This window comes from Capnocytophaga sp., from assembly GCF_030532915.1.
In the GTDB taxonomy this organism is placed as follows: domain Bacteria; phylum Bacteroidota; class Bacteroidia; order Flavobacteriales; family Flavobacteriaceae; genus Capnocytophaga.
In genome coordinates, this window is record NZ_JAUNKD010000018.1 from 6396 (window position 1) to 57294 (window position 50899).

Genomic DNA, 50899 nt, shown 5'->3' on the forward strand with positions numbered 1-50899 from the left:
ATAACGCCAAACTTTGGCTTAAAACCATCGGACGAACGGAAAAATAAATCGGAAATATCATTAAATCAAAACCTATTGATTTTTAGTAATTTAAAACAAACTTTTTTCGCAATGAAAAAACGAAATCCTTTGGAAGTTTTATTGTTTGAAAGCACCTTGACCGATTTTGATTTTTCGGAATTTAATCAACGACTTGAAATTTCTTTTTTGGCAACTTGGGAAATAGTTGATAATGAGATATTTCCTTCGTATATTCATAAAAAACTGATACTAAACGAGGTATGCGAATTTCAGTTTTCAGCCCCCAATTCGGATACTAAATTGCCATCGTTTGCGTTATCAAATCGGGGCGTGATTGTCGTGGAAGCGAGCGTTTTACAGACCCAAAGCAAGACCCATTTACGCCTTGATTTGGAAGGAAATCATCACCTTGAAATTAGTTGCAATTCACTGGAAATCAACGAAATAAACAAAAAATAATTATGCAATATATTGATTTAAATACACTTAGCCCTGATACGATTAACCAAACCGAGCCGCTTTATGTCAGTTTGAAAAAACACATCGACGCTGAAAAATTACGCCTTGTCAATGCCAAAGCGGCGGCAGGGAGTGAGGTTTTTGTGCTGATTTTTTTATCGGCGGAGGTGAAAATGTCCGTTTTGGCTGAATTGCCAAACGTTCGGCATATTTCGGTGTCACCAAATTATGAAAATCCGTTGGAAAGTTTGACGGAACTCGCCGATTTTGATTTAAAATCGTTAAAATTAGGGCAATTTGTCAAAAAAAACGCTATCTTTCAACCCAATTTCAGCAAGAAATATTGAAAATTTTGAGTTTTTGGAAGGTTTAGGCAATAAATCACAGCACGATTTTATCAATTTGCAACAAAATTTGAAAAAATTACATCTAAAATCGCTGGATTTGGCGTTGATTGCCCTGAATTTGCATCTGACCGATTTGTACATTCACAGCACTTTAAAGTCGGAAAATTTGCTGGGCGAGAAATTTCCGAATTTGGAGCGATTGCATTTACACGGCTTGTCAAAATTAGTAAATCATTCATTTATAGAGAGTTTGGAACATTTGACGAGCGTAAATATCAGTTACAACAGCCATTTGGAAAGTTTTCCGAAGTTGAAAAATCCTGAAAAAATCACGCAAATAATGATGTATACCTGTCCGAATTTTTGCGATGTGGCGAGTTTGCTTCGCTATGAAAATTTGGAAACTTTGGTGCTGACAAGCCACGATAAACCACTGAAAATGAGTGCAGATGATTTTACCAAACTCAAACAATTGCCCAAACTCAAAACCGTTTATACAGCTTGGGGCAGAAAACCCAAAGCCGAACTGGACAAAATTGAGCAACTTTACGCCGAAACCAATTGGATAAATTCTTCGTTAGAAATATGATATATAGCTTTGATTGTCAGGATATAAGAATTGAAAAATACAGCTCGGTGAAGTTTGCCGCCGAGGTATTTCCGCTGGAACAAAATTGTGATTTTTTGGAACTTTATAAAATCCACCAGCACAACGAATTACGATTTTTTTACAATGACGGTTCGCGACGGGTGGTGTATGCTCCGGCTTTTGATACGCTCTTTGTGGACAGCCAAAGTCAAATCGTAACTATTTGGATTTCAGAAGATAACCTAACATATGACAGCTCCAAAAACGGTTTTTCAACGGTGCAAATTCGTATCAAAAATCCGCAAGTTTTTCATCGTCTAACGGAAATTTTCGCTTTGGATAAAATGATTACTTTGGAAGATTGGCTAACGACTTAATTTTTACGATTTACTAAAATAAAGCGTAATTTATTGTCATTTTATTAGAAAAACACATAAAATTTTGAAAAGAAATAATATTCGTCTAAATTTGGCGGAAAATAATCATCTAGTAAAACAAAATCTATGAGCGATAAAAACTTGACTAACAACGAATTAACTTACCTTGAAGCCTTACAAAAATTTTGGAAAAGCGACCAAAAGAAATTACCGCCTACCAACTGCATTATTTACGCCGATGGCAGAGTTACCGTGCTGGATTTCATTGTGTTATACGACCCAAACACCCGAGAAAGTTCTGCCCGAGTATCGCCTTTGTGCGACACCACCATCGGCAGTTTGCTGAAATACAATGCGTGGGAGGATTGGACTTGGGTAGATGTATGGAATGAGTTGATTATCAGTGATAAACAAAAATTTGTCTGTGGCGATGGCAGTTACGGCAACGAGGGTTTTGTGGCGTGTGAGGACGGCGAGGGCAACTTGCTTTGGGCGTTATTTTCAGACCGAACCAATCCGATAAAATCGCTAAAAGTTGTTGAAAATCATTTGATTGGCATCACCGAACACGGAACATCACAAATTGAAATCAATTTAGACGATTTGACCGACATCAAATTTAATTTTATAACAAAAAACACCTAAAAACAATGAAAAGAAACATCATTTTAATGGCATTTTTACTGATAACCGCTTTGGTTTCGGCACAAAATCACTCGAAAAGCCTTTCTTCGGTGGAAAGTAAGCACGATTTTGAGCCGAATTTTGAGCAGGTGGTGAGGTCGGTTATTGATTCGTACAACCGAAAAGATGTTAAAAAACTCAATCAACTGATTCATAAAGAGATAGGGCTGTATTTTATGTATCTGCCTGGTTCTGTGCCTCGTTGGACGCACCAAAAGGAAATTTATTTGGACACCATTCAACGAGAAAATGTAATTTTGCCCTATTGGAACAGGGAAACACTTGCTTTTCAGAAAATTAAAGAAAATTTGCCTTTGAAAAAAGTACAAACGATAGATGTTTTGGAAGTGATTTCTTCTGAAAAAACGCCAACGGAAGGTTTGTTTTTTGTGGATAATCCTGATTTTCAGAAACAATTGTCCTTTTGCATTAAAACGGAATTGAAATATGAAATTTCGGACATCGAAACAAAACGAAAATACTTGACGGAACTCAAAAAAGTCCAAAAATTTGAGCAAAATACGCGTTGCATCGTCGCGATTTGGCAGAAAAATGACGGAGATTTTGACATTTTTATCTTTTATGTAACGAAAATGGATAAAAAATGGTACTTGACGATGATTGATTTTTCGAGTCTTCCGTAAGAAAAAAACGATTTTTATAGAAATAATTAAAAACTTAAAAACAATGAAAAGAAACATTATTTTACTGGCATTTTTACTGATAACCGCTTTGATTTCGGCACAAAATCACTCGAAAAGCCTTTCTTCGGTGGAAAGTAAGCACGATTTTGAGCAAACTTACGCTCGTTTGGTTCAAAAATTGGAAGAACTACAACTACCTGTTTTTGCGGACTTTAACCATTATGAAAACGCACAGGGGGTCGGACTGGCGATGGGCAAAAGCAGGGTCGTCGTTTTTGGAAATCCGAAAGTGGGGACGCTCCTGATGCAGGAAAATCCCGCCATTGCCCTTGATTTACCGATGAAAATCGCCGTGATTGAGGACAAAAACCAAAAAATACAGCTGATTTTCACCAACACCTCCGAACTTGCCAAGAAATATCGCATCAAAAACAAGTCTATTGCCGAAAAAATGCAGTTTTTATTGCAAAATATTGTCGATTTTGCGGCGAATTAGCGTTTTTTAGTAATAAAAATTAATTTTAATAATTAAAAACGAAAAAATATGACCGATTTTACTTACATTAAAAAGCTGTTTGGTATCGAGAAAAGCGATGGATTTTCAGCGGAAGAAATGCAAAATTTGCTTAAAATGAGTCCGATTGTGCCAAAAGTGCTGTCCGATTATTACACCGAATTGGGCAAAATTACGCCCCTCAACGCCACGCAAGATGTGTTGCTTTCGCCCGACAAGGTGGAGTGGTTAAAAAATGGCGACCATCTGATTTTTTATGCTGAAAATCAATGGACTTGCGTTTGGGCGATTCAAAAAACGGACTTGCCAAACGACAATCCGCCCGTGTATATGAGCTACGACCAAGAGGCGTGGGCAAAAGAAAATCAGACACTTAGCGATTTTTTCAACGCAATGGCGACACTCCAAGCGGTTTTGCTTTGCCTTTTTCGTCCGAGGATTTTTTGTTTGTCAGTGGCGAGGAGCTTGTCGTCATTGAGCAACATTTTCAGAAAAAGCCCTATGATTTTTCGCAGTGGCTGGGAGCGAGATTCTACGGAAACGCTGATAATGAGGTGATTGCCATTTTCAGAAACGATGGCTATTTCGATGTAATTTACGCCTCGTCAAGTGAGGAAAATTTTGCCAAAATAGATGCTCTTATCGGTCATTTGGGCAAAAAATAATCGTATTTTTGACAGAAAAATAATATATTATATTGATATTCAAAATTATAACGATATGAATAAAGGTTTTTACAAACAGGGTTCACGAGGTTTTATTGACCTGCAATTAACTGAGGCAGATATTTCAGAAATGCAAAAGTATAAGCGAATTAAATCTTTTGCAATCAGTCATTTAAAAGTTACAAATTTGGATTTTTTACTCCTTTTTCCAAACTTGGAAAGTGTGCAATTTTACGGTTGTACCATTGCTGACTATACCACCTTACGAAAAGTATCAAAACTTAAACTTCTGTTTTTCAATACAATACGAACAAGCAACGACAATTTTAATTTTTTGTCGCACGGATTTGAAAATTTGGAATGGCTTAGCATTTCCTATTGTCCTAAATTTGAGGTTTTTCCGAATTTGTCGGCGTGTAAGAATCTGAAAATGTTGGAGATTCGTAGATGTAAAAGTTTAATGGAGGTACAAAATATTCGTAAGATTCCCAATTTGGAAGGCATTAGTTTTTCGGTGTATAGTAAGCTCGAACCCTCTGATTTAGAGTTTATTATACAAATGCCTGATTTGAAATTAATTTCGTGTTATTTTCCCATAAAAAAACAAGAACAGCTTTTTAATGAGTTGTGTTTAAAGCATGGAAAAACAAAGGATTATGATTTAGTCAATGATAAAGATTCGCCTAAATTTGTACGAAAAATCTAAAAAAAATGAATTATTCTTATTATTACATTCAATCCGATGAAAATTTTAGCAAAAAGATAGAGCGAACGCAGTTGGTAGATTTTTTGCAAAGCGTCAAAGAATTGCAACAAAAAGACCATCAAACTTTTCAGAATTCAACTGATTTTCAGTGGTTTGATATGATTTTAACGGAAACGAAGGACGGCAATTTCGCCTCGTCCGATACGCCCATTGGCTGGGTTAGGCTCATTGCCGTTGTTTGTGATGAAAACGCTAATCAAAATGCTTATATACAGCTGTTTAGAAAAATCGCCGACCATTTTGGTTGGCAACTTTACAAAGAAAATGACGACCGAGAAAACGAGTTGATTTAAAAATACAACCAATTGTTTTTAAGTAAATTACAAAGAAATATGACAAACGAAAAAACACGCATAGCGACCGACATCGAAACGGATTTGTTTTACAAAATCCTCAAATTTTTGAAGGAAAACGGTTGGAAGCTCACCGCCGAGTACGACCCTGAAATTTTCGACAAAGCCATTGATTTTGACCTGTACGAACTCACCAAAGGCGAGGCATCGGTGCTGATGGTTTGGGATATTTGGTTCGGTGGTGAAATCCGTACGCAAGAAGCTGTTTTTGAAGAACTTTCCGTTGTTTTACCTTGCGAATTTTCATTCGGAAAACCCGAGCATTTCCACAAAGACAATTTGCTACAAAAATCGCCTCTGGTGGTGAGGTATTGATTTTTAAAATGAAATAAACCTATGAACATCAAAAAGTTACAACTAAAAATTTGTAAAAAATACCAATCCGAATTTGAGCAATTGCAATCCGATGAAATGGTGGCAGTGGCACTGGACACTTTGGGGCAAATGCCGATTTGTGGCGAACGCATCGTGCTGGAAGCGGGGCAAAATGTGTCGTGGTTTATCCATTGTGGGGAGCATTCTGACGCGGAGGATTTTTACAAACCTGTGCATTGGTATCACTTAATCGACTTATTACCAGAGGTTTTACCTTATTTGGGTCTGTCACAAGGCTTTCGCTTTATCATTGATAACGAGGGCTATGAAGATGTTTGGAGTGAGATTTAAAATGTTCGTGAGGCTCGACTTTGAAACTTTTAATTTGAGAGAAATAAAGTATGAAAATTTACTTTTTTAACACTGAAAAAGACGATTTTAGTCCGTAATTTTCAGATGAAACTAAAATATTTCTTGTTTTAATAGGAAATTACCCTAAATTTGCACAGGTAAAAAAGATATTAAATCATCTGTTTTAGGGTTAAGAAATTGACAGAATGAAATTATTTAAAAGAAGTCCGTTCGGACAAATATTATGGATAAAACGCTGGTTAATAAGGCTTTTTGGTTTAATTACGCACAGTCGTTATAACGGATTTAATCAGCTGAAAATAGAAGGCTCGGACGTTATCAGAGCTTTGCCTGAAACCAACGTGCTTTTCATTTCCAATCATCAGACTTATTTTGCCGATGTTGCGGCGATGTTGCACGTTTTTAACGCCAGTTTGCAAGGTAGGGTCGATACTATTAAAAATATCGGTTATTTATGGAATCCGAAGTTAAATATCTATTACATAGCGGCTTCCGAAACGATGAAATCGGGTTTGCTACCCAAAATTTTGAGTTATGTAGGGGCAGTTCCGGTCGATAGAACTTGGCGTGAAAAAGGTAAAGAAATACAACGCGAAGTAAAGCAAAGCGACGTAGAAAACATCGGCATTGCACTCAATGACGGTTGGGTCATTACCTTTCCGCAGGGAACAACCTCGCCTTGGAAACCGATTCGTAAAGGAACGGCACACTTAATCAAGCAGTATAAGCCTGTGGTTGTTCCGATTGTCATTGACGGATTCCGCCGTTCGTTCGATAAAAAAGGTATCAACATTAAAAAGAAAGGCGTACAACAATCAATGGTTATAAAACAACCCTTACAAATTGATTATGAGAATGAAAGCATCGAGCAAATCGTTGAAAAAATTGAAATGGCGATTGAGCAACACGAGTCCTTTTTAAAAGTAAAAAATGATTAAAAATTTTACCTTTGTTAGCATTTTTGAGCTTTGGCAAAGATATAAAAACAAACAACAACTTACCCCCAACTGCAATGCTGATTAAAACCCAAGCCATTGTCATTTCTTCTTTGAAATACGGCGATAACAGCCTGATTGTGCGCTGTTTTACAAAAAATTACGGCGTGCAGAGTTATCTGCTTCAAGGAGTGCTGTCTTCCCGAAAAAGCACATTGAAATCGGCTTTGTTCCAACCCTTTATGCAGTTGGAAATCGTTGCTACGCACAAAAACTCAGGCACGTTGGAACGCATCAAAGAAGCCAAAGTGCATCACGTGTATCGGTCGTTACACACCCACATTTACAAAAGTTCGGTGGCGTTATTTTTATCGGAAGTGTGTTCGCTGGTATGCACAACTGAACATCCTGAGCCTGAACTCTATAACTTTCTGTCGGAAAAACTCTGTTTTTTTGATGAAAATGATTTTATGGCTAATTTTCATCTGAAATTTTTGGTTGATTTAACCCGCTTTTTGGGTTTTTATCCCGACACTACGAATGATAACCACCTGTTTTTTAATCTGGAAGAAGGTATTTTTTCACATTTTGATGAGGTTAAATACACCATTTCAGGCACCGAATTGGTTTTATTCAAAAACATTTTAACGGCACAGTACAGTGATTTACATCATATAAAAACAACCAAAACAGAACGCAATGCCTTAATTAATAAATTATTAAAATATTATCAGTGGCATTTTCCAAGCTTTCGCAACACCAAATCGTTGGACGTGTTGCAAAGTTTATTTTAATTTTTCGGCAAAAAATATACGCAAATAATTGCCATAGTTCATTTTTAATTTTACCTTTGCGGGTTAGAAGCCTGTTTGTAAAAGAAAAATACAAATTGATATTGATTTAAAACCATATTCCAACTATGAAAATAGTCATTAAATCCGCAAAAATTTTAGATTCGTTAAGCGTTTTTCACAATAAAGTAAAGGATATCTTAATTTCGGACGGAATTATTGTAAAAATAGCAGACCAAATCGCTATTGATAATGCCGATAAAGTCATTGAAAACGTTTGTGTTTCACAAGGTTGGGCAGACAGCAGCGTTTGCTTGGGCGAACCCGGTTTTGAAGAACGTGAAACGCTCGAAAACGGAATGAAAACAGCCCAAAAAAGCGGATTTACACACGTGTTAATCAACCCTTTAACCAATCCGGTAACCGACACAAAAACAGCGGTAACTTATATCAAAAACAAAACACGCCACTTTGCCGTAACGGCGCACCCCATCGGGGCTTTAACCATTGAAAGCAAAGGGGAAGCCCTTGCCGAGTTGTTCGATATGCAAAGCGAAGGTGCCGTAGCCTTTGGCGACTATAAAAAGCCTATTACGAACAGCAACCTACTGAAAATAGCCTTGCAATACGCTCAAAATTTCGGAGGAATTGTAATTTCATTTCCGAACGACCCCAAAATTATGGGTAAAGGAGTTGTAAATGAGCATATTTCGGCTACTAAACTCGGGCTGAAAGGCATTCCGGAACTGGCTGAAACCTTGTGTATTGCGCGCGATTTGGCAATTTTGGAATATACTGGTGGCAAACTACACATTCCTACCATTTCAACGGCAAAATCGGTGGCGCTTATCGGTGAAGCCAAAGCCAAAGGATTAGACGTAACGTGCAGCGTATCAGCACATCATATTCACTTTACGGACGAGGTTTTAGACGGATTTGACACCCGTTTTAAGGTGCTTCCACCCCTACGCGATGCACAAAATGTACACGCCCTACGCGAAGGATTATGCAGCGGAATTATCGACTTTGTAACCTCTGACCATAATCCGTTAGATGTGGAACTTAAATTTAAAGAATTTGACCACGCCGCTTTTGGCACTATTGGACTAGAAACTGTTTTTGGTATTCTGAATCAGTATGTTAACACGGAGCAAGCAGTAGCATTACTGACAGGCGCACGCAAACGTTTCGGCATCAAAACACAACCGATTGCTGAAAATACCCCAGCCGATTTAACCTTGTTCACCCCCGATGACTGCTATGTTTTCAAGCAGAAACATATCTTGTCAAGCTCAAAAAACACAGCGTTTTTGGGTGAAACCCTAAAAGGAAAGGCAATAGGTATCATCGCTAATAAACAATTGATTTTAAATAATTAAAACAAATTTTAGTATGAAAACAAACAACGCACCTCACGAATTGCCATTGCACTGTATCATTCGTGAACCTTTGGTAAAAACAAAGCGTCCGCCGGTTATTTTTATGCTTCACGGCTACGGCAGTAACGAAGAAGATTTATTTTCGTTTGCCAATGAACTTCCTGCAAAATACGCTGTTGTGTCAGTGCAAGCCCCTCATAAGCTCGCCGACTTTGGGTATGCTTGGTACTCCATTGATTTTCAATCCGAACAAGGCAAATGGAGCGATGATGCGCAAGCGGTTGAATCGCGTGATTTAATTGTTGAATTTATTGACGCGACTTGTGAGCTGTACGGCTACGACACGAAGAACATTACACTAATCGGATTTAGTCAGGGGAGCATTCTCAGTATGGCTGTCGCGCTTTCTTATCCGGATAAAATACGGAATGTCATTGCATTAAGCGGCTACCTAAACACAAATATCCTCAAAGAAGATTACCGTGAAAGAACGCATTTTACCCCTAAATTTTACATATCGCACGGGCTTAGTGACCAGGTCATTCCGGTGGAATGGGCAAGGCAAACCGTGAATATTTTAAAAGAACTAAACGTAGATTACACCTATGAGGAGTTTCCTGTGGGGCACGGAGTATCTCCGCAGAATTTTTACTCATTTCGGGAGTGGCTTCCTCAACAGTAAGAGGCTTGTTTTCTCTGTTTTTCAACTAATATAGCGTGCAATGCGAGGGGTTATAAAATCAAAGTATGATATTTTAAAACAAAAGGCATACGTAATTATTTACGGAACCAACACACCGCTAGGAAAACTCTTTGACATTATTTTACTAGTGTTGATTTTTTTCAGCGTGATAATGGTAATGCTTGAAACGGTGGAAGATATTGACCATCAGGCACACGGTTTTCTCGTTTTTTTAGAATGGGTTATTACCATTTTTTTTACGTTGGAATATATTTTAAGGATTATTTCAAACAAGCGCCCACTGCAATATATTTTTAGCTTTTACGGGATAATTGACTTAATATCAATACTCCCGATGTATTTATCGTTTTTCATTCCGGGGTCAAAAGCCCTTTCGGTGGTTAGGGCATTACGCCTGCTTAGGATTTTCCGTATTCTAGACTTGGTTAGCTTTACCGATCAAGGTAACGAACTGAAAATGGCACTGCGAACCAGTCGCAATAAAATCATTGTTTTTATTTATTTTGTATTGGTGATCTGTATTTTACTGGGTTCATTAATGTATGTAATTGAGGGTCAAGAGAGTGGATTCACGAGTATTCCGCGCAGTATTTATTGGTGTATCGTAACACTTACCACCGTTGGATATGGTGACATTGCTCCCGCAACCACACTGGGGCAGATGATAGCCTCGTTTGTAATGATTTTGGGTTACGGAATCATCGCCGTGCCCACCGGAATTGTTACTGCCGAGTACTCCCGAGCCAAGTCAAAAATCAAATTGGGAACACTCCAACGCAAATCTTTCCGAATGACTGCTTTCGAAAATTCGGATTATTCTGAAAATTTGTTAAGTTGTACAAACTGTGGTTATCAAAATCACCTACAAAATGCAAAATTTTGTTGCCAATGTGGTTCATCGTTAAGAAGAAAGAAAAATGGAACAAAAACAAAACGATAACTTACTGATAACCATCGTAGGACCTACCGCAATAGGGAAAACCCGTTTGGCAATTGAACTGGCAAATTACTACCAAACCGAAATCGTTTCGTGTGATTCACGGCAATTTTTCAAAGAAATGTACATCGGTACGGCAGTACCTGAACCCGATGAACTAATGGCTGCTAAACACCATTTTGTGCAACATAAAAGCATTTTTGAACCCTATTCGGTTGGTGATTTTGAACGCGATGCCATCGCTCTTTTAGAATATCTATTTGAAAATAAGAACATTGTGATTATGGTGGGCGGTAGCGGACTTTATGCCGATGCCGTGCTTCACGGGTTGGATTCCTTTCCGGAAGTTCCCGAAAAAATACGTACCAAACTCAACGCTCTTTTTCAAGAGAAAGGTATTGAATATTTGCAAGATAAACTCAAAACGTATGACCCCGAACATTTCCAAAAGGTTGATATTCAAAACCCACAACGAATGATTCGGGCTTTAGAGGTTTGTTTGGCAAGCGGACTCCCCTACTCTTCGTTTCTGAAAAAGAATAAAGCCCAACGCCCGTTTAAAACTATTGAAATTGGATTAACGGCAAGCAGAGATATTGTTTATCAGCGCATTAACTTCCGTGTTGAACAAATGCTTGAAAAAGGATTGCTTCGTGAGGCTCAAAATTTATTTCCACACAGAAAACTAAACGCCTTACAAACAGTTGGTTACAGAGAATTATTTGATTTTTTTGAAAGAAAAACATCACTGAACTTTGCCATCGAAGAAATCAAGAAAAACACACGCCGATTTGCCAAACGCCAGTACACTTGGTTCAACAAAAACCAAAAAATCCGTTGGTTTGACTACCAAACACCTGTTCAGGAAATTATAAAAGACATAAATATTTAACATTTTTTTACATAAAAATAGAAATTAAGCGAATTTTAAAGCAAAAAATAGCCTCTAATTATTAAAGTTTTATTAAAAAAAATATCTTCATTTTTTTGTGTAGTTTTTTTAATTACTTTTGCCCCATAAAATTAAATAAAAGTTAAAAACTAAAAGTCGATTAACTATGGGATTTTTAAAAGAATTTAAAGAATTTGCCGTAAAAGGAAATGTGGTTGATATGGCAGTCGGTGTGATTATCGGTGGAGCTTTCGGGAAAATCGTAAGCTCTTTCATCGAAGATGTTGTTACACCACTTCTTCTTAACCCAGCTTTGGAGGCAGCAAACTTGAAAAACATTGAAGAACTTACCGCTTTTGGTGGTGTTAAGTACGGAATGTTCCTTTCAGCAGTGATTAACTTTGTAATTATTGCCTTCATTTTGTTTATGGTGATTAAAGGCATCAACAAAATGAAAAACGAAAAACCGGCTGAAGAGGCTCCGGCAGCTCCGGCAGGACCAACACAAGAGGAATTACTTGCTGAAATCAGAGACTTATTGAAAAAATAAGCCAAACAGACAGTAAAACTTTACAAAAACAGGTTGCTTTTTCGAGCAACCTGTTTTATTTACATCGTAAATAACTCATTTAATGTTACTTAACCAAACTTTCATTTCCTCCTCCCACCAACGCTTCCGTGCTGAGATGCTCCCCAAAGTGATGGACAATTTCGTTTAGGACGTACTCCTGTTGGGTGCTGTTAAACGCCGAAGTGGCATCGGAAATCAAGAAAGTATTGTAGCCTTTTTCGTGGGCATCACGCAGGGTGCTTTCCACGCAAACGTGGGTGGCGTAACCTGCCAAATACAGATTTTCGACCTTGTTATTCCGAAGGTAAACATCTAAGTTTGAGCCTGTAAAGCCACTGGCTCCGACCCTGCCCGTAACCACAAATTCGCCATCGATGGGTTGCACGGTTTCATAAAATCGCGACCCAAATTCGTTGATAGGAAACGTTCCTGCCTTGGGAATCGCCTCCCGAAGTCCGCTTTTTCCGTTGGCAAGTTCGGGATAGCCCTTCTCGAAACGCAATCCGCAGTGAATTAACAAAATGTCGTTTTTTCGGGCAAAATCAACCAATTTTTCAATGTTTTTGATGGATTTTTGCATCATTTCTTCGTCTTGAATCAATAATTTGCGAAGTTTTCCGTCTGGGTGCATCCACTCGTTTTGGGTTTCAATAAGCAAAATTGCCGATTTCCCTTGGGTTTGTCCCTCCGCTTGATAGCTCATAATCAGTGTCATAAAAAATACAACGTTTAAAAATAATTGTTTCATTGTTCTGAATTTTCAATTTTTGTAAATAATTTTCAAAATGCAAAATAATCATTTTATTTTGAGATAAACAACAATAATTGTAAATAATTTACAAAATATTTTTGACAAAACTGATTGTCAGATAATTATAAAAAATCAACATATTTTTTAAACGAAAAAAAATTTTCTAAAAAAACAGAAGAAATTTGGAATGCCTAAAAAATTGTATTTCAGTCAAAAAGGTGTATATTTGCCCAATAAAAACCGTTTTTGGAGCATTGATTTCTTTTTTTCAAAAAACGAAAATGATTTAAAACTATGCGAAAAATTATCCTTTTGGCAAGTGTCTTGATTTTGAGCAGTTGCCAGTTTTTTAACAAAAATAACAATGAAAATCAAGAAGTTACCGACACAGATATTCCTAGAGCGAAACTTGTTTGGCTTGATTTTATCGACCCAGCCTTAATCGAAAAGAAATTCGTAACCAACCGAAAGGGAACGACCCTCTTTCTGGGTGCTGACGAAAACACAAGGAAAATCGATACAGCACCCTACGGCACAGGCTTGGAAGTGATTGAAGAATACGAGGATTGGTACGTTGTGCAGTGGTACGTAACCGAAGAATATGAGGAAGACGGCAAGGAAATCAGCCGAATGGGCTGGGCAAAGGCTTATGTCAAGAAAACTGATGTGGGTAATTTGGAAGATATAAAACTTAAAGAGTCAGACCTTTATGCTTTATATGAAGAATTAGAAAGTCCTATTTCCGAAGAAACGGTTCGTGATATGTTTCAAATAGAACTCATCGATCAAAAAACATATAACGAAGCTAAAAAACTGCGTGTGAGCCACTTACTTCAAGATACCCTTGCCGTACGAAAACTCAACGGAGCCTTATCGCTGACTTTTGAGGATTATTCCGTTGTGGTTCTGAAAGATAACGATACGGATAACGATGAGGGCGAAGTCTACGAATATATGGGGCAAATCGAAGCCTTACAAAAATATGTCGTTTATGCAAGTTATTTTGAATCAGGAGAATACATTTTATTTGATAAAAGAAACGGCAAAAGACAGGAATTTTCAGGATTTCCGTACCTATCGCCTGACAAAAAGCAAATTTTTGTGTTCCCTATTATAATGGAAGAACAAGTGTCGGGCGTTATTTTTTACGAAGTTAATGAAAATCAAGAGATTAAAGAGCTTATTTCTGCTCCTTTTAAAAATTGGATGCCTTATTTCGATGTGTACGAGGGCTTGTTTTGGGCAACGGACGAATATTTCTATATGCCTGTAAATCACACTGCTGTGTATTGGAACGAGTACGGAAATTACAATACTCAAAACTGCCAATATCTCCGAATTAAAAAGAAATGATAATTCATTAACAATCAACTATTATACTTTTAATTAAGGAAATATTTTACTTATTTCATTGAAATGGATAAGTAATCATTGCAAAATAGTTACAAAAATGGTTATATTTGCCATTCAGAAATAAACTTCTTATAATCAACATTTTAATTGATGAAAATAGGCATTATCGGAGCAGGAATCGGCGGACTTACCACAGCCTTAGCCCTGAAAGGAAACGACCGACAAATAACAATTTACGAAAAAGCTACCCAAATTAAACCTGTGGGAGCCGGTATTGTTATGGCAAGTAACGCGATGCAAGTGTTTGATACACTGGGAATCCGAAAAGTCATCGAAAATTCGGGTCATATCGTCTCTGAAATATACATTGCTGATAATCAATTAAAAACAATATCCAAAACGAATCTTACAAATTTAGAACTAAAATACGGCGTAAAAAACATTGCTATCCACCGTGCCGATTTACAAAAAATATTAACAGAAGCTATTGGTTATGAAACCATTAAACTTTCAAAGCGTTTGTTAAAAATTGAAGATAATAACAATTATAAACTCATTTTTGAAGACGGAAATTCAGAAGTTTGCGATGTATTAATTGGAGCTGACGGCATTCATTCTGTCATTAGAAATCAATTATTTGGGGGCGGAAAAATCAGAAATACCAACCAAAAATGTTGGCGAGGATTGTGCGATTTCAAATTATCCGAAGAGTACAAACACAAAGCATTTGAACTATGGGGGAAGGGAAAACGATTTGGTTTTGTACAAGTTAGCAACCAAAAAGTATATTGGTATGCCGTGATAAACAGCCATTTACAACAAGAAAAAAACAATCTTTTACATCTGTTCAGCGATTTTCATCACGATGTTTTAACCTTGATTGAAGCGACACCAAAAGAGGCTATCATTCTAAACGATATTATTGATTTACAACCCATTAACAAATGGTGCAAAAATAAGATATGTTTAATTGGAGATGCTGCCCACGCTACCACCCCAAATATGGGACAGGGAGCTTGTCAAGCAGTAGAAGATGCGTTTGTTTTGGGAAAATTGTTCAAAGAAAGTAACAATATTGAGCAAATTTTTGCCAAATATGAGCAATTACGAATGAAAAAAGCACATTATATCGCCAATATGAGTCAAAAAATAGGGAAAATAGCTCATTTTGAAAATAATTTGGCTATGTGGTGCAGAAATCAACTGCTGAAAACAGTACCTGATTCATTCAATGAAAAACAATTGGATAAGATTTTTAACATAACTTACTGAAATTAAATGAACAAAGAGAACAACGACCTTGGTTTTGATTTTGAATTTTTAGAGAAATTGGTGGTGGGCATTGGTGAGGTGTCGCAAATCACGGGCATTCCAACGCGACAAATTCGCTATTGGGAAGACAAGGGTATCATCAAAAGTCTGACCGAAGAGGAGGGCAAAAACCGCCGATACAATTATCAGAATATCAAAAAAATGCTACTCATCAAAGAACTGATGGATGAAGGCTACACCCTTGATGCTTCCGCTGAAAAAGTACAAAAACGAATGGAGATGATCAGTCAAATGTTGGAAAAATTAAAGAAATAACGGATTGGGAATTACTATTTTTAATTAAAACTCATACGGTTACCGCAATGCAGAAACTTGTAAATCACATACAATCAACGCTTTCTGGCTGTATTATTACCGCATCGGATTTGGAAGAATTCTTCATCTTAAAGCCGGTAATGAAAGGAGCGGTTTTACTTCCTATAGGAAGCGTGTGCAAACACTATTACTTTGTAAATCAAGGTATTTTACGGATTTTCTACTTTGATGAAAACGGCGATGAACACACCAGTTGGGTGGCTTTTGAAGGCTATTTTTTCACTGAAACAGAGAGTTTTACACGCCAAACGCCCTCAAAATACGGCATCATAGCTACGGAAAACACCGAAATTTTGCAAATCAAAAAAACAGACCTTGACAAACTCCTCCATACGCAACCTTGGTTTTCCAAATATATGATAATCAACCAGCAAGAAACAATTCTGAATTTGATTAAAACCATTGAATTGTTTCAAAATCAGTCTGTGAAAGACCGTTACCAAGCCCTTTTTGAACACCCCGAGTTCATTAAAAAAGTAAAACAAAAAGACCTCGCCTCAATGCTCGGAATGAGCAAGTTTTCAATTAGTAGAGTAAAAAGGGGGCGATAATGGATTTAAACAGCAATAAAGTCCTATCAACAACATTGTTTTGTATCACACCAAACAATAGTACAAAATTCGCCCCCTCAAACACCACTTCCTTACGCTTACATATCCTAAAAATACAGTACAAATTAGGGTGCTAACTAAGCATATTATTTAATTGTGAAGCTCAATTCATTGGTATTATCCGTTCCTAAAATACCTTATCAAGAGATATTTAATACATTACAGAAAGACATTGAGTATATCATTAAAATACAAAAAAACACCTTATTTCCTGTCTAATTCTCTTTATATAAATAATTTATCATCATAAAAACGGTCATTTTCACATTGTATTACAATTATTAACGAATTTAACGTACCTTTGCCCACCAAAAACCTTGCTTATGGAACAATATTTATCGCTGCTTAATGATGCGCAAAGAGCTCCCGTACTGCAAAAAGACGGTGCGTTAATGGTCATCGCCGGTGCCGGTTCGGGCAAAACGCGCGTGCTTACCTACCGCATCGCCAATCTGATGCACCAAGGGGTTGATGCTTTCAACATTCTGGCACTGACCTTTACCAACAAAGCCGCCAACGAAATGAAAAAACGAATTGCGGAAATTGTGGGCGGTAGCGAAGCTAAAAACCTGTGGATGGGAACGTTTCATTCCGTTTTCGCAAAAATTTTACGCATCGAAGCCGATAAATTGGGTTATCCGCAAAACTTTACCATTTACGACACCCAAGATTCACAACGCCTTATCAGTGCCATCATCAAAGAAATGGCACTAGACAAGGACATCTATAAATACAAACAAATTCAGTCCCGCATTTCGTCCTTTAAAAACAGCTTAATCACCGTTCAGGCATACTTCAACGACCCCGAATTGATGGAAGCCGATGCAATGGCAAAACGCCCGCGTATGGGTGAAATTTACCAAGCCTACGTTGAACGGTGCTTCAAAGCCGGCGCAATGGACTTTGACGATTTACTACTGAAAACCAATGAATTACTAAACCTTCACCCCGATGTGTTGGCAAAATATCAAAATCGGTTTCGATACATTTTGGTTGATGAGTACCAAGACACCAATCACTCGCAATATCTTATCGTTAAGGCACTTGCCGACCGTTTTCACAACATCTGCGTGGTGGGCGACGATGCTCAAAGTATTTATGCTTTCCGCGGGGCGAATATCAACAATATTTTAAACTTCCAGCGTGATTATCCAAACGTTCAGGTGTACCGATTGGAACAAAATTATCGCTCCACCAAAAACATTGTCGAAGCCGCCAATTCGGTTATCGAACACAACAAAACCCGCTTGGATAAGGTTGTTTGGACAGCCAACGAAACGGGCGAACCCATCAAAGTACACCGCAGCCCGACCGACTCCGACGAGGGGCGTTTCGTGGCGGGTTCCATCTTTGAAACCAAAATGCAAAAACAGCTCCCCAACGGGCATTTTGCCGTGCTTTACCGAACCAATTCCCAATCACGAGCCATTGAAGATGCCTTGCGAAAACGCGATATTCCATACAGAATTTACGGCGGATTGTCTTTCTATCAACGGAAGGAAATTAAAGATATGTTGGCTTATTTACGCCTGATTATCAACCCCAATGACGAAGAAGCCCTTATCCGAATTATTAATTTTCCGGCAAGGGGAATCGGGGCAACCACCATTGAAAAACTAACTTTCACCGCCAATCATTACAAAAAATCAATCTTCGAGGTGATGTACAACATCAACCGAATCGAAGGGCTGAGCATCAGTTCGGGTATCAAACAACGCCTCACTGAATTTGTGGTGATGATTCGTAACTTTCAGGATTTCAGCAAACAAGCCAATGCTTTTGAAGTAGCCGAACAAGTTGCCCGAAAAACGGGATTATTACAAGAATTTAAGAAAGACGGCACACCCGAAGGCATCGCCAAAATGGAAAATATCGAGGAAATGCTTAACGGAATCAAGGATTTTGTGGAAGGACAGCAAGATGTTGCCGACAGCACCGCCAGCCTTTCCGAATATTTGGAAGACGTATCGCTCGCCACCGATATGGATAAAGAAATTGAGGACGATGACCGCGTGGCACTGATGACCATTCACCTTGCCAAAGGATTGGAATTTCCGCACGTGTATATCGTTGGTATGGAGGAAGATTTGTTCCCGTCGGCGATGAGCGTGCATTCGCGTTCGGAACTGGAAGAAGAACGTCGCTTGTTTTACGTTGCCCTGACCCGAGCCGAAAAGCAAGCCTACCTCACGTATGCCGAAAGTCGTTACCGTTGGGGAAAACTCACTGATGCCGAACCGAGTCGCTTTATTGATGAAATTGATTCGCAATTTTTGCAGTATTTAACCCCGCCGGTTTCTAACCCGAATTATCGTTACAAACCGCTGATTAACAGAGATATTTTCGGTGAAGTGGACAAAAGCAAATTACGCCTTCAAAAGCCGATAAGCTCCACACCACCGCCTAGCCACGCCCCTACGGGTGATGCCCTACAACGACTGCGGAAACTAAAACCCGTAAACAGCCAAAACGGCAATCAATCGGGCGTTTCTTCTTCCGTAAGTAGCTCATTACAAATTGGTTCTATTGTGGAACACGAACGCTTCGGACGCGGAAAAGTACTAAACTTGGAAGGTGCCGGCAACGACCGAAAAGCGGAAATCAATTTTGAAGTGGGCGGCATCAAAAAGATTTTACTAAAATTTGCCAAACTGACCGTCGTTTAATCGGCTTTTTTAGCAATTTCCCTAATTAAGAATATACCAAAAACAAGGCGGGCGATTCAAAAGAATCGCCCGCCTATTTTGATTTTATGAGATTTCACTTAGCGCATTAGCGTAAAATTACCGACAAACTTACGCGTGTCACGGAACTCGTTAGTTTCAATGGTGTACCAGTAATCACCCGACGGAAGCGGCGTTCCGTTGTAAGTACCGTCCCACGATTCGCCCTCGCGTAACAACTTGATAAATCGCCCGTTACGGTCATAAATCTGCGTAATCATCTTCGGATACGATTTGGTGTTTTTAGGGCTCCATCGGTCGTTATTCCCATCATTATCAGGCGTGAAGAAATTCGGTACGTTAAAATCAACAAATACTTTTTCAAGTTCCAAAATAACTTCACAGCCCAAAGCATCACGCACCTCAGCCCGCACTTGCTTCACGGTTCTTCCTTGTGCGTCCACATAGCCGGCATCTGAAAACAACATCACATAAGTAGGTGTATTTGAAGGTTTTCCGTTAAATACATATTGATAAGGTGCACGCCCTCCTGTTGCTTGAATTGCCACAACTGACGGGTCAGCGTGCGGAACTTCCGTTACCGAAAGTGGCTGTAAATGCGTTATCGAAAAGGTATCGGCAAGCGTGTACTGACAAGTTTCATAGAAAAACGTCAAGGCAATAGGCATATTTTCAGGAAGTTGGCTTGTTTCAATATATCCCGTTTTATTTTCAAACCGAACAAACGGAACGCTTTGCGATAGTTCGGTGCTGTTCACCGCATAACGCAACCTGCCAAAATCCAGATTGTTACTTTCAAACCGAATCACCGCAACGCTTGATGCCGTGTTGTTTTCACAAGCCTCTTCAACAGATACCGATGCTTTCAACGACGGAATCGTACGCAACGAAACCCGAGCAATGGCAATACAACCATTGGCATTTTCAACTCGTGCGAATAAAACGCTTTGCTGATGAGGCGGCACCTGATAAAGTGTTGTTTTTAAAACGGAATTAATACCTTGTTTCGCCTCATCTTCACTCATATAATAGCTAACCGATACGCCGGCAGTGGTCGTTACCTGGCTGTCAAGTGTATTTAAATCAAGCGGATACTGCCCGTCGGCATCATCATCACACAGGGTTAAATCCACTGCCGTTGCCACAGGACTTCCGACTTTTTCAAGCGTAAGCGAACGTACTTGTGCGCAACCTTCGGCATTGGCAAAACGCACCCAAACGACCTTCTGCCCTACCGCAAAATCGTAATCGGTAAGGTTACCCGTAATGGGCAAAAGTCCGTTTTCGGCATCGGTTTGTGAGTTGTGGAAAGTAACCGCAAGTGAACTCTGCAAAGGATGTTGCGTAAGTTGCATCGCTTGGGCTTCTTGCAACAGATTGACAGTTACCCGATTTCCGTTATTGTCAAACTCACAAATGGTTGCCCCTACCCTATCGGTAGCCTGAATATACGGATGTACCACAAGCCGAATTTCTGCCCAATCATCACAAAAACCACCGGCACTAAGTCGGGCAAACACCGTTTCGGAATAGGGATTCACATTGGTATAGATCGTCGGGTTTGGTATGGGATTTGTTTGGTTTTGCGCATCGGCATAGGTTGGGTAAAATACAAAATTAACGCCCGCTTGTGAGGAAATAACGCTCTGTGCCTGCGTTAAATCAAACTGTTGTAACCCGTTATCTGAACTGCCATCGCAAAGGGTAAGCGTGGCGGTTCGGGCTTGAATGGCGGGTTTTAAAAGTGCATCAAAATTGATAATCGCTTGTGAGGCACAACCAATACCGCCGTTGGCAACCACCCTGACAAAAACACTATGGCGAAGCTGATTCGGCACAAGAGGATTCGGGTAAAAATCGGCATACGAAAAGCCGTAATTTTCAGGTTGAGCGATGGCGTTCGTTCCGTTTTGGGCATCAGTCAGCGTGTTGTGATACGTAAAGGTGTACAACAACGCCACATTGGGTTCGTTGGTTATGATTCGCGACATATATCGGGTTAAATCTTCCGTGAACGAACCCGAAAGGTCGGTATCACAACGATTTTCAAACACGGTGTTCACTTTGGGCGACGGATAAATCGAAACCGCCAATCGCTTAATGATAAAACAGCCCGTGCTTTTGCTGACGAATTTTATCCAAACCACCGATGTCGGGATTACGTAATAATCCGTAATATCAGACGTAATTGCCACATCGTTTACCGCATCGGTGTGCGATTCGTGGTAAGTTACGGTATATTGGGTTGTATCCGAAACCATTTTTGCCGGATAGGTTGTCAGGTCAATGCGCCCGTTAAGCTGTCCGTCGGCACAAAAAGCGATACTCGTGTCAGTAACAGCAAGTTGCGGATGCTCAGTGAACGTTATTGATGAAACCGAAAAGCAGTTCGTGGCGTTATTTTCGGTTCGAACATAAAGCGTAACCGGAAAACCGGAAATGGTGTAACTCGTTCCGATGGCGTTTGTGGCAGTAAGAGCCTCGTTTTCGGTGGCAAAAAATTGGAAATTATCATTAAGGGTAAGCGCTCGCCCGATAATTTCTTCGCGATAGGCATTCAAATTCACTACTTCGGAGGTATTCCCTGCCGGATTGCGACTGCTGTTATTACAAATAACTTTTGTCAAATTCGTTACCTCAGGCGACTTCACCAAATCAAACACCACATCTTTAACATAGAAACAATCCGTACCAACGGGTGTAATGCGCACCCAAGCCGTTTGGTTTTGCGTGGCAGTTAGGGTGGTCTGTGAGGCTGTGTTTGCCAGTGCATCGGCTTGCGTGCCATACAACGCAAAATCCATCGTGGCGTTAAGCGTTGTTGGGTTATTTGCAACCAACTGATTTTTAACTTCGGAAAGAGAAACCGCCTCTTGCCCGTCGTTAGCAAAATCACACACAGCCACTTTGTTGCTTGTTATTTCGGGGAACGACACCAAATTAACAACCAAAGGCAGCACTTTCACGCAGCGCGTTTGCAAATCAAGCACACGCACATAAACCGTAGTGGAAGCCGTGGTAAGGGTCATCAAAACCGATTGTGTAGGGCTGTATGTACCGATTAAAAAGTTAGCATCATCAGCTTCGGCTGCCGCTTCGTTATTAAAAAACCGAATGGTTGAACTAACGCTCGCACCGCTTATTGCCGTGTTTAAATCTGCCGATTCGCTTCCGTCATTGAGAATATCACAGACGTTCAGGTCGGTTACTTGGGGCAAATCCACCGCTGTGGTAAAGGAAAATTGCAAATGCACAAGCACCGGACAGCCGTCAGAAAATTCCACACGTGCAAAAACCGACATTTGCCCCGCACGCACCTGCGCCTGCGTTACATCGGTTATCGGGTTGGTTTTGTTATGCGCATCGTTTTCCGAATAGTAATAACTTACCGAAGTGGTGTTTGAGCGCTGTTGCGCAGTGAGTTGTACCCGAATTTCGGTTTCGTATTTGGTCATATTAACCACTTCCTGTTTGTCGTCGTTAAAATCACAAATCGTTTGAGCAACCAACGGAACAGCAATGCGTTCCAATACAAAATGAAGGTCGTACTTATAATGACATCCTTCAACGGAAACCAAGGCATAAACCGTATTGGTATGCGTACCCGTTACGTCTATAAAAGCAGTGGTAAGAGTTTCGTTTCTGGGGCTGGAAGCCAAATACAAATCTCGGTTTACGGGCGTTAAAAAGAAACGAACCGACGGATTAGCGCCTGTATACAATTCTTCCAACATTTTTTGATACTCAGGAATGAGTTCCACCCGCTCGGTTGCGTCATTCATCGTATCGCAAATCGAAAACGTATCTTTGGGTAGCGACCTTCTTTCCGAAGCGTTCACCACAAACGACAACGAAGTTTCGATATTATTGGCATTAACGCGGTATTTTACGTACACCGTTTTGGGCGTATTGGCATCGGTAAGCTGATAATTAGTGGGCGTTGCAATCACCGAAGTCATCGCCGCATCATCATAAAAACCTAAAACGGTAACATTTGCCGGTGTAATTCCCACAGGAAGGTAATGCGGAAAATAATCTCGTTCCAGATTCACATTTAACGGGAAGGTGACATCACAAAGCGCAGGGGCACCACCGCCTCCGCCGGCGCCACCTCCACCGCCGCCTCCGCCACCTCCGGCGCCGTCACAATCGGTATCGGCAGTGAGTTTGAGTGTGGTTCGCGACGAACAAAAATTCGGATAACTTACCTCAACATACACCGTGGCGTTCATCACAATGGAGGCGTTTGCCGGATTGGTTATCTGACCGGTATAACTTGGGTATTGATAGAATTTAGCCGTAAGATCACTCGGGTTGTACGAAAGCGTTCCGGAAACCAAATCGGTTATGTACTGCGTCAGGTCGTGATTAATGGCTTGCCCTTCCAGCACGTAGCACACCAAGGCTTCGTGCGCAACGGTTTCAACGAAAGGTTTCAGCACCAAACGTATGGGGACAACCGTAGCGCAGGCAGCATCGTTAAATGCTCTGTTCCAAATCCGTACATAAAGAGTTCGCTGCATACTTGCCGGAACGGTTAATGTGTAATTCGCAACGGCAATAATGGCATTTGTGTTGTTTTGCGCATCGGTTTGGGTTTCAAAAAAAGCTTTATTGTGCAAATGACCCACCACCCCCGGAATGGTAATCGTATTGAGATCAATCACTTCCTGTCTATTATTCCCCGCATCGCAAAATTCAAACGGGGTTGTCGGGATTGTTATGTTGGGGCGTATGTTAGTGCGCAAATCAAGCTGCGAAACGGTGTAACAAATTCCGCTTCGCAGGGTGCGCACGTAAAGGGTTTGGTCGGAACTCAACGTATAATTACTCACAGCTGCAATCGGATTTTGATTGTTGTGCGCCTGCGCAGCCGTGGTATGGTACGAAAAGGTCAATGTGGTATCGCTGTTAATCGCCGTTTGAAAAGCGGTTAAATCAACCGTTTGGGTTTGCCCCGGATTAAGACAATATACGCTCTCGACATTATTCGCCGTAGGGAAATCGGTTGAGAATGAAACTTGTATGGTATCGGTTACCGTAATGGGCGTACATAAATTGTAGGTCACCCGCACTTCATAACGCGTATTGATGGTGGGTGCTTGGGTAATGCTGTTTCCTGAGCCTAATAAAACTCCGGTATCGGCGTTGTACCACTGCACGTTGATGGTGGTCGTACCTGACGGAACAAACCGCCACGCCTCTTGCGTTGCCGACCAAATACCCGTGTTGCGGTTGGGGGGCGACACGCCTTCCGTTCCCGTGCCATTGATAACCCCAATAAGCGACTGACGCCGAAGTTCTGGAAGGGCAACATCATCATTCTCGGGTTTTTCCTTAACATATACGTCAATTATGTTAGTCGTTTCATACAACACAATTTGGGTAGTACTTGTACGCTGGCTGTTGTACTGCTCAATATCATCGTAATTAATAATAAACTGACGATACGGTGCCGTGCCTTGCGTATGGACTTTCACCTTGTTTAAGTTCTTCAAATCGTGATAAACACCGAAAACGGCATTTTTGGTCAGCCCCAAATTTGGATTTTGTCCCGCGATGGTGTACGGACTGTCACCACTGCTGTTACTCGCTCCGAAACTCACCACGCCGTTATCACTTATCACTACCTCGTTAAAAGTATTTCCGTAGAAACAAAATTCAAACGGAAGTGATTGCACTTGGCTGAACACATCGTCATTCTTTCCGGTATTGCTCACGATGTTCACGGTCGTTCCTGTCGAAAAAGGCGCTACCGGCGCGTAAGGTATAGACTCCACGGCGTAACTTTGCGTTTGATGGATGATAGGATAATCCGCCGTAAGAACAACGCTTCTGTTAGGTGCAAAATTATAATCGCAATCGATGTTCACATTGGTGGTATTTCCGTTGTGATCAGAAATACGCACCGTTGGGGTTACTTGGGCGTACGTTACGAAAAAAGCCCAAAAACTCAAACAGAAAGTAATTATTTTTCTCATTTTTATTTTGTTATAAGCCCCAAAAATAGTACATTATTTCTAAAAAACAAAAATCACCCGTAATAATTCATTTTTTATTGTATCTTTGTTCAAATTTGCTGATTTTTTAGAAAGACAAAAAATACCGACAATATATTACTATCCAAATGTAAGGACGACAAATTATAAAAAATGACGATTAAAAAGTTTTTAATAAGTGTTTCGGTAGGATTATTTTTAATAGGTGGATATTTTCATATAAAGTATATAAAAGAAATTAATATTGAAGAGCAAAATTCTCCAATAGAAAACTACTTTATAATAGATAAATATTGTTCTTCATCTTATAAAGGAAGTAGTTTTGTTAAGATACACTTTAATGGACAAAAATATGATGTTGATGTGCCAGTCTCAGATTGCTCTAATATAACAGATGAATATTTTCAATCAAAACTCTACTATATAAATGGTTCAAATAAAATTATTTATAAAGATTATTCCGTTAGCAGAGGGATTTTATGCTTATGTTATACTTTTGCATTATTAATTCCATTAGTTGGGTTTAGAATATACAGAAAAGAGTTAGATAATCATTATTCGACAATGTAAGAAAGGAAACTTGGTTGATTGTTTTGAAATTTTTATATGTATATTGTAGTGCCCCAAGACAAATCTGAAACTTGTTTTTGACTACGAGTACACAAAAAATCACGCAAATGATTAAAATAAATTAATTTTTCATATATTTGTTGCTGATAACAAAAAAAGAAATAAAATGAAAAAAAATGTTTTTAAAATGTTCCTGTTAGTGGCTTTTGTAACCCTTATTTAACAAAAAAAGAAATAAAATGAAAAAAAATGTTTTTAAAATGTTCCTGTTAGTGGCTTTTGTAACCCTTATTTCTTGTGGAAAAGACAGTGATAGTATCAAACCTAATGAAAATGGTTCAACCAATAGTGTAAAACTCATCAAATCAATAAAAATCAGTGGCGGACAAGAAAAATTAAAAGATGTTGTGATAAATTACACGTATGACACTGATAATAAAATCATTAAAATAGCTAATGAATTAGATGTTTCGTACCAAAACAATAAAATTGGGATTGAAAAACTCAAAATAACAGCCACAACCAACGACAAAGGGAATGTTACTCACTTGACCAGAACCGAATCTCGGGATAAAAACTATGAATATCAATATAATACGGCTAATCAATTGATTCAAGAAACCAAAAAAGCTAATCAGGGAACGATTGATACAGATGAAGTGTATGCTTATCACTGGGAAAACGAAAATCTTGTGATTATGGGAGATAAAAACGACCCTTCCGTACGAGTTGAATACGGAAAAGATACCAATAAAAATAATTTCTCGTTGGTTTTGAGTCGGTTTTCATATCATAAAATGCTGTTTTACTTGCCTTTCCCAATGGGAAAAGCCTCAAAAATGCTTCCCGTAAAAGCCTTTTCTTCTGAATATTCTTACCATTACGAGTATACACTTGATAATGAGGGCTATGTTACCAAAATTATTGAACGTTATGAAAATACCAGAAGCAAAGAAAATTATATAACTACTTTTGAAATAAGCTATTAGCGTATAAAATTTTCAAAAAATAAAAGTTTGTCAATCGCTGAAATTGACAAACTTTTTTGTTTCTTATTTTTAAGAATTTTGGAATTATCTCGTAAAAATAATCTATTGTTTTACAATTGTTTACGAATAATAAAAAACTCTAAATACAGAAAATTGTGTTTAGAGTTTTTTGATATGTTTTTCGTAAAAAATTACGCTTTTTCGTACATCGTTTTGCGGAGTTCCTGAATGTTTTTGTCATCCATATATTCGTCAAAAGTCATATAACGGTCGATAACTCCGTTGGGCGTAAGCTCAATGATGCGGTTGGCAACGGTTTGTGCAAACTCGTGGTCGTGCGTGGTGAAGAGTACGTTACCCTTAAAATTCTTCAACGAGTTGTTAAACGCCGTGATACTTTCCAAATCCAAGTGGTTGGTAGGTTCGTTGAGCATCAGCACGTTAGCACGAAGCATCATCATACGGCTGAGCATACAACGCACTTTTTCGCCTCCCGATAAAACCGATGATTTTTTCAGAGCCTCCTCACCGCTGAACAGCATTTTCCCCAAAAACCCGCGGATGTAAACTTCCTCGCGTTCCTCTTCGGTTTTTGCCCACTGACGAAGCCAATCTACCAATGAATAATCATTGTTAAAATATTCTGAATTATCCACCGGAAGATATGATTGTGAAGTAGTTACGCCCCACTGGAATTTTCCGCTGTCGGGTTGCTGTTTTTCGTTTAATATCTGATAGAAAGCTGTCGTGGCACGCGAATCTTTTGAAATTACCGCCACTTTGTCGTCTTTCGCCAAGTTAATATCTACGTTTTGGAACAGAATTTCGCCATCGATGGAAGCCGAAAGGTTTTCCACGTGCAGAATTTGGTCGCCGGCCTCACGTTCCTTATCAAAAATAATGGCTGGATAACGACGTGATGAAGGTTTAATTTCGGCAATATTTAATTTCTCCAACATTTTTTTACGCGAGGTCGCCTGCTTTGATTTGGCTACGTTAGCACTGAATCGGGCGATAAATTCCTGTAATTCTTTGGCTTTCTCTTCGGCTTTTTTGTTCTGTTGAGCACGCTGACGGGCAGCAAGTTGGCTACTTTCATACCAGAAGGTATAGTTCCCCGAATAGTGATTGATTTTTCCGAAGTCAATATCCGAAATGTGCGTACACACGGCATCTAAAAAGTGACGGTCGTGCGAAACCACAATCACGGTGTTATCGTAATTCGCCAAGAAATTTTCAAGCCAGCCAATGGTTTCAAAATCAAGGTCGTTGGTAGGCTCGTCCATAATCAACACGTCCGGATTTCCGAACAGAGCCTGAGCCAAAAGTACCCGAACTTTGAGTTTTCCGTCCATTTCGCCCATCAGGGTGTAGTGCATTTCTTCGGAAATTCCTAAGTTGGAGAGCAGAGCCGCGGCATCGCTTTCAGCATTCCAACCGTTCATTTCGTCGAACTGTATTTGCAACTCACCAATTCGGTCGGCGTTTTCATCGGAATAATCGGCGTAAAGAGCGTCCATTTCCTTTTTTACGGCAGAAAGCACCTTGTTACCCATAATCACGGTTTCGAGTACGGTAAACTCATCGTAAGCGTAGTGGTCTTGCTCCAAAACGGACATTCGTTTGCCGGGTTCAAGAATTACGCGTCCGCCGGTGGGTTCAATTTTCCCCGAGAGGATTTTCAAAAAAGTAGATTTTCCTGCTCCGTTTGCCCCGATGATGCCGTAACAATTGCCTTGCGTGAAGGTTACGTTCACCTCATCAAACAAAACTCTTTTCCCAAACTGAACTGATAAATTTGAAACTGTTAGCATTGTCTTTAAAAAATTAAATCGGGTGCAAAGATATTATTATTAAATGAAAGACAAAAGTTTGTCATTAAAATAATTGCCTTTTCTTTTAATTATTTGATATGCAGGGTGAAAAGTTTTTGATTTTCGAGAAAACCTTCAAGAGTGTCGTTGGCTGAAACGCTTGCCACGCCCGCCGGTGTTCCGGTAAAAATCAAATCGCCTTTGCGAAGGGTAAAGAATTTGGAAGCTTCGGCAATGATTTGATTAAAATTCCAAATCATCAGTCGGGTGTTGCTTTGCTGTACTACGGACTGATTTTTTTCCAATCGGAAATCAAGCGTGTTTAAATCAGCAAATGCCGATTTATGCACAAAATTCCCCACAACAGCCGAACCGTCAAAGGCTTTGGCTTTTTCCCACGAAAGCCCTTCTTGGCGCAATTGTGCTTGCAGGTCACGCGCCGTAAAATCAATCCCCAGACCAATTTCGTCGTAGTATTTATGTGCAAATTTCTCAGCGATGTGTTTTCCGTTCTGGTTGATTTTCAGAACAATTTCCACTTCGTGATGTAAATTTTGCGTAAAATCGGGAATGTAATACGGAAGTTCGGTATTGTGAATGGCGGTATCGGGTTTCAAAAACAACACAATGCTTTTGGGTGGCGTTCCGTCAAACTCCTTGATGTGGTCGAGGTAATTTTTTCCAACGCAAATTATCTTCATAATTATCTGATAATTAAAATATTATTGTTTTTCAATTCTTTTTAAATCGTTTGTATTTTCAATGGGAAGGCTGTTGTATTCCAACGTCCAACCAACGGATTTTGTCAAGAAAACAATATGTGCCAGTTCTGAAATCAACCGATTTTCAGCATTGGATTTCAGCGTTGACTGAGCAATTTTTTTCTCCAATTCGGCATACACCCGCTTTTGAATTTTATTTACATCATCGGTCGAGAAAGGATTTACCTGACTTTGGCTGATGTCATAATATTTCAGCTTTGGGTAAATTTTAATCTCAGCTTCCGGAATATACTTGATAATCACCTTTTTACTTGTCTGGTCAATATCGTAAACAATTTTATGCAAATCATAAGCCACCGTAACATCGGCATTGACAACCGTCAAGATTTTTTTATCGAACGAAAGTAAATCCATAAAATACTTTTGGCTGTCGGTGTATGAAATCACTTCGGCAAAATGCCCCTCGGTAACAATGAGTTTGCTAACGTTGGCAATTTGGGTTTGAATCAATGCCGAATCGGCTTCCAGCGTTTCTTTTTCTTGCTTTTTGTTAATAAAATAGTTGATTGAGAGAAACAAAGCCAATGCGGTGAGCATTCCAAAAACAAACTTTTTCATAGATTTTCTTTTTTGATTTTTTTTGACGAATTGCTAACAATTACCGACTTGCTTTATTGTGTTAATTTACGTAACTTGATGGCTGTGAGCACTTTTTTTGTATATAACGGAAAATCAGCATTTAAAATCCAACCGAAATAACCGGGTTCTTCCTGCAAAATATCTTCAACCTTGCGCCCTTTGTGCTTGCCGAAAGTAAAAATCTCTTCGCCTTGGTCATTCAATGCGATAAAACCCGCAAAATCAACCGTTTGTTTTCGTGAAGTAAATTCACTGAGTTTCTTCATATTGTTTTCCAACTCGGGATAACGGTCAAGTTGTGATTTTAAAATTTCATAAGTGGCGTTGGTATCGGCAGCGGCGGAGTGTGCGTTGTCAAGCGTTTTTCCGCAGTAAAATTTGTAGGCAGCGCTGAGGGTTCGTTGTTCCATTTTATGAAAAATAGTCTGAATATCAACGGTTACGCGATTGCCTAAATCAAAATCCACTTCAGCACGAAGCATTTCTTCTGCCAAAAGCGGAATGTCAAAACGGTCGGAATTGTAGCCCGCCAAATCCGAATCTTTTATCATATTGTGAATGGTTTTGGCAAGTTCCCTAAAAGTAGGTTCGTTGGCAACGCGCTCATCAGTGATACCGTGCACATCGCTTGCCGCCTTTGGTATTGGAATTGTGGGGTTTACAAGCCACGTTTTGCTTTCACGATTTCCGTTAGGGAATACCTTTAAAACGGATATTTCAACAATGCGGTCTTTGGAGATGTCAGTTCCGGTGGTTTCCAAATCGAAAAAACAAATAGGTTTCGATAAATTTAATTCCATAAACGTATTTTATGTTTTTTTGATGTTTTTATCAGTTTAAAAAGATGAAATTGTTTTTTTGCGGATAAAAAAGCCTGTTTACAGCTGTTTTTTATTAAAAATCATCTGCAAAATCTTGTTTTCTGATAGAAAAAAGTACTTTTTTTGGGTGTTATTTTAAAAATACCATCTGTATTTTGACATAACAGATGGTATTTTTGTTAAAACTCTAATTATTTTCCGAATGTTAGTGAGCAATTACCACTTCAACACCGCGTTTTTCGAGTTCTTCACGGAATTCAGGATCGATACCTTCATCGGTGATTAACACATCGATTTTTTCCACGTAACAAATAAAACCAAATCCGCGTTTATGAACTTTTGACGAATCGGCAAGTACGATGGTTTTATCAACGCGCTCCAACATTTTTCGGTTCAGATGTGCCTCCCCGGCGTTGGTAGTACTGATTCCAAAATCAAGGTCAATACCTTCGATGCCCAAGAAAAGTGTTGTACAAGAAAATTTATTCAACGTTTCCTCAGCCATTGAACCTACGGTTGCCGTTGAATTTTTTCTAACCTCACCACCTAAGTGTATCGTACTGATATTCTGTTTTTTACAAACATCCAAAGCCACCCGCAACGATGGGGTAAGCACTGTGATGTTTTTATGGTCGGGCAGGCGTTGTGCAAAAAGATGAATGGTTGTTCCGGACGAAAGTATGATAAAATCACCGTCTTTCACAAAATCAAGTGCGCGAGCCACGATTTTTTGTTTTTCCTCCACATTAACGGTTTCTTTTTCTGAAACGGTTTGGTCAAAAACATATCTTCCGTGCTTGCTTGCCCCGCCGTGTGATCTGTGTAGGTAACCTTCTTCTTCCAACAGATTTAAATCTTTTCGGATGGTTACCACCGATACGCCTAAAGTCTCACTCAGTTTATTAACACTGATGTAGCGCGTTGTTTCTAACGCTTCTACGATTTTCATTTGTCGCTCATTAAGTGCTCTCATAAATATCTTTTTTAGGAATCTTTATTGTTATTACTCATTTAATGTTTTACTATTTAAAACTCCGAAGTGAAATGTAGCTTCACGCTCGGATATTTTTGTTTTACCATTTCGATGGAAAACGCCGAATCTGCCAAGAAAACCCGTTGCCCTTGCTTGTCGCGTGCCATATATTTTTGCTTCACGCGAAGGAAATCCTGAAACTCGGCATCTTTCGGATTTTCAGGATCTTCCACCCAACAGGCTTTATAAATCGGGAAACTCTCGTAACTACATTTTGCTCCGTATTCGTGTTCCAATCGATATTGAATTACCTCGTATTGCAACGCCCCGACCGTTCCGATTACTTTTCGTCCGTTGAAATCCAGTTTGAAAAGCTGTGCCACACCTTCGTCCATCAGCTGGTCGATGCCTTTTTCCAACTGCTTGGATTTGAGCGGGTCGGCATTATTGATATACCGAAAATGCTCGGGCGAAAACGACGGAATTCCTTTAAATTGCAGATTTTCGCCTTCGGTGAGCGTGTCTCCGATTTTGAAATTTCCCGTGTCGTGAAGCCCCACAATATCACCCGCATACGAAATATCCACCACTTCTTTCTTTTCGGCAAAAAAGGCATTCGGGCTTGAAAATTTCAGTTTTTTTCCGTGCCGAACGTGCAAATACGGCTTGTTTCGCTCAAAAGTTCCCGACACGATTTTCACAAACGCCAAGCGGTTGCGGTGGTTCGGGTCCATATTGGCGTGAATTTTAAAAACGAATCCGCTGAACGTTTTTTCATCGGGATTTACCACGCGTTCATCGCTGGCTTTGGCACGGGGCGACGGAGCGATTTCCACAAAACAATCTAATAACTCTCTCACTCCAAAATTGTTAAGTGCCGAACCGAAAAACACGGGTTGTTGCGTTCCGTTCAGATACGCATCGCGGTCAAAAGGCGGATACACCTCGTACACCAACTCCAATTCGCTACGCAAATTTTCAGCCGATTTTTCACCGATAATTTTATCAAGTTCGGGGTCGTTTACGTTGTCGAAAGCGATGGTTTCTTCGATATTCCGACGGCTGTCACCCGAAAACAGATTGATATTTTTCTCCCAAATGTTGTAAATTCCTTTAAAATCATAGCCCATTCCGATAGGGAAACTCAACGGCGTAACCGAAAGCCCGAGCTTTTGTTCCACTTCGTCCAAAAGGTCGAAAGCGTCTTTCCCCTCGCGGTCTAACTTATTGATAAACACTATCATCGGAATGTTTCGCATACGGCAAACTTCCACAAGTTTTTCGGTTTGTTCCTCAACCCCTTTGGCAACGTCAATCACCACAATGACGCTATCAACGGCAGTTAAGGTTCGGAAAGTATCCTCGGCAAAATCTTTATGCCCGGGCGTATCTAATATGTTGATTTTATAGTCTTTATAATTGAATGCCAGTACCGATGTGGCTACCGAAATTCCGCGCTGGCGTTCGATTTCCATAAAGTCGGACGTGGCTCCTTTTTTGATTTTGTTACTTTTAACGGCACCTGCCTCTTGAATCGCCCCTCCGAAAAGCAATAATTTCTCAGTAAGGGTGGTTTTCCCCGCATCGGGGTGGGCAATTACGCCGAAAGTTCTGCGTTTTTGTATTTCTTGCAGTATTGACATTTACAAATTTTCAGTTTATTGCGAAATTAAATTGCAAAGGTAACGCATTTGGTTCAGTTAAACAACATTATTGCGATTATTTTTGTAACAAAAAAAATATTGTCGGTCAAAAAAGACGGACAATATTTTCGTTTTATTACGGAAAAGTATGATTTTTAATTGATTGAAAACAACCGTGCGAAGAAATTTTTACGTTTAATATTTTCAGTGTCTTCGGTTTCGTTGAAAATAGTATCCGAAACTTCGGTTACGGGCATTATATTTTCAACTATTGCCGGTTCAAAATCAGTATCTTCATACATATATTTGGTTTTATTTCCATCGCCAACGATGTCAAAAATATAATCGATGTATGATTTCCCTTCCTTTTGCAAAAAACCTTTAAAATAACGACTGCTCAACTCGATACCACCAATAGTTTCTAATTTCAGTAGAGTTTGGTAAAGCGGTTCAATATGTTCTTTTATGATGGTTTCGTTTACAGCTCGGCGTCGGGCGGTATACGAAAGGATTTCACCCTTAGGGTCTTTATTAACATCAAAATCAGTGATAACCCAATAAAACTCACCTGATTTTGACATATTTTTTAAAATGGCGTGAAAGTTTCTGCCTGTTGAAATATTGTCCCAAAGTATTTTGAAAAGTAATTTAGGCGTATCGGGATGCCGAATGAGGCTGTGAGGTTGCCCGATTACTTCGGTCATCAAGTATCCACTGACGTTTAAAAAAGTTTGGTTTACGTAGGTTATCGTTCCGAATTTGTCGGTAGTAGAAACAATAGTTTGTGTTTTGTCCCAAATAACTTCTTGATTGATAGGCTCCGGTTTTTGAATTGATAGTTTTACCATATACAGTTAGTTAAAATTCACCGAAGCAAAAGTAGTAAATGGAAGTAAAATTGCCAAGTGTTATTTGTTAATTTTTTTAACAAAATAATTTGAAACTTGTTAATAACCTTTTGTGAAACATTAATAGTTATATAAAAATCAACTGGATAAGCAAATGAAGAAATATTTCATAAAAGTATTTATTGGCATAAAATTAACAATTCTAACATTTTCTTTTATACAAAAATGGCTTTAAACATTGGGTGTTTAAAGCCATTTTTTATGCGTGATTATATCGCTTCGTTTAAGTATGCTTTTAGCATCCAGATGTTTTTCTCTTGCTCGGTGATAAGCCCGCTTACTAAGGCGTTTGTACCCTCGTCATTTGCCTCATCAGAAGTGTCAAGCAAGGTTCGTTCAATTTTCAAAAGTTCCGAGATACTATCAACGATTAAACGTACGGTTTTATCATCGTCCGAAACGTTACGACCCACAGGTACTTTTGAGTTTTTTACGTACTCCTCAAAGGTGTGGAAAGGCGTGAAGCCCAAGGTCAAAATACGCTCGGCAATTTCATCAACCTGCATTTGAGCCGCGTTGTAAAGCTCTTCAAATTTAACGTGTAATTCAAAAAAACGCTTTCCTTTGATGTTCCAGTGAACACCTCTCAAATTTTGGTAATACGTCTGAAAATTAGCCAATAAAACATTTAACTCGTTGGCGACTTTTTCCGTTTTTGACTTGTCAAGTCCTAATGCATTATAACTCATATTGTTGTAATTTAATGGAATAAAAATTTTGATGCAAAGGTACGAATCTTATTCATTTGCACCCCTAATTAGCAATTGATTTTACTTATAATTGTATAAATTGTGGAAATAGTGTTTGAAAGAATCGCACTAAAATTTCGTTTTTTATCTAAGCCGATTTGCCGCTTAAAACAAAAAAAGCAACGCAAAAGTTTTGTAATTTTGTTGAACCATTAAAAAGACAGTTCCAATTCTTTGCAAAGGCAAAATTATGGCATTTTTTTGTACTATTGATAACACTTTAAAATAAACAATTGCGAAATCATCACAACAATCATCATTACAGCCGAATATAATTCGGTGTTCATAACAAAAACACACTATTTTTTATTTTTCTTTAAAAAATAGTATGTTTTATCAAATATTTTTTCTAATTTTACAAAATAAATTCAAGAAAATGTTTCAATTATTTGATGACGAATATTTTATGCGAAAAGCCTTGCAAGAAGCTGAAACGGCATATGATGTCGGAGAAATTCCGGTGGGAACTGTTATAGTGATCGAAAATCAGATTATCGCGAAGGCTTATAACCTAACTGAACGACTTACTGACGTAACGGCTCACGCCGAGATGCAGGCAATTACGATGGCGGCAAGTTATTTAGGTGGTAAATATTTGAAAAACTGTACATTATATGTAACTTTGGAACCTTGCGCAATGTGTGCAGGTGCATTGTATTGGAGTCAAATTTCACGAATCGTGTACGGCGCAAGTGACCCACATCGCGGTTTTAGTGCAATGAACGGAAAGCTACATCCTAAAACCGAAATAAAAACAGGGGTACTCGAAACCGAATGTGCCGAACTTTTGAAATTATTCTTTACCAATAAACGAAAAAAAATAAGTCGCATATGAATAGAAAGTTGTGTTTCAGTATCGGGATGTTTTTTTGGGGAACGGTCTTTCTGTTTTCTCAAATTTCTGATTCTCTGAACATAACAATCAAAGATACGGCACAGGTTCAAAAAGATCAAGATTTTTATGGTCGGTTGAAATCACACTTAAAAAAACATAAATTAACTAAAAATTTAGTAAGTTTTTTTTCGGATTCACCCAATCAACCGGCTACATCTAAGCAAATCAGAAAAGAATTAAATATTGATTATCAAACTTATCAAGGCAAAATCATTCGGAAAATAAACATCGTTACCTTAGACCCTTTTGGTTATGATGAAAAAGATTTATCGAAACATCCTGACAGTAAGTTAGATAGATACGGAAACGCCTTACACATAAAAACTAAATCGCGAACGATAAAAAAACAACTTCTGTTTCACGAAAATAAGCCGATGGACTCGTTATTGCTCAAAGAAACGGAACGTATTTTACGGAATCAAAATTATATCCGGCGGGTTTTAATTCGCCCCGTTGCGGTTTCGGCAGTGTCTGATTCTGTGGATGTTCAGGTAGCGGTTTTGGATAGTTGGTCAATGTTTTTTGCCAGTGACCTTGCCGGCAGTCGGGGGTGGTTACGCGTGAGTGAGCAAAATCTTTTTGGATTAGGACACGAGGCATATATGCTTTATCGTCAGTATTTTAACGGATTTAATGAAAATGGGAAAGGATTTGGCTATCGGGCAAAAAATATGTGGAATTCACAAATTAATCTCTTAACCTCATATTACACCGATTATGAAAATTTGTATTCAAAACAACTGGCAATAGAACGCCCTATGTTTTCACCCTATGCACGTTGGGCAGGACGAATAGGTTATTTTGAAGAGCGCGACAAAAAAGATATTTACCTGATAGACAGCCTATACCGACCTCCATTAAGTACAAAAATTTTTGATGGCTACGGAAGTTATATCGTGCCTACTACGCAAAAACGACCTGACAGAATTAACAATTTAATTTTTTCACTGCGATACCAAAATTTGAAGTACACTGAACTGCCTCCTGATTTTTTAAATGCAGAAAATTATTTTGCTGATCAGCAGCTCTATCTTGCAAAAATCAGCAAAAACAGCACCGGATTCGTGCAAGACAGATATATTTTCAGGCAAGGTGATATTGAGGATGTTAGCGTAGGAAACTCATTGTTTTTGGTCTCGGGGGCGCTTCGCAAACACAATGCTTTTTATCCTTATTTAGGTTTGGGATTTTCGTGGGCAAAATACAGTTCCAAAGGGTATTATTCCTTTAATTTGGAGGCAGGGTCTTTATTTGGGCAAAACAATGCAAAACAACGTGTTATACGCGGTGAAGGCATTTTCTTTTCCAATCTTTTTTCACTGAATAATTGGCATTTTAGGCAGTTTTTCAAAACCTCATTTGTGTTGGGGCTTGACAGAACTTCGCACCCCAATGACCGTGTAAGCCTTAATGAAAGAGACGGAATATTAGGATTTTACAGCCACGTTTACGGCAGCCGAAAGCTCATTTTAAGCTCGCAAACCCAAGCCTATAACCCATTTTATTGGTTAGGTTTTCGTTTCAATCCGTTTCTTAGTATTGATGTTGGCTTTTTGGGGCAAGAAAAAACGGCTTTTTTGAAAACCGATGTGTACTCTAAATTCGCTATCGGGTTTCAAATTTCAAATGATTTTTTGATGTTCCCGAGTTTTCAGTTTGCATTTTGTTATTTTCCGAGAATTCCGAGAGACGGAACGCACATTTTCAAAATAACAAACATTCAAAACGATGATTTTAGATTGCAAAGTTTTCAATATAAACCACCCAATATGGTTCATTATCGGTAATTCGAATTGATATTTTAATCTATTTATATTAAACGACTTACAACACACTTTTTCCTATTTGTTTTTTCTGAAAAATAATTTCTGACAAAAAATAAATGGCTTTGAAGAAGTTTTTTGCTAAAAAAAAGCACTTTTTTTGGAAACCTAAACAATAAATGCTTATTTTTGCCAAGATTTATGCAATGTTTTTTTCAAAAAAAACAGATAACTAATTAAGACTAATTATGACAAAAATAACCGCTGCCATCACAGCTATTGGAGGATATGTTCCTGATTTTGTGCTAACAAATCAAATGCTGGAAACAATGGTTGACACCAATGATGAGTGGATTTATACCCGCACCGGAATTAAAGAAAGACGAATTTTAAAGGAAGAAGGCAAAGGCGCTTCATATATGGGAATTAAAGCGGCGCAAGACCTTATCAAAAAAAGAGGATTAGACCCCAAAGAAATTGATTTGGTCATTTTAGCAACGGCAACACCCGATATGCCCGTGGCACTTACAGGTCCTTATGTAGCCTCAGAAATTGGTGCTGTGAACGCTTTTTCTTTTGATTTACAAGCGGCGTGTTCCAGTTTTCTGTTCGGTGTTTCGGTTGCTGCAAAATACATAGAATCAGGAAGGTATAAAAAAGTTCTGTTGGTAGGAGCTGATAAAATGTCATCAATTGTTGACTATACTGACAGAGCTACGTGCATCATTTTTGGCGATGGAGCCGGAGCGGTTTTGTTTGAGCCTAATTACGAAGGATTGGGTGTTCAGGACGAATTATTACGAAGTGACGGAATTGGCAGAAATCACCTGTATATCAAGGCAGGAGGTTCTATAAGCCCAATAACCGAGCAGGCAATTCAAAACAAGGAACAGTTTGTTTTTCAAGACGGAAAAACGGTGTTCAAGTATGCCGTTTCAGGTATGTCGGGTGTTGCGGAAGAAATTTTAAAGCGTAACGGGCTTACCAAAGACGATGTGCAGTGGTTAGCACCGCATCAAGCCAACAAACGAATTATTGATGCCACAGCGGAACGTATTGGCTTAACCGATGATAAAGTGATGGTAAACATCCACAAGTACGGGAACACAACATCAGCTACTATTCCGCTGGTAATCAATGAATATGAAAAGAAATTAAAAAAAGGAGACAATATCATTTTAGCGGCTTTCGGAGGGGGATTCACTTGGGGGGCTGTATACCTAAAATGGGCTTATTAACAAATGAAAGTATATAAATTACGATAACAACCTAATAACGAGTATTATGGATTTAAGAGACATTCAAAATTTAATTAAATTTGTTGCTAAATCAGGGGCAAGTGAGGTGAAACTTGAAATGGAAGATGTTAAGATTACAATCAAAACAAACCCCGAAGAAGGCAAAGAACAGGTTTACGTTCAGCAAATGCCTATCGCAACAATGCCTCAACTACCTGTTCAACAACCGGTTATTCCTTCGGTTCAACCCGTTGAAACAACAGAGGTAAAAGCATCTGAAAGTGCTGATGACAACAAATATATAACAATCAAATCACCTATGATAGGCACGTTCTACCGACGTCCGGCGCCTGACAAGCCTTTGTTTGTTGAAGTAGGTTCAACCATTAAAAAAGGAGACGTGATTTGCATTGTTGAAGCAATGAAACTTTTCAATGAAATTGAATCGGAGGTATCCGGTAAAATTGTTAAAGTTTTGGTGGACGACTCGTCACCGGTAGAATTTGACCAACCTCTTTTCTTGGTTGATCCGTCCTAAAAAGTGTAATTTCAGCAAATTACATAATTTAAAATTTTATTCATAATTTAACAGAAATTTATGTTTAAGAAAATATTGATAGCCAATCGTGGTGAGATTGCTTTGCGCATTATCCGCACGTGTCGCGAAATGGGAATAAAGTCCGTAGCGGTTTACTCAACTGCCGATGCCGATAGTTTACACGTCCGTTTTGCCGATGAGGCGGTTTGTATCGGGCCTCCGGCAAGCAAAGATTCATACCTTAAAATACCAAATATCATCGCAGCAGCGGAAATTACCAATGCCGATGCCATTCACCCCGGATACGGATTTTTATCCGAAAATGCTAAATTTTCAAAAATTTGTGCCGAACACGGAATTAAATTTATCGGAGCTTCGCCTGAAATGATTGAAAAAATGGGTGATAAAGCGACTGCCAAAGCCACTATGAAAGCCGCAGGAGTGCCTACCGTACCAGGCTCGGACGGACTTATAGAATCACTAACACACGCAAAAAAGGTAGCCAAAGAAATGGGGTATCCGGTAATGCTCAAAGCTACTGCCGGTGGCGGTGGACGCGGAATGCGAGCCGTTTGGAAGGAAGAAGACCTTGAAAAAGCGCTTGAAAGTGCCAAACAAGAGGCCGGAGCCGCTTTCGGGAATGACGGTATGTATATGGAAAAACTCATTGAAGAACCTCGACATATTGAAATTCAGATTGTTGGCGACCAATACGGGAAAGCCTGCCACTTATCGGAAAGAGATTGCTCCATTCAGCGTCGTCATCAAAAATTAACCGAAGAAACGCCTTCGCCTTTTATGACGGAAGATTTACGTAAACGAATGGGAGAAGCTGCCGTAAAAGCCGCTGAGTTCATCGGTTACGAAGGCGCCGGAACCGTTGAGTTTTTGGTAGATAAACACCGAAACTTCTATTTTATGGAGATGAATACCCGTATTCAAGTAGAACACCCCATTACAGAGCAAGTTATTGATTATGACTTAATTAGAGAACAGATATTGGTAGCCGCAGGTGTGCCGATTTCGGGTAAAAATTATCTTCCGAAACTTCACTCAATAGAATGCAGAATCAACGCAGAAGACCCCTATAATGATTTTCGTCCTTCACCGGGAAAAATTGCAACGCTTCACGCACCGGGCGGACACGGAGTTCGCTTGGACACCCACGTTTACAGTGGTTATGTGATTCCGCCAAACTACGATTCAATGATAGCGAAACTTATCACTACGGCACAAACCCGAGAGGAAGCCATCGCTAAAATGAAGCGTGCTTTGGAAGAATTTGTAGTTGAGGGGGTTAAAACAACCATTCCATTTCACTTACAACTAATGGACGACCCCGATTATTTGGCAGGAAATTACACCACCAAGTTTATGGAATCGTTTAAAATGAATCCACCACAGAATTAGTAAGCAATAATTTTATAGAAACACCCTGAAAAGTTGATTTTTGGGGTGTTTTTTTGTGTGGAGAAGTTTGAGGAATGTAAATTTGTACAACAAAAAAAGGCGAGTTGCCCCGCCTTAAATGTTTTCACAACGGAATAATCCTTATTGTAAATTGCCTCCAATGGCGCAAAGATACAATAAAAAAAATAATTTGCAAAATTAATTGTGAATTATCAATTCAAAATAAACACAAACATCACACATTTAACTGATTATCAAATCACTAAAAACAAGCAGTTGTATTTAAAATTTTAGAAAAAAGGGTCATGAATGGATGGTTCTTGCAATATTATCATCAAAAATCATATAGTTACAATCTAAATTGTATTCAAATATTAAATTAAAACTTGCTTATTAGAACATTTACTACTAGCAAAGCGATTAAAACAACAAGAACCGAATTTATATTAACCACAATAATAAATGGTGGTTAATTTTTTTCCAATTGTATTATTATTAAGTAAAGGCAAATAAATGAATTAATTTAAAATTTTTATATTTTATACGTAATTATTTTGTTAAAAAAGAAAAGATAAACTTTTATTTTAACTGTTTTAATAAATTTTTAATCTTCTATCAGCTTTATAATGAATAAATATATCTCGAAACAATTCGGTATATATCAAAAAAATCTGTAACTTTGTACTTGAAAAACCAACAAAACTTAAATATGAGAATAAAAATTTTACTACAGTTTATTTTTGTGTTTTTAGGAATGAGTCCTATGGTAGCACAAACATTATCTGTCAAAGGAGTTGTAACTGATGGTGGAGGCGTCCCTTTACCAGGGGCTAGTGTCGTAATTAAAGGCACTTCCAAAGGTGTCGCAACAGATTTTGACGGCAATTACGAAATACAAGCCAAGAATGGCGATGTTTTAGAATTTTCTTCAATAGGATTTACCTCACAAACAAAAAAAATAGTTACTACGGGGGGGGGTAAAACACTGATTATCAACACATCTCTTATTGAAGAAGCCAGTCAAATCGAAGAGGTTGTTGTGACAGGGTATGGAGGTATTCAGAAAAAAGCTAGTATTGTTGGCTCAATTCAAACAATCAGCCCGTCCGATTTAAAGGTACCTTCCGCTAATTTATCTACCGGATTTGCTGGGCGTATGGCAGGGGTTATTGCTTTTCAACGAGGAGGACAACCCGGCGCTGATGGTGCTAATTTCTACATACGTGGTATTGCTACAATGAGTGGTGTAACCAGTCCACTTATTATTGTTGACGGGGTTCAGGTTTCAGCGAGTGATTTGAATGCCCTTGCTCCTGAGGTAATTGATAGTTTTACCATTTTAAAAGACGCTACGGCAACCGCTATCTATGGGTCGAGAGGAGCTAACGGAGTAATGATTGTTACTACGAAATCGGGAGCTAATTTAGATAAACCGATTATAAACTTCCGTGTAGAGGGAACGATGTCGCAACCTACCACACTTCCTAAAATGGCTGATGGACCTACCTATATGAGATTGTACAATGAAGCTGCAAATAATCTCAGTTCGGGGGCTTTTCGATATACACAAGATCAAATACGCGGAACGGAACAAAACCTAAATCCGTATGTGTATCCCAATGTAAATTGGTATGATGAAATTTTCAAAAACCGCTCTTTCGGACAAAGAGTAAACTTCAATATTCGTGGTGGAGGTAAAAAATTAGATTACTTTATGAGTATCAATGCCACTCACGATGATGGAATGGTTAAAGGATTGAGCAAAGAATATTTTTCATTTGATAATAATATTAGTTTGAAAAAATATACTTTCCAAAATAATATTAATGCCCGATTAACAGAAAGCAGTAAAATTTCCTTACGTTTAAACGCTCAATTACACGATTACCGAGGTCCCATCACTAATTCAGGAAATAAGGGACAGATAAGCATTAATGAGCTATTCGGAAAGGTTGTTGAACTACCTTCGGTAGATCACCCTATCAAATTTCCTGCCAAAGAGGGTGATGAACACGTAAGATGGGGAACGAATAGTGAACGATATGTCAAAAAGAACCCAATTGCTGAATTAGTAAGTTCATATAAAGATAACTTCCAAAACACGGTAATTGCCAATTTGGAGTATGACCAAAAGTTAGATGTCCTTACACAAGGATTGCGTTTCAACGCCTTGGCATCATTTAAAAACTGGTCATCATCTTCTGTTTACAGAACAGCGCCTTACAATATGTATCTTCTAAATGGTTTTACGCTAACACCCAATGGAGAATATGATTTAGATTTGGGGTTGGTAGGAACCAATCCTGAAAACATAGTATTAACCTCATCAGCGGGTACTTCCGGAGATAGAAAAATTTATTTGCAAGGAATGTTCGATTATGCACGTACTTTCGGAGGAGTTCACGCAATCAATGCAATGGCAGTATATAACCAAGAACAATATGATTTGAATAATATTCACGCAGATAGTTCTTTCAAAATTTTGGTAAACTCTTTGCCTAAGCGTAAACAGACCATAGCAGGACGAATTTCGTACGCTTATGACAATCGATATATGATAGAGGTAAATGCCGGATACAATGGTTCTGAAAACTTTGCTCCGGGTAAACGTTGGGGTTTTTTCCCGTCAGTAGCCGTTGGATATAATTTAAGTGAAGAACCTTTCTTTGCCGAACTCAAAGATATTGTTCAAGTATTTAAAATACGAAACTCTTGGGGGCTAGTAGGTAATGACCAAATTTCCAATAATCGTTTCCTTTATCTTTCAAGTATTGATTTAGGCTCTAATGACAGAAAATTTAGAACCGGAGTTGAACAAGATTATGAACTAAAAGGTCCTAAATACAATCGTTTTCAAAACAATGACCTTACTTGGGAGGTTGGTGAAAAATTGAATTTTGGTATCGATTTAAGATTATGGAACAGCCTTGATTTTCATTTTGATATGTTCCGTGAACATCGTCGTAATATATTTGAAAAACGAGGAACAATTGCTAAATATTTGGGTTCTGACGGAACTGATGTGTATGCAAACTCCGGAGAGGTTATCAATCAAGGGGTGGATCTATCAGTTAATTACGATAAAACTATCGGAAAAGATTTCAACTTGTCATTAAAAGGAACCTTTACGTATGCCCACAACCGCATCGTAAAAACGGATTTAAAATTTGTTGATTACCCTAATTTGTCAAAAGTTGGGCACAGTATAGGAATGCCGGGGATAACCAAAAATGGAATTGATTACGGGGTGCTGATTAGCGAGGGATTATTCATCGACCAAGCAGAAGTACAAAATCGTGCACAACAGAAAATTAGTAGTAACGTAGCCGCCGGTGACCTGAAATATAGAGACATTCCTAACAAAGATGGCGTAGTTGACGGACAGATTGATGATAATGACCGTGTTTGGACAGGATATCCTACAACGCCTGAAATTATATATGGTTTAGGTATAAATGCTTCTTATAAGGGTTGGGATGCAGGAATATTTTTCCAAGGGGCTGCAAATACTTCGTTATTGATGAGTAATTTACATCCTTTCGGAACAAACAACTCTCGAAATATATTCCAGTGGATAGCCGATTCACATTGGAGTCCTGACAACCAAAATTTAAATGCGGCTTACCCTCGTTTGACAAAAGATGACCACGCAAATAATACCACGGCTTCAACGTTTTGGGTGCGAGATGCCTCTTTCTTAAAACTAAAAACGGTTGAGGTAGGGTACACCTACAAAAATATGCGTTTATTTGTAACGGGCTCTAACCTACTTACTTTCAGTAGTTTCAAACTTTGGGATCCGGAGCAAGGAGGTGGTAACGGACTTAAATATCCTACCCAACGTGTATTTACCCTTGGTTTCCAAATGACAATTAACAATAAATAAGATTTAGTATGAAAAAAATAATATATACACTCGGAACTGCATTATTGCTATCGGTTACCTCTTCGTGTAATTTTTTAGATGTTGTTCCTGACGAAGCAGCTACTGAACAACAAGCATTTGCAACGGCGCGTGCGGCAGAGCAGTATTTATACTCTTGTTATTCTTTTATGCCCAATCCTCGTGCGGGAGTGCCAAGTTCACTTGATGCTTTCACGGGTGATGAGGTAATTACAGCTTTCGAACACGAAACTTTTGCAAAATTTCCCAAAGGAAACTTTACAGCTTCTGATCCGGTAATTTCTTATTGGAATACGCTATTTGGTGGTATTAAGCAATGTTACATATTAAAGAATAATATAGATAAAGTGCCTAACTTGGAACCAAGCAAAAAAGAAGATTATAGAGCACAAGCTGACTTTTTGATTGCTTATTTCCATTATTTGCAACTTCGTTGTTACGGACCTATTATCTTGGTAAAAGAAGAACCTAAAATTGACACGCCTGCCGAGTTATATTTAGGAAGAACCCCGCTTGACGAATCAGTGGAGTGGGTAGCGGCCTTGTTTGACAATGCAGCAGGAAGATTACCTGCCAGAAGAGAAGGAACAAGTTTTGGTTTGGCAACATCAGTGGCAGCCAAAGCCTTGAAAGCCCGATTATATTTATTAGCGGCCTCTCCTCTTTTCAATGGAAATCCGGATTATGCAGGTTTCAAAAATTTGGACGGGGCATCAATGATTCCTACAAATTTTGATGCTAATAAATGGACAAAGGCAAAAATTGCTTACAAAGAAGCTATTGATTTGGCAGAAGCAAACGGATATCGTTTGTACGCCACAACCGATACGGCAGACCCTTCACAACAAGAGCCTACTAACCCAACAGAGCGTGTGTTGCGTTTTAACATTACTGACAAATTTAGTAAAGAAACTATTTGGGCTGATACACGTCAAGAGGGACCTTATGAATTGCAAAACAAAGCGCGCCCACACTGGGAAGGACGCACTTGGAATGGAGTTGCACCTACTTTGACAATGTTAGATCGTTTCTACACCAAAAATGGATTACCTTTGCAGGAAGACACCAACTTGGGATATTCTTATTCAGAACGCTTCAATGTGGTAGATATTCCGGCGGGAACAGCCTATGCCGAACCGGGGCAAAAAACATCTCAAATGAATATGGATAGAGAACCTCGTTACTATGCTTGGATTTCTTTCCATAACGGATACTACGAAACCAAAGGAACGGCAACCGACAATAACGCAAACAAAGAGGCTTACCAAGACCGTTTTAAAAGAGGAACTGATAAAGCCAAAATTTTGACTCAGTTTATGAAAAACGATAATTGTGGTAAAAAAGGACGTGTTAATAATTATTCTCCTTCGGGATTTTTGGTAAAAAAAGGTGTAATGCCTAAACTTACCCAAAACGCTAACAATTCAGGCTTGCAACACTATCCTTGGCCTGTAATTCGTTTAACAGAGTTATATTTGGGGTATGCAGAGGCTTGTATAGAGTCAGGTGATTTGGCTGAGGCTAAAAGATACATTGATCCTATACGAACACGTGCGGGCATTCCTACCGTAGATGCAGCTTGGGCTACTATAAGTGTAGTTCCTGACCAAACAAAAATGAGAGAAATTATTCGTCAAGAACGACAAATAGAGTTGTTTTTAGAAAATCAAAACTTCTGGGATATGCGTCGTTGGAAATTGGCAGGGCATTATTTCAATGTTTTACCTCGCGGATTGAATGTTGAAGCTACTTCAATTGAGGCTTTTTCAAAAGAAACTGAGTTATCAACCATCATTCGTAAGTTTGAGTCGCCTACACACTATTTATTGCCAATTCCACAAGGGGAAGTTCAGGTTAATAGAAAATTAGTTCAAAATCCTGGTTATTAATTTTTAATATATTATCGTGATGAGAAGATTATATACATTATTGACTATTATGCTCGTTGCTTCTTTAACGCTGGTTGCGTGTAAGAAAGATGAGCCAAAGATAAATCCTTCGGGAATTAAAAATTTACAATCCGAAGAACTGCCCGGACAAATTAAAATCACTTGGGAAAAGGAAGAACCTGTTACCTTTGAACATTTGAGATTCACTTACTTCGATAAACTTACTAAAAAAGAAGTATTACGTTTGGCAAGTATTTACAGTAATGAAATTATCATACCTAACACTCGAAAAAAATACGGAGAGTATGAGTTTAAAATTCAACCTGTAAGTGCTACCGGTACCGAGGGGCAAGTTTATACTTTCAAAGCAACTTCCGGTGCCGCTCCTGCCACATATCAACTGACAGAAGGAGATGATGCTGTTAAAGTAAATTTGAGTGTCGATATGTTGGAAACCAACGCACAAGAGCCTAGTGAAGGTCATATCGCCAATTTGATTGATGGAAATAATTATACATATTTCCACACAAAATGGTCTGGCTCACCAATTAATGCCCAACATTACTTTCAAATAAATTTAACCGAATCTTTGCAGGGCTTTAAGTTTAATATTTCAACAAGACATAACGGTAACGGTAGCGGAGATGTTAAACGAATGAAAGTTGAGGCAAGTAACGACGGAGAAACTTGGGTAGAAGTAGGTATTCAAACTTATGACTTGGCATCAAGAGCGGCAGATGACAGACGTAGAACATTCAACGGAAATCCTATTTTGATGAATGCAAAATATTCAAAACTGCGTTTTACACCATTAGCTCGCAGAAATGCTGACCCACTAAACAAGAGCTTTTTTGATATGGGAGAGTTCAGTTTGTTTAATGAACCCGTATTGATTACTGATCCGGAAGCCCCAGCCGAGGGAGACTAATGTTCTTGTTTGAGCAATATTTCTTTTAAGAACAACTTAGTAAATATGTAAATGATAGACTTGCTATAACGTTTCAAAACATCTTTTTAATGCTTTTTTAACCGTATAGCAAGTCTTTTTTAATAAAGAAAGTGTATGAAAAAAAAACAGCTGCTTAAAATGATTATGTTTTTTGTTGTGGTAGTATTTACCGCAATAAATTGTAAAAAAGAAGTTCAAGAGGAACCTTTTTTGCGAGTTGAAAATGTCAATTTTGGAAAAGAAGCTACTTCACGAAAGGTGATTGTAGAAACCAATGTTCAAAATTGGACGGTTACTGCCCCTACGGAAATGTGGTTGGAAGTAAAAAAAGAAGGTAATGGCATAAAGGTGAGTGTTTCCGAAAATAAAGATCTCACTCGGAGTGCCAAATTTGTTGTTCAAGGCGGCGGACTATCCAAAGAAGTAAAAGTCACCCAAATAGGAGCAGCGCCTGATATAGCTATTGATAAAGACAATTTCAAGGTAGAGAAAATCGCCAATGATATTACAATAATTATCACAGCTAATGTGTCGTATGAAATAACACTTCCTGATTGGATAACCAAAAAAGGTGAGGAAGTTTCAGGGCATACAACAAAATATATTTTCAGTATTGCTAAAAATGAAAGCGATAAGGACAGAAACGGAAAGATTGAGTTGCTTTCCAAAGGAGTAAATCCCGTAATTAGTAAAACAATACAAATCGTACAAAAAGGGCAATATACAAATGATAATGTTTCCGCCATTGAAGGTGATATCAAACTAAAAATAGCCAGTGGTTCAGCTAGTTCTTCCCATCAAGGAGAAGATATTGAAAAATCGTTTGATGGAGATATGTCCACAATCTATCACTCGCATTGGACTAATACCGGAACGAATTACTTCCCAATTACCCTCGAATATGTGTTAGAAAACGCTCAAAATGTCGATTATATGATGTATTATCCACGTACCGAAGGTTCCAATGGACATTTTAAAGAAGTGGAAATACACGTAAAAACAGAAGGTAGCGCTGATTACACAAAAATTAAAGATTTTGACTTTCGAGGTAACGGAAAAGTAACTCGTGTTACATTTAATCCAATCTCTAATGCCAAATCGTTTAAATTGGTAATCAAATCGGGAATAGGTCATCAAGAGCCTGGCTTTGCCGCAGCTGCCGAAATTGAGTTTTACAGAAAAAATACTGAAAATTTTGACCCCTCGGCAATTTTTACTGACATAACTTGTTCTGAATTAAAAGCGGGCATCACCGATGGGCAAATCCAAAATATTAGCAATCCATTCTATAAGGACATAGCTCAATATATGAAATTGGGGCAATATCCCTCTGAATTCCGTATTCAAGAATATCGTGCTTGGCCCAACCCAGATGAGTACCGCGACAGATATCGTATGCAGTATTCGTACAGTAATTTGGATAACCCCACAGGAATGAGTGCTATCGAAGGCGAAGATTTGGTCGTTTTTGTTGGGCCAACACAAGGCAGACAAATCCAGATTAAAATACAAAATTTAAATAAACCCGGTGGTGATGGCTTTAACGAAGCTTCGTATCATCCGCTGTATGAAGGTGTTAATAAATTCAAAGCTGGAAAATCCGGATTGATTTACTTGCAATACCAAACTACTGATTATCAAAATGCTCCAAAAATCAAAGTGCATTTTGCCACCGGCAAAGTAAACGGCTATTTCGATAAAACTAAACACAATGCCGCTGATTGGAATCGTTTAATCAACGCTGCTACCAACACTTATTTTGACGTAATTGGAGAAAAAGCGCATCTTTGTTTTCCGGTAGAAAGCTACAAAACCCATACCGGTTCAAGAGGAAAAGATCTTATCGACCAGTTTGATAAGCTTCTTGGACAAACTCACAAATTTATGGGGCTTACCAAAGAAAGAAATAAGGAACTTCCTAATAGATCTTATTTCCAAGTAATGTACACCAGTTTTATGTATTGCACAGCTTACCGTACTTCTTATAACGTTGGCACGATGGAAACACTTTGTAATCCTGATAAAATGGGTGCAGCAACCGATAAAACGCAAACATCTATTTGGGGTCCAGCCCACGAAATTGGACACGCGCATCAGGTAAAACCTACTTTTATGTGGATTGGTATGACCGAATGCACGGTGAATATGAATTCAATGAATATTCAAACCGCTTGGGAAATCCCTACCCGTTTGGAAACCGAATCAATGCAAGGGGAAGGAGGATACAACAACCGCTACGAAAAGGCTTACAACATAGGGATTGTTCCTAAAAAAGCCTTTGGTGATATAGGTGACGTATTCTGTAATTTAGTCCCTTTTTGGCAGTTGAATTTGTATTTTTCAAAAGCTAAAAACGACCCTGAGTTTTCTGTAAAATTATACGATAAGGTTCGTGAAGTTCCTGTGCAAAATCCTATCAATGATGGTAAGTGTCAGGTAGATTTCACCAAAATCATTTCCGAATTAACAGGAACTGATTTGACTTCATTCTTTGAAAAATGGGGATTTTATGTGCCGATAAACAAACAAATACACGATTATGATAGGAGAAATCTTATAGTAACAGATGCGTATGCCGGTCAAATTAAAAACGAAATTACGGCTTTAAAATTGCTTGAAATTACGGATAAAATAGAATATATTTGTGATAGCAACTGGACATATTTCAGAGATCAATCCCCAGTAGTGAAAGGAAATGCCACTAAAAACGGTAGCCGAGTGACTACTACGGGTTATCAGAATGTAGTTGCCTACGAGGTGTATGAAGGCAATGAATTGATTTACGTTTCTAATAAAAATTCGTTTGATATAAAACGCTCCTTCGGTGCTGACACTCGTGTTTATGCCATTGCTTACAATGGAGAACGAACAGAGGTTACGTTTTAATAAGTTTTTCATATACAAAAAAAGAAGATTATCTCAGTAGATAATCTTCTTTTTTCTTCCGATTGTCTTATCCTGAAATAGCGATACAAAAAAATTATATATCCTTAATCATTTATAAGCGATAATATTCGCCAAAACCAATCTGTCAAACAAATGCTCTCCAAAATATCGATGATTCAGCTTGTAAACAAATTCATCTATAGCTAACCCATTATAATCTGTCTATTTTTTATATCTTTG

General features: G+C 38.7%; 45 protein-coding genes. 35 read left to right on the forward strand and 10 right to left on the reverse strand.

Going from position 1 to position 50899, the window contains the following annotated elements; genetic code table 11:
• The 19 genes from Q4D72_RS06965 to mscL form a co-directional block, all read left to right on the forward strand.
• Positions 1–480 (forward strand): hypothetical protein (locus Q4D72_RS06965; protein WP_303076997.1); only part of this gene is annotated, 480 nt, incomplete at its 5' end.
• A 2-nt stretch (positions 481–482) separates the two neighbouring features.
• Positions 483–827 (forward strand): hypothetical protein, encoded by a 345-nt coding sequence (locus Q4D72_RS06970; RefSeq protein WP_303076998.1) that lies wholly within the window; start codon positions 483–485, stop codon positions 825–827.
• Positions 828–894: 67 nt separating this feature from the next.
• Complete coding sequence (locus tag Q4D72_RS06975) at positions 895–1416, forward strand: hypothetical protein (protein ID WP_303076999.1); 522 nt, start codon at positions 895–897, stop codon at positions 1414–1416.
• Entirely contained in the window at positions 1413–1793 is a 381-nt protein-coding gene (locus Q4D72_RS06980) for a hypothetical protein (protein WP_303077000.1), read from the forward strand. Before Q4D72_RS06975 ends, Q4D72_RS06980 begins: the two co-directional genes overlap by 4 nt.
• A gap of 126 nt (positions 1794–1919) precedes the next feature.
• Positions 1920–2438, forward strand: a complete 519-nt coding sequence (locus tag Q4D72_RS06985) for a hypothetical protein (protein ID WP_303077001.1) — start codon at positions 1920–1922, stop codon at positions 2436–2438.
• Between the two features lie 5 nt (positions 2439–2443).
• Positions 2444–3121 (forward strand): hypothetical protein, encoded by a 678-nt coding sequence (locus Q4D72_RS06990; RefSeq protein ID WP_303077002.1) that lies wholly within the window; start codon positions 2444–2446, stop codon positions 3119–3121.
• A gap of 43 nt (positions 3122–3164) precedes the next feature.
• Positions 3165–3617, forward strand: coding sequence for a DUF302 domain-containing protein (locus Q4D72_RS06995; RefSeq protein WP_303077004.1), 453 nt, complete (start codon positions 3165–3167; stop codon positions 3615–3617).
• Positions 3618–3665: 48 nt separating this feature from the next.
• Complete coding sequence (locus Q4D72_RS07000) at positions 3666–4193, forward strand: hypothetical protein (protein WP_303077005.1); 528 nt, start codon at positions 3666–3668, stop codon at positions 4191–4193.
• 162 nt (positions 4194–4355) lie between these two features.
• The gene (locus Q4D72_RS07005; RefSeq protein ID WP_303077007.1) at positions 4356–5006 is read left to right on the forward strand and encodes a hypothetical protein; all 651 of its coding nucleotides are present in this window, start codon (positions 4356–4358) and stop codon (positions 5004–5006) included.
• Between the two features lie 5 nt (positions 5007–5011).
• A complete protein-coding gene (locus Q4D72_RS07010) occupies positions 5012–5359 on the forward strand; it encodes a hypothetical protein (protein ID WP_303077008.1) in 348 nt (115 codons plus the stop codon).
• A 39-nt stretch (positions 5360–5398) separates the two neighbouring features.
• On the forward strand, positions 5399–5734 hold the full coding sequence (locus tag Q4D72_RS07015; protein WP_303077009.1) for a hypothetical protein: 336 nt from the start codon (positions 5399–5401) through the stop codon (positions 5732–5734).
• A gap of 21 nt (positions 5735–5755) precedes the next feature.
• A complete protein-coding gene (locus tag Q4D72_RS07020) occupies positions 5756–6085 on the forward strand; it encodes a hypothetical protein (protein ID WP_303077010.1) in 330 nt (109 codons plus the stop codon).
• Positions 6086–6291: 206 nt separating this feature from the next.
• Positions 6292–7044 (forward strand): 1-acyl-sn-glycerol-3-phosphate acyltransferase, encoded by a 753-nt coding sequence (locus Q4D72_RS07025; protein WP_303077011.1) that lies wholly within the window; start codon positions 6292–6294, stop codon positions 7042–7044.
• A 74-nt stretch (positions 7045–7118) separates the two neighbouring features.
• On the forward strand, positions 7119–7835 hold the full coding sequence (recO, locus tag Q4D72_RS07030) for a DNA repair protein RecO (RefSeq protein ID WP_303077013.1): 717 nt from the start codon (positions 7119–7121) through the stop codon (positions 7833–7835).
• Positions 7836–7960: 125 nt separating this feature from the next.
• Entirely contained in the window at positions 7961–9211 is a 1251-nt protein-coding gene (locus Q4D72_RS07035) for a dihydroorotase family protein (protein ID WP_303077015.1), read from the forward strand.
• A gap of 13 nt (positions 9212–9224) precedes the next feature.
• Positions 9225–9893, forward strand: a complete 669-nt coding sequence (locus tag Q4D72_RS07040; protein WP_303077017.1) for an alpha/beta hydrolase — start codon at positions 9225–9227, stop codon at positions 9891–9893.
• A 40-nt stretch (positions 9894–9933) separates the two neighbouring features.
• A complete protein-coding gene (locus tag Q4D72_RS07045; RefSeq protein ID WP_303077018.1) occupies positions 9934–10854 on the forward strand; it encodes an ion transporter in 921 nt (306 codons plus the stop codon).
• Positions 10832–11743: a tRNA (adenosine(37)-N6)-dimethylallyltransferase MiaA gene (gene miaA / locus Q4D72_RS07050; protein WP_303077019.1), complete on the forward strand. Its 912-nt coding sequence runs from the start codon at positions 10832–10834 to the stop codon at positions 11741–11743. Before Q4D72_RS07045 ends, miaA begins: the two co-directional genes overlap by 23 nt.
• Before the next feature lie 166 nt (positions 11744–11909).
• Positions 11910–12293, forward strand: coding sequence for a large conductance mechanosensitive channel protein MscL (gene mscL / locus Q4D72_RS07055; protein WP_303077020.1), 384 nt, complete (start codon positions 11910–11912; stop codon positions 12291–12293).
• Positions 12294–12378: 85 nt separating this feature from the next.
• On the opposite strand, the gene Q4D72_RS07060 is transcribed toward mscL, so the two are convergent.
• Entirely contained in the window at positions 12379–13062 is a 684-nt protein-coding gene (locus tag Q4D72_RS07060) for a cysteine hydrolase (RefSeq protein WP_303077021.1), read from the reverse strand.
• A gap of 297 nt (positions 13063–13359) precedes the next feature.
• Here Q4D72_RS07060 and Q4D72_RS07065 point away from each other — a divergent pair, with 297 nt between their 5' ends.
• The 5 genes from Q4D72_RS07065 (at position 13360) to Q4D72_RS07085 (ending at position 19342) form a co-directional block, all read left to right on the forward strand.
• Positions 13360–14418 (forward strand): hypothetical protein, encoded by a 1059-nt coding sequence (locus Q4D72_RS07065; RefSeq protein WP_303077023.1) that lies wholly within the window; start codon positions 13360–13362, stop codon positions 14416–14418.
• 150 nt (positions 14419–14568) lie between these two features.
• Positions 14569–15690 (forward strand): FAD-dependent monooxygenase, encoded by a 1122-nt coding sequence (locus tag Q4D72_RS07070; RefSeq protein ID WP_303077024.1) that lies wholly within the window; start codon positions 14569–14571, stop codon positions 15688–15690.
• Between the two features lie 6 nt (positions 15691–15696).
• On the forward strand, positions 15697–16005 hold the full coding sequence (locus Q4D72_RS07075; RefSeq protein ID WP_303077025.1) for a MerR family transcriptional regulator: 309 nt from the start codon (positions 15697–15699) through the stop codon (positions 16003–16005).
• A gap of 47 nt (positions 16006–16052) precedes the next feature.
• Positions 16053–16616 carry a Crp/Fnr family transcriptional regulator gene (locus tag Q4D72_RS07080; RefSeq protein WP_303077027.1) on the forward strand — a complete coding sequence of 188 codons (564 nt, stop codon included), beginning with the start codon at positions 16053–16055 and terminating at the stop codon, positions 16614–16616.
• A gap of 383 nt (positions 16617–16999) precedes the next feature.
• Positions 17000–19342, forward strand: coding sequence for an ATP-dependent helicase (locus Q4D72_RS07085; protein ID WP_303077028.1), 2343 nt, complete (start codon positions 17000–17002; stop codon positions 19340–19342).
• A gap of 98 nt (positions 19343–19440) precedes the next feature.
• Here Q4D72_RS07085 and Q4D72_RS07090 read toward each other — a convergent pair whose 3' ends face one another.
• Positions 19441–25341, reverse strand: coding sequence for a T9SS type B sorting domain-containing protein (locus Q4D72_RS07090; RefSeq protein ID WP_303077030.1), 5901 nt, complete (start codon positions 25339–25341; stop codon positions 19441–19443).
• Positions 25342–25512: 171 nt separating this feature from the next.
• Here Q4D72_RS07090 and Q4D72_RS07095 point away from each other — a divergent pair, with 171 nt between their 5' ends.
• Positions 25513–25929 carry a hypothetical protein gene (locus Q4D72_RS07095; protein WP_303077031.1) on the forward strand — a complete coding sequence of 139 codons (417 nt, stop codon included), beginning with the start codon at positions 25513–25515 and terminating at the stop codon, positions 25927–25929.
• Between the two features lie 239 nt (positions 25930–26168).
• Positions 26169–26918, forward strand: a complete 750-nt coding sequence (locus tag Q4D72_RS07100) for a hypothetical protein (RefSeq protein WP_303077033.1) — start codon at positions 26169–26171, stop codon at positions 26916–26918.
• A gap of 191 nt (positions 26919–27109) precedes the next feature.
• Here the strand turns inward: Q4D72_RS07100 and Q4D72_RS07105 are convergent, their stop codons facing one another.
• From Q4D72_RS07105 to Q4D72_RS07140, 8 genes are all read right to left on the reverse strand, one after another.
• Positions 27110–28732, reverse strand: a complete 1623-nt coding sequence (locus Q4D72_RS07105; RefSeq protein WP_303077034.1) for an ABC-F family ATP-binding cassette domain-containing protein — start codon at positions 28730–28732, stop codon at positions 27110–27112.
• Between the two features lie 89 nt (positions 28733–28821).
• On the reverse strand, positions 28822–29433 hold the full coding sequence (locus tag Q4D72_RS07110; RefSeq protein ID WP_303077036.1) for a fumarylacetoacetate hydrolase family protein: 612 nt from the start codon (positions 29431–29433) through the stop codon (positions 28822–28824).
• A 21-nt stretch (positions 29434–29454) separates the two neighbouring features.
• Positions 29455–30072, reverse strand: coding sequence for a DUF4230 domain-containing protein (locus tag Q4D72_RS07115; RefSeq protein WP_303077037.1), 618 nt, complete (start codon positions 30070–30072; stop codon positions 29455–29457).
• Between the two features lie 53 nt (positions 30073–30125).
• Entirely contained in the window at positions 30126–30893 is a 768-nt protein-coding gene (locus Q4D72_RS07120; protein WP_303077038.1) for a 3'-5' exonuclease, read from the reverse strand.
• Positions 30894–31119: 226 nt separating this feature from the next.
• Entirely contained in the window at positions 31120–31887 is a 768-nt protein-coding gene (locus Q4D72_RS07125) for a DeoR/GlpR family DNA-binding transcription regulator (RefSeq protein WP_303077040.1), read from the reverse strand.
• 53 nt (positions 31888–31940) lie between these two features.
• Positions 31941–33530 carry a peptide chain release factor 3 gene (locus tag Q4D72_RS07130; RefSeq protein ID WP_303077042.1) on the reverse strand — a complete coding sequence of 530 codons (1590 nt, stop codon included), beginning with the start codon at positions 33528–33530 and terminating at the stop codon, positions 31941–31943.
• A gap of 155 nt (positions 33531–33685) precedes the next feature.
• Positions 33686–34378, reverse strand: coding sequence for a PAS domain-containing protein (locus Q4D72_RS07135; RefSeq protein WP_303077044.1), 693 nt, complete (start codon positions 34376–34378; stop codon positions 33686–33688).
• A gap of 269 nt (positions 34379–34647) precedes the next feature.
• Positions 34648–35127: a Dps family protein gene (locus tag Q4D72_RS07140; protein WP_303077046.1), complete on the reverse strand. Its 480-nt coding sequence runs from the start codon at positions 35125–35127 to the stop codon at positions 34648–34650.
• Positions 35128–35563: 436 nt separating this feature from the next.
• Between Q4D72_RS07140 and Q4D72_RS07145 the strand changes: the two genes are divergently transcribed.
• From Q4D72_RS07145 to Q4D72_RS07185, 9 genes are all read left to right on the forward strand, one after another.
• Complete coding sequence (locus Q4D72_RS07145; RefSeq protein ID WP_303077047.1) at positions 35564–36022, forward strand: nucleoside deaminase; 459 nt, start codon at positions 35564–35566, stop codon at positions 36020–36022.
• On the forward strand, positions 36019–37869 hold the full coding sequence (locus Q4D72_RS07150; RefSeq protein WP_303077049.1) for a hypothetical protein: 1851 nt from the start codon (positions 36019–36021) through the stop codon (positions 37867–37869). The genes Q4D72_RS07145 and Q4D72_RS07150 overlap by 4 nt, the downstream gene beginning before the upstream one ends.
• Positions 37870–38093: 224 nt before the next feature.
• Positions 38094–39083 carry a beta-ketoacyl-ACP synthase III gene (locus Q4D72_RS07155; protein ID WP_303077051.1) on the forward strand — a complete coding sequence of 330 codons (990 nt, stop codon included), beginning with the start codon at positions 38094–38096 and terminating at the stop codon, positions 39081–39083.
• Between the two features lie 46 nt (positions 39084–39129).
• The gene (gene accB / locus Q4D72_RS07160) at positions 39130–39621 is read left to right on the forward strand and encodes an acetyl-CoA carboxylase biotin carboxyl carrier protein (RefSeq protein WP_303077053.1); all 492 of its coding nucleotides are present in this window, start codon (positions 39130–39132) and stop codon (positions 39619–39621) included.
• A 60-nt stretch (positions 39622–39681) separates the two neighbouring features.
• Positions 39682–41031, forward strand: coding sequence for an acetyl-CoA carboxylase biotin carboxylase subunit (accC, locus tag Q4D72_RS07165; protein ID WP_303077055.1), 1350 nt, complete (start codon positions 39682–39684; stop codon positions 41029–41031).
• 709 nt (positions 41032–41740) lie between these two features.
• Positions 41741–44917 carry a TonB-dependent receptor gene (locus Q4D72_RS07170; RefSeq protein WP_303077056.1) on the forward strand — a complete coding sequence of 1059 codons (3177 nt, stop codon included), beginning with the start codon at positions 41741–41743 and terminating at the stop codon, positions 44915–44917.
• A gap of 8 nt (positions 44918–44925) precedes the next feature.
• Positions 44926–46824, forward strand: coding sequence for a RagB/SusD family nutrient uptake outer membrane protein (locus Q4D72_RS07175; RefSeq protein ID WP_303077057.1), 1899 nt, complete (start codon positions 44926–44928; stop codon positions 46822–46824).
• Positions 46825–46873: 49 nt separating this feature from the next.
• Positions 46874–47752: a discoidin domain-containing protein gene (locus Q4D72_RS07180; RefSeq protein ID WP_303077059.1), complete on the forward strand. Its 879-nt coding sequence runs from the start codon at positions 46874–46876 to the stop codon at positions 47750–47752.
• Positions 47753–47887: 135 nt separating this feature from the next.
• Positions 47888–50659, forward strand: coding sequence for a M60 family metallopeptidase (locus tag Q4D72_RS07185; RefSeq protein WP_303077060.1), 2772 nt, complete (start codon positions 47888–47890; stop codon positions 50657–50659).
• Positions 50660–50899 lie beyond the last annotated feature (240 nt).

What these genes read in the sequence shown, in the direction of transcription:
- Q4D72_RS06970 (WP_303076998.1), top strand. Translation starts at nt 483, where the DNA reads ATGCAATATATTGATTTAAATACACTTAGCCCTGATACGATTAACCAA.
- Q4D72_RS06980 (WP_303077000.1), top strand. Translation starts at nt 1,413, where the DNA reads ATGATATATAGCTTTGATTGTCAGGATATAAGAATTGAAAAATACAGC.
- Q4D72_RS06985 (WP_303077001.1), top strand. Translation starts at nt 1,920, where the DNA reads ATGAGCGATAAAAACTTGACTAACAACGAATTAACTTACCTTGAAGCC.
- Q4D72_RS06990 (WP_303077002.1), top strand. Translation starts at nt 2,444, where the DNA reads ATGAAAAGAAACATCATTTTAATGGCATTTTTACTGATAACCGCTTTG.
- Q4D72_RS06995 (WP_303077004.1), top strand. Translation starts at nt 3,165, where the DNA reads ATGAAAAGAAACATTATTTTACTGGCATTTTTACTGATAACCGCTTTG.
- Q4D72_RS07000 (WP_303077005.1), top strand. Translation starts at nt 3,666, where the DNA reads ATGACCGATTTTACTTACATTAAAAAGCTGTTTGGTATCGAGAAAAGC.
- Q4D72_RS07005 (WP_303077007.1), top strand. Translation starts at nt 4,356, where the DNA reads ATGAATAAAGGTTTTTACAAACAGGGTTCACGAGGTTTTATTGACCTG.
- Q4D72_RS07010 (WP_303077008.1), top strand. Translation starts at nt 5,012, where the DNA reads ATGAATTATTCTTATTATTACATTCAATCCGATGAAAATTTTAGCAAA.
- Q4D72_RS07015 (WP_303077009.1), top strand. Translation starts at nt 5,399, where the DNA reads ATGACAAACGAAAAAACACGCATAGCGACCGACATCGAAACGGATTTG.
- Q4D72_RS07020 (WP_303077010.1), top strand. Translation starts at nt 5,756, where the DNA reads ATGAACATCAAAAAGTTACAACTAAAAATTTGTAAAAAATACCAATCC.
- Q4D72_RS07025 (WP_303077011.1), top strand. Translation starts at nt 6,292, where the DNA reads ATGAAATTATTTAAAAGAAGTCCGTTCGGACAAATATTATGGATAAAA.
- recO (WP_303077013.1), top strand. Translation starts at nt 7,119, where the DNA reads ATGCTGATTAAAACCCAAGCCATTGTCATTTCTTCTTTGAAATACGGC.
- Q4D72_RS07035 (WP_303077015.1), top strand. Translation starts at nt 7,961, where the DNA reads ATGAAAATAGTCATTAAATCCGCAAAAATTTTAGATTCGTTAAGCGTT.
- Q4D72_RS07040 (WP_303077017.1), top strand. Translation starts at nt 9,225, where the DNA reads ATGAAAACAAACAACGCACCTCACGAATTGCCATTGCACTGTATCATT.
- Q4D72_RS07045 (WP_303077018.1), top strand. Translation starts at nt 9,934, where the DNA reads ATGCGAGGGGTTATAAAATCAAAGTATGATATTTTAAAACAAAAGGCA.
- miaA (WP_303077019.1), top strand. Translation starts at nt 10,832, where the DNA reads ATGGAACAAAAACAAAACGATAACTTACTGATAACCATCGTAGGACCT.
- mscL (WP_303077020.1), top strand. Translation starts at nt 11,910, where the DNA reads ATGGGATTTTTAAAAGAATTTAAAGAATTTGCCGTAAAAGGAAATGTG.
- Q4D72_RS07060 (WP_303077021.1), bottom strand. Translation starts at nt 13,062, where the DNA reads ATGAAACAATTATTTTTAAACGTTGTATTTTTTATGACACTGATTATG.
- Q4D72_RS07065 (WP_303077023.1), top strand. Translation starts at nt 13,360, where the DNA reads ATGCGAAAAATTATCCTTTTGGCAAGTGTCTTGATTTTGAGCAGTTGC.
- Q4D72_RS07070 (WP_303077024.1), top strand. Translation starts at nt 14,569, where the DNA reads ATGAAAATAGGCATTATCGGAGCAGGAATCGGCGGACTTACCACAGCC.
- Q4D72_RS07075 (WP_303077025.1), top strand. Translation starts at nt 15,697, where the DNA reads ATGAACAAAGAGAACAACGACCTTGGTTTTGATTTTGAATTTTTAGAG.
- Q4D72_RS07080 (WP_303077027.1), top strand. Translation starts at nt 16,053, where the DNA reads ATGCAGAAACTTGTAAATCACATACAATCAACGCTTTCTGGCTGTATT.
- Q4D72_RS07085 (WP_303077028.1), top strand. Translation starts at nt 17,000, where the DNA reads ATGGAACAATATTTATCGCTGCTTAATGATGCGCAAAGAGCTCCCGTA.
- Q4D72_RS07090 (WP_303077030.1), bottom strand. Translation starts at nt 25,341, where the DNA reads ATGAGAAAAATAATTACTTTCTGTTTGAGTTTTTGGGCTTTTTTCGTA.
- Q4D72_RS07095 (WP_303077031.1), top strand. Translation starts at nt 25,513, where the DNA reads ATGACGATTAAAAAGTTTTTAATAAGTGTTTCGGTAGGATTATTTTTA.
- Q4D72_RS07100 (WP_303077033.1), top strand. Translation starts at nt 26,169, where the DNA reads ATGAAAAAAAATGTTTTTAAAATGTTCCTGTTAGTGGCTTTTGTAACC.
- Q4D72_RS07105 (WP_303077034.1), bottom strand. Translation starts at nt 28,732, where the DNA reads ATGCTAACAGTTTCAAATTTATCAGTTCAGTTTGGGAAAAGAGTTTTG.
- Q4D72_RS07110 (WP_303077036.1), bottom strand. Translation starts at nt 29,433, where the DNA reads ATGAAGATAATTTGCGTTGGAAAAAATTACCTCGACCACATCAAGGAG.
- Q4D72_RS07115 (WP_303077037.1), bottom strand. Translation starts at nt 30,072, where the DNA reads ATGAAAAAGTTTGTTTTTGGAATGCTCACCGCATTGGCTTTGTTTCTC.
- Q4D72_RS07120 (WP_303077038.1), bottom strand. Translation starts at nt 30,893, where the DNA reads ATGGAATTAAATTTATCGAAACCTATTTGTTTTTTCGATTTGGAAACC.
- Q4D72_RS07125 (WP_303077040.1), bottom strand. Translation starts at nt 31,887, where the DNA reads ATGAGAGCACTTAATGAGCGACAAATGAAAATCGTAGAAGCGTTAGAA.
- Q4D72_RS07130 (WP_303077042.1), bottom strand. Translation starts at nt 33,530, where the DNA reads ATGTCAATACTGCAAGAAATACAAAAACGCAGAACTTTCGGCGTAATT.
- Q4D72_RS07135 (WP_303077044.1), bottom strand. Translation starts at nt 34,378, where the DNA reads ATGGTAAAACTATCAATTCAAAAACCGGAGCCTATCAATCAAGAAGTT.
- Q4D72_RS07140 (WP_303077046.1), bottom strand. Translation starts at nt 35,127, where the DNA reads ATGAGTTATAATGCATTAGGACTTGACAAGTCAAAAACGGAAAAAGTC.
- Q4D72_RS07145 (WP_303077047.1), top strand. Translation starts at nt 35,564, where the DNA reads ATGTTTCAATTATTTGATGACGAATATTTTATGCGAAAAGCCTTGCAA.
- Q4D72_RS07150 (WP_303077049.1), top strand. Translation starts at nt 36,019, where the DNA reads ATGAATAGAAAGTTGTGTTTCAGTATCGGGATGTTTTTTTGGGGAACG.
- Q4D72_RS07155 (WP_303077051.1), top strand. Translation starts at nt 38,094, where the DNA reads ATGACAAAAATAACCGCTGCCATCACAGCTATTGGAGGATATGTTCCT.
- accB (WP_303077053.1), top strand. Translation starts at nt 39,130, where the DNA reads ATGGATTTAAGAGACATTCAAAATTTAATTAAATTTGTTGCTAAATCA.
- accC (WP_303077055.1), top strand. Translation starts at nt 39,682, where the DNA reads ATGTTTAAGAAAATATTGATAGCCAATCGTGGTGAGATTGCTTTGCGC.
- Q4D72_RS07170 (WP_303077056.1), top strand. Translation starts at nt 41,741, where the DNA reads ATGAGAATAAAAATTTTACTACAGTTTATTTTTGTGTTTTTAGGAATG.
- Q4D72_RS07175 (WP_303077057.1), top strand. Translation starts at nt 44,926, where the DNA reads ATGAAAAAAATAATATATACACTCGGAACTGCATTATTGCTATCGGTT.
- Q4D72_RS07180 (WP_303077059.1), top strand. Translation starts at nt 46,874, where the DNA reads ATGCTCGTTGCTTCTTTAACGCTGGTTGCGTGTAAGAAAGATGAGCCA.
- Q4D72_RS07185 (WP_303077060.1), top strand. Translation starts at nt 47,888, where the DNA reads ATGAAAAAAAAACAGCTGCTTAAAATGATTATGTTTTTTGTTGTGGTA.